The sequence below is a fragment of the Stenotrophomonas sp. CASM110 genome (assembly GCF_049384345.1).
In the GTDB taxonomy this organism is placed as follows: domain Bacteria; phylum Pseudomonadota; class Gammaproteobacteria; order Xanthomonadales; family Xanthomonadaceae; genus Stenotrophomonas; species Stenotrophomonas muris.
On sequence record NZ_JBMRGI010000018.1, the window covers coordinates 1 to 57,106 of the forward strand.

52 protein-coding genes and 4 tRNA genes (1 of these 56 cut by a window edge) are annotated in these 57,106 nt (G+C 64.8%); 7 read left to right on the forward strand and 49 right to left on the reverse strand.

Translation table 11 applies throughout. The features are described from left to right. Nucleotides 1-491 precede the first annotated feature (491 nt). Nucleotides 492-1,883 carry a class II 3-deoxy-7-phosphoheptulonate synthase gene (locus VG561_RS15430; protein WP_046429066.1) on the reverse strand — a complete coding sequence of 464 codons (1,392 nt, stop codon included), beginning with the start codon at nt 1,881-1,883 and terminating at the stop codon, nt 492-494. A gap of 216 nt (nt 1,884-2,099) precedes the next feature. Here VG561_RS15430 and VG561_RS15435 point away from each other — a divergent pair, with 216 nt between their 5' ends. Beyond that, entirely contained in the window at nt 2,100-4,223 is a 2,124-nt protein-coding gene (locus VG561_RS15435; RefSeq protein ID WP_262093620.1) for a TonB-dependent receptor domain-containing protein, read from the forward strand. A 104-nt stretch (nt 4,224-4,327) separates the two neighbouring features. Here the strand turns inward: VG561_RS15435 and VG561_RS15440 are convergent, their stop codons facing one another. The 47 genes from VG561_RS15440 to VG561_RS15670 form a co-directional block, all read right to left on the reverse strand. Next, entirely contained in the window at nt 4,328-4,834 is a 507-nt protein-coding gene (locus VG561_RS15440; RefSeq protein WP_005415421.1) for a disulfide bond formation protein B, read from the reverse strand. A 242-nt stretch (nt 4,835-5,076) separates the two neighbouring features. Next, nucleotides 5,077-5,460: a 50S ribosomal protein L17 gene (gene rplQ, locus VG561_RS15445; RefSeq protein WP_005408217.1), complete on the reverse strand. Its 384-nt coding sequence runs from the start codon at nt 5,458-5,460 to the stop codon at nt 5,077-5,079. Between the two features lie 190 nt (nt 5,461-5,650). Continuing rightward, nucleotides 5,651-6,649, reverse strand: a complete 999-nt coding sequence (locus VG561_RS15450) for a DNA-directed RNA polymerase subunit alpha (protein ID WP_005408216.1) — start codon at nt 6,647-6,649, stop codon at nt 5,651-5,653. A gap of 55 nt (nt 6,650-6,704) precedes the next feature. Beyond that, nucleotides 6,705-7,334: a 30S ribosomal protein S4 gene (rpsD, locus tag VG561_RS15455; RefSeq protein WP_004145446.1), complete on the reverse strand. Its 630-nt coding sequence runs from the start codon at nt 7,332-7,334 to the stop codon at nt 6,705-6,707. A gap of 15 nt (nt 7,335-7,349) precedes the next feature. Then, nucleotides 7,350-7,739 (reverse strand): 30S ribosomal protein S11, encoded by a 390-nt coding sequence (gene rpsK / locus VG561_RS15460; protein ID WP_004145443.1) that lies wholly within the window; start codon nt 7,737-7,739, stop codon nt 7,350-7,352. 11 nt (nt 7,740-7,750) lie between these two features. Then, nucleotides 7,751-8,107 carry a 30S ribosomal protein S13 gene (rpsM, locus tag VG561_RS15465; RefSeq protein WP_004154500.1) on the reverse strand — a complete coding sequence of 119 codons (357 nt, stop codon included), beginning with the start codon at nt 8,105-8,107 and terminating at the stop codon, nt 7,751-7,753. Nucleotides 8,108-8,454: 347 nt separating this feature from the next. Next, nucleotides 8,455-9,822: a preprotein translocase subunit SecY gene (gene secY / locus VG561_RS15470; protein ID WP_005415420.1), complete on the reverse strand. Its 1,368-nt coding sequence runs from the start codon at nt 9,820-9,822 to the stop codon at nt 8,455-8,457. 7 nt (nt 9,823-9,829) lie between these two features. Continuing rightward, a complete protein-coding gene (gene rplO, locus VG561_RS15475; RefSeq protein WP_004154498.1) occupies nt 9,830-10,273 on the reverse strand; it encodes a 50S ribosomal protein L15 in 444 nt (147 codons plus the stop codon). Between the two features lie 6 nt (nt 10,274-10,279). After that, nucleotides 10,280-10,471 carry a 50S ribosomal protein L30 gene (rpmD, locus tag VG561_RS15480; RefSeq protein WP_005408214.1) on the reverse strand — a complete coding sequence of 64 codons (192 nt, stop codon included), beginning with the start codon at nt 10,469-10,471 and terminating at the stop codon, nt 10,280-10,282. After that, the gene (gene rpsE / locus VG561_RS15485) at nt 10,464-11,006 is read right to left on the reverse strand and encodes a 30S ribosomal protein S5 (RefSeq protein ID WP_005408213.1); all 543 of its coding nucleotides are present in this window, start codon (nt 11,004-11,006) and stop codon (nt 10,464-10,466) included. The genes rpmD and rpsE overlap by 8 nt, the downstream gene beginning before the upstream one ends. A 161-nt stretch (nt 11,007-11,167) precedes the next feature. Next, entirely contained in the window at nt 11,168-11,527 is a 360-nt protein-coding gene (gene rplR, locus VG561_RS15490) for a 50S ribosomal protein L18 (RefSeq protein ID WP_169411773.1), read from the reverse strand. A gap of 80 nt (nt 11,528-11,607) precedes the next feature. Continuing rightward, nucleotides 11,608-12,132 (reverse strand): 50S ribosomal protein L6, encoded by a 525-nt coding sequence (gene rplF / locus VG561_RS15495; RefSeq protein ID WP_014646052.1) that lies wholly within the window; start codon nt 12,130-12,132, stop codon nt 11,608-11,610. Between the two features lie 18 nt (nt 12,133-12,150). Continuing rightward, nucleotides 12,151-12,549, reverse strand: coding sequence for a 30S ribosomal protein S8 (gene rpsH / locus VG561_RS15500; protein ID WP_005408210.1), 399 nt, complete (start codon nt 12,547-12,549; stop codon nt 12,151-12,153). 258 nt (nt 12,550-12,807) lie between these two features. Continuing rightward, nucleotides 12,808-13,113: a 30S ribosomal protein S14 gene (gene rpsN, locus VG561_RS15505; protein WP_005408209.1), complete on the reverse strand. Its 306-nt coding sequence runs from the start codon at nt 13,111-13,113 to the stop codon at nt 12,808-12,810. An 18-nt stretch (nt 13,114-13,131) separates the two neighbouring features. Then, a complete protein-coding gene (gene rplE / locus VG561_RS15510) occupies nt 13,132-13,674 on the reverse strand; it encodes a 50S ribosomal protein L5 (protein WP_005415416.1) in 543 nt (180 codons plus the stop codon). Nucleotides 13,675-13,685: 11 nt separating this feature from the next. Then, nucleotides 13,686-14,003 carry a 50S ribosomal protein L24 gene (rplX, locus tag VG561_RS15515; protein WP_004154490.1) on the reverse strand — a complete coding sequence of 106 codons (318 nt, stop codon included), beginning with the start codon at nt 14,001-14,003 and terminating at the stop codon, nt 13,686-13,688. A 16-nt stretch (nt 14,004-14,019) separates the two neighbouring features. Continuing rightward, nucleotides 14,020-14,388, reverse strand: coding sequence for a 50S ribosomal protein L14 (gene rplN / locus VG561_RS15520; protein ID WP_010483978.1), 369 nt, complete (start codon nt 14,386-14,388; stop codon nt 14,020-14,022). 12 nt (nt 14,389-14,400) lie between these two features. Then, entirely contained in the window at nt 14,401-14,670 is a 270-nt protein-coding gene (gene rpsQ, locus VG561_RS15525; protein WP_004154489.1) for a 30S ribosomal protein S17, read from the reverse strand. Between the two features lie 11 nt (nt 14,671-14,681). Next, nucleotides 14,682-14,867, reverse strand: a complete 186-nt coding sequence (gene rpmC, locus VG561_RS15530; RefSeq protein WP_004154487.1) for a 50S ribosomal protein L29 — start codon at nt 14,865-14,867, stop codon at nt 14,682-14,684. Further along, complete coding sequence (gene rplP / locus VG561_RS15535) at nt 14,867-15,280, reverse strand: 50S ribosomal protein L16 (protein WP_004154486.1); 414 nt, start codon at nt 15,278-15,280, stop codon at nt 14,867-14,869. The genes rpmC and rplP overlap by 1 nt, the downstream gene beginning before the upstream one ends. A 5-nt stretch (nt 15,281-15,285) precedes the next feature. Further along, nucleotides 15,286-16,020: a 30S ribosomal protein S3 gene (gene rpsC, locus VG561_RS15540; protein WP_004145350.1), complete on the reverse strand. Its 735-nt coding sequence runs from the start codon at nt 16,018-16,020 to the stop codon at nt 15,286-15,288. A gap of 18 nt (nt 16,021-16,038) precedes the next feature. Beyond that, nucleotides 16,039-16,374: a 50S ribosomal protein L22 gene (gene rplV / locus VG561_RS15545; RefSeq protein ID WP_004145348.1), complete on the reverse strand. Its 336-nt coding sequence runs from the start codon at nt 16,372-16,374 to the stop codon at nt 16,039-16,041. Nucleotides 16,375-16,386: 12 nt separating this feature from the next. Beyond that, nucleotides 16,387-16,656: a 30S ribosomal protein S19 gene (gene rpsS, locus VG561_RS15550; protein ID WP_005415413.1), complete on the reverse strand. Its 270-nt coding sequence runs from the start codon at nt 16,654-16,656 to the stop codon at nt 16,387-16,389. Between the two features lie 6 nt (nt 16,657-16,662). Continuing rightward, on the reverse strand, nt 16,663-17,490 hold the full coding sequence (gene rplB / locus VG561_RS15555) for a 50S ribosomal protein L2 (protein WP_004145339.1): 828 nt from the start codon (nt 17,488-17,490) through the stop codon (nt 16,663-16,665). 10 nt (nt 17,491-17,500) lie between these two features. After that, nucleotides 17,501-17,800 (reverse strand): 50S ribosomal protein L23, encoded by a 300-nt coding sequence (rplW, locus tag VG561_RS15560; RefSeq protein WP_004145338.1) that lies wholly within the window; start codon nt 17,798-17,800, stop codon nt 17,501-17,503. Continuing rightward, nucleotides 17,797-18,402: a 50S ribosomal protein L4 gene (rplD, locus tag VG561_RS15565; RefSeq protein ID WP_004145337.1), complete on the reverse strand. Its 606-nt coding sequence runs from the start codon at nt 18,400-18,402 to the stop codon at nt 17,797-17,799. The genes rplW and rplD overlap by 4 nt, the downstream gene beginning before the upstream one ends. A 12-nt stretch (nt 18,403-18,414) precedes the next feature. Further along, entirely contained in the window at nt 18,415-19,065 is a 651-nt protein-coding gene (gene rplC / locus VG561_RS15570; protein WP_004145336.1) for a 50S ribosomal protein L3, read from the reverse strand. An 11-nt stretch (nt 19,066-19,076) separates the two neighbouring features. Further along, nucleotides 19,077-19,388, reverse strand: a complete 312-nt coding sequence (gene rpsJ / locus VG561_RS15575; RefSeq protein WP_005408208.1) for a 30S ribosomal protein S10 — start codon at nt 19,386-19,388, stop codon at nt 19,077-19,079. A gap of 332 nt (nt 19,389-19,720) precedes the next feature. Next, entirely contained in the window at nt 19,721-20,911 is a 1,191-nt protein-coding gene (gene tuf / locus VG561_RS15580) for an elongation factor Tu (RefSeq protein WP_014036096.1), read from the reverse strand. Nucleotides 20,912-20,963: 52 nt separating this feature from the next. Further along, a complete protein-coding gene (gene fusA, locus VG561_RS15585) occupies nt 20,964-23,105 on the reverse strand; it encodes an elongation factor G (protein ID WP_014646050.1) in 2,142 nt (713 codons plus the stop codon). Between the two features lie 141 nt (nt 23,106-23,246). Then, complete coding sequence (gene rpsG, locus VG561_RS15590) at nt 23,247-23,720, reverse strand: 30S ribosomal protein S7 (protein WP_004145321.1); 474 nt, start codon at nt 23,718-23,720, stop codon at nt 23,247-23,249. A 12-nt stretch (nt 23,721-23,732) separates the two neighbouring features. Then, complete coding sequence (gene rpsL, locus VG561_RS15595) at nt 23,733-24,107, reverse strand: 30S ribosomal protein S12 (RefSeq protein WP_004145320.1); 375 nt, start codon at nt 24,105-24,107, stop codon at nt 23,733-23,735. Between the two features lie 284 nt (nt 24,108-24,391). Next, a complete protein-coding gene (rpoC, locus tag VG561_RS15600; protein WP_262094054.1) occupies nt 24,392-28,615 on the reverse strand; it encodes a DNA-directed RNA polymerase subunit beta' in 4,224 nt (1,407 codons plus the stop codon). Between the two features lie 89 nt (nt 28,616-28,704). After that, a complete protein-coding gene (gene rpoB / locus VG561_RS15605) occupies nt 28,705-32,859 on the reverse strand; it encodes a DNA-directed RNA polymerase subunit beta (protein WP_014646048.1) in 4,155 nt (1,384 codons plus the stop codon). A gap of 329 nt (nt 32,860-33,188) precedes the next feature. Further along, nucleotides 33,189-33,557, reverse strand: coding sequence for a 50S ribosomal protein L7/L12 (gene rplL, locus VG561_RS15610; RefSeq protein ID WP_014646047.1), 369 nt, complete (start codon nt 33,555-33,557; stop codon nt 33,189-33,191). A 63-nt stretch (nt 33,558-33,620) separates the two neighbouring features. Beyond that, nucleotides 33,621-34,157 carry a 50S ribosomal protein L10 gene (rplJ, locus tag VG561_RS15615; RefSeq protein WP_010480377.1) on the reverse strand — a complete coding sequence of 179 codons (537 nt, stop codon included), beginning with the start codon at nt 34,155-34,157 and terminating at the stop codon, nt 33,621-33,623. 386 nt (nt 34,158-34,543) lie between these two features. Further along, complete coding sequence (gene rplA / locus VG561_RS15620; protein WP_014646045.1) at nt 34,544-35,242, reverse strand: 50S ribosomal protein L1; 699 nt, start codon at nt 35,240-35,242, stop codon at nt 34,544-34,546. A 4-nt stretch (nt 35,243-35,246) separates the two neighbouring features. Continuing rightward, nucleotides 35,247-35,675: a 50S ribosomal protein L11 gene (rplK, locus tag VG561_RS15625; protein WP_004145248.1), complete on the reverse strand. Its 429-nt coding sequence runs from the start codon at nt 35,673-35,675 to the stop codon at nt 35,247-35,249. 258 nt (nt 35,676-35,933) lie between these two features. Further along, on the reverse strand, nt 35,934-36,494 hold the full coding sequence (nusG, locus tag VG561_RS15630; RefSeq protein ID WP_004154362.1) for a transcription termination/antitermination protein NusG: 561 nt from the start codon (nt 36,492-36,494) through the stop codon (nt 35,934-35,936). A gap of 10 nt (nt 36,495-36,504) precedes the next feature. After that, entirely contained in the window at nt 36,505-36,918 is a 414-nt protein-coding gene (gene secE / locus VG561_RS15635; RefSeq protein ID WP_014646044.1) for a preprotein translocase subunit SecE, read from the reverse strand. A 49-nt stretch (nt 36,919-36,967) separates the two neighbouring features. After that, nucleotides 36,968-37,043: transfer RNA gene (locus VG561_RS15640), tRNA-Trp, on the reverse strand. A 102-nt stretch (nt 37,044-37,145) separates the two neighbouring features. Then, nucleotides 37,146-38,336: an elongation factor Tu gene (gene tuf, locus VG561_RS15645; RefSeq protein ID WP_014036096.1), complete on the reverse strand. Its 1,191-nt coding sequence runs from the start codon at nt 38,334-38,336 to the stop codon at nt 37,146-37,148. A 41-nt stretch (nt 38,337-38,377) separates the two neighbouring features. Further along, nucleotides 38,378-38,453: transfer RNA gene (locus VG561_RS15650), tRNA-Thr, on the reverse strand. 49 nt (nt 38,454-38,502) lie between these two features. Beyond that, nucleotides 38,503-38,576: transfer RNA gene (locus VG561_RS15655), tRNA-Gly, on the reverse strand. A 24-nt stretch (nt 38,577-38,600) separates the two neighbouring features. Continuing rightward, a tRNA-Tyr gene (locus tag VG561_RS15660) sits at nt 38,601-38,686 on the reverse strand. Between the two features lie 137 nt (nt 38,687-38,823). Further along, nucleotides 38,824-39,840: an isoaspartyl peptidase/L-asparaginase gene (locus VG561_RS15665; protein ID WP_262094056.1), complete on the reverse strand. Its 1,017-nt coding sequence runs from the start codon at nt 39,838-39,840 to the stop codon at nt 38,824-38,826. 109 nt (nt 39,841-39,949) lie between these two features. Further along, nucleotides 39,950-40,969, reverse strand: coding sequence for a cyanophycinase (locus VG561_RS15670; protein ID WP_111206825.1), 1,020 nt, complete (start codon nt 40,967-40,969; stop codon nt 39,950-39,952). A gap of 169 nt (nt 40,970-41,138) precedes the next feature. Between VG561_RS15670 and VG561_RS15675 the strand changes: the two genes are divergently transcribed. The 6 genes from VG561_RS15675 (at nt 41,139) to VG561_RS15700 (ending at nt 55,573) form a co-directional block, all read left to right on the forward strand. Next, nucleotides 41,139-43,877, forward strand: a complete 2,739-nt coding sequence (locus VG561_RS15675; RefSeq protein ID WP_423179789.1) for a TonB-dependent receptor plug domain-containing protein — start codon at nt 41,139-41,141, stop codon at nt 43,875-43,877. A gap of 163 nt (nt 43,878-44,040) precedes the next feature. Then, nucleotides 44,041-46,812, forward strand: a complete 2,772-nt coding sequence (locus VG561_RS15680) for a response regulator (RefSeq protein ID WP_262094059.1) — start codon at nt 44,041-44,043, stop codon at nt 46,810-46,812. Then, nucleotides 46,809-48,029: an EAL domain-containing response regulator gene (locus VG561_RS15685; RefSeq protein ID WP_262094061.1), complete on the forward strand. Its 1,221-nt coding sequence runs from the start codon at nt 46,809-46,811 to the stop codon at nt 48,027-48,029. The genes VG561_RS15680 and VG561_RS15685 overlap by 4 nt, the downstream gene beginning before the upstream one ends. A gap of 128 nt (nt 48,030-48,157) precedes the next feature. Continuing rightward, nucleotides 48,158-51,385: an ATP-binding protein gene (locus VG561_RS15690; protein ID WP_423179790.1), complete on the forward strand. Its 3,228-nt coding sequence runs from the start codon at nt 48,158-48,160 to the stop codon at nt 51,383-51,385. Beyond that, entirely contained in the window at nt 51,382-52,023 is a 642-nt protein-coding gene (locus VG561_RS15695; protein ID WP_014036089.1) for a response regulator, read from the forward strand. Before VG561_RS15690 ends, VG561_RS15695 begins: the two co-directional genes overlap by 4 nt. 262 nt (nt 52,024-52,285) lie before the next feature. Continuing rightward, nucleotides 52,286-55,573 carry an autotransporter outer membrane beta-barrel domain-containing protein gene (locus VG561_RS15700; RefSeq protein WP_423179791.1) on the forward strand — a complete coding sequence of 1,096 codons (3,288 nt, stop codon included), beginning with the start codon at nt 52,286-52,288 and terminating at the stop codon, nt 55,571-55,573. A 503-nt stretch (nt 55,574-56,076) separates the two neighbouring features. On the opposite strand, the gene ychF is transcribed toward VG561_RS15700, so the two are convergent. Then, nucleotides 56,077-57,106, reverse strand: partial view of a redox-regulated ATPase YchF gene (ychF, locus tag VG561_RS15705; RefSeq protein WP_014646036.1) — the 3' portion only. Its footprint extends 62 nt past the window's final position; the window shows 1,030 of its 1,092 coding nt (coding positions 63-1,092); its start codon lies off the right edge, out of view; it ends in the stop codon at nt 56,077-56,079.

Here is a 57,106-nt window from a genome sequence, read left to right on the forward strand (position 1 = left end):
GGTTCAGGGAGAATCCGGCGTGGGGACCCAAGCTACTTCTCGGTCGCAAGACCTGGATCCACACGGTCGCCCACGCCGGGCTCTCGGCACCCAAGGTGCCAGATCGGCAAGAGATAAGATCCACGCCATGCGTGGATGACTCATTCGATATCTGACAGATGTGTCGACCAAGGTCGACACCCACCAACAGCTGCCGGAATCTGTCAAAGGTGGGGCGATGTGGGCAGGCAGGACCGTTGGCGCCATGGATGGCGCCATCGAGCCCCCATGGGTGAGGGCGCTTTGCTTGCGAAGCACTGCTTCGCAAGCGCCCGAACGCCCAGCCGCCAGCGGCTGGGCCGGACCCCGGAGGGGGGTTAACGGCGTGTCCTGCCTGCCCACATCGCCCCGCCATCCCACGGAATGCATGCTGTTGCCGTTGCTTGGGCCGTTGCCGTTGCCGTTGCCGTTGCGTCAGCAGGTGCAGGGCTGCAAGCCCTGCCGCAACGCCCTTACCGCACCTGCTCCTGCTTGCGCACGATCGCCATCGCGATCTCCAGCGACTGCTCGTAGTTCAAACGCGGGTCCACCGTCGAACGATACGCGCGTTCCAGGTCGCGCTCGGTCAGTTCGCGCGCGCCACCGGTGCATTCGGTCACGTCTTCGCCGGTCAGTTCCAGGTGCACACCGCCCAGTCGCGTGCCTGCGGCCGCATGCAAATCGAACGACATCTCCACTTCGCCACGCACGTTGTCGAAGCGGCGCGTCTTGAAGCCATTGGCGGTGCTTTCGGTGTTGCCATGCATCGCGTCACACACCCACAGCACGCGACGGCCATCGCGCTTGACCGCATCCAGCAGCGGCGGCAGCTTCTCGGCAATCTGCGCTGCCCCCATGCGGTGGATGAAGCTCAGTCGCCCTGGCTCGTCATGCGGGTTGAGCACATCGATCAGGCGCAGCAGCTGGTCCGGCGTCACCGACGGGCCGACCTTGATCGCAATCGGATTGCGCACGCCACGCAGGTATTCCACGTGCGCGCCGTCAAGCGCGGCGGTGCGCATGCCGATCCACGGGTAATGCGTGCTCAGGTTCAACCAGCCCTGCTGGCGCGGCACCTGCCGGGTCAGCGCCTGCTCGTAGGGCAGCAGCAGCGCTTCATGCGAGGTGTAGAAGTCGATGCGGTTGAGGTTGTGCACGCGGGCCCCGGCCAGGGTTTCCATGAAGTGCACCGCATCACCGATCGACGCCACCATCTTCTGGTACTCGGCGGCCAGCGGCGAATGCCGCACCCACTCCAGGTTCCAGTACTCCGGATGATGCAGGTCGGCGAAGCCGCCATCGATCAGCGCACGCACGAAGTTCATGGTCATCGCCGAATGCGCATGCGCCTGCAGCATCCGCTTCGGATCCGGCAGGCGCGCCGCCTCGGTGAACGCCGGCGCATTGATCACATCGCCGCGGTAGCTGGGCAGGGTCACGCCGTCGCGGGTCTCGGTATCGGCCGAACGCGGCTTGGCGTACTGGCCGGCAAAGCGCCCGACGCGGATCACCGGCTGGCGAAGGCCATGCACCAGCACCAGGCTCATCTGCAGCAGCACTTTCAACCGGTTGGAAATCGTGCCCGATTCGCAGTCGCTGAAGTTCTCGGCGCAGTCGCCGCCCTGCAGCAGGAAGCGCTTGCCTTCCTGGGCCTCGGCCAACTGCTGCTTCAGCGCCAGGATTTCCCACGAGGTGACCAGCGGCGGCAGGCGCTTCAGCTCATGCAGTGCAGCGTCCAGCGCCACCGGGTCCGGGTAGGTCGGCATCTGCAGCGCGGTCTTGCCGCGCCAGCTCTCCGGCGACCAGGCAGCGCCAGCGGCGGTCGCGGCAGGATCGAGGACGGGCGGAACGGCGGACAGGCTCATTGCAGACTTCCGGGGAGGGGGGCGGTCATGGTCGCAGAGCCAGCCGCTGGCGCAAAGGGCTGGGCACGCCCTGCACATGACTGAACGCCGGGGAAAGGGCATCGCGATCGGCCAGAAACCGCATGGCCACGGCCGCCCGGACAGGCGCATGATTCGCCACGTACTGTTACGAAGTAACACTCCATCCCCGTCGGCCCCTTCCACAGCCTATCTGCCATGAAGCCCTCCCTGCTCGCTACCGGCATTACCTTCGCCCTGACCCTGGCCAGTCAGCCCACCCTCGCTATGGCCGCCGATGCCGCCGATCCCGTGAAGGACCTCGACACGGTCACTGTCAGCGCCCAGCTCGACCAGGCCCGCAATGCGCTGTCGCCGGACATCGGCAGCAGCCAGTACCAGATCACCGCCGAGGACATCCAGAAGCAGCCGCTGGGTGCCTCCGCGCCGCTCAGCCAGGTGCTGCTGCAGGCTCCGGGCGTGGTCCAGGATTCCTACGGTGGCGTGCACGTGCGCGGCGACCACGCGAACCTGCAGTACCGCATCAACGGCGTACTGCTGCCCGAATCGATCTCCGGCTTCGGCCAGACCCTGGATGCCCGCACCATCAAGAGCATCCGCCTGATGGACGGGGCGCTGCCGGCGCAGTTCGGCGAGCGCACCGCTGCGGTGGTCGACATCACCACCCGCAGCGGCGCCGAGCTCGGCAATGGCGGCAGCGCCGGTCTGACCGCAGGCTCGTTCGGCAAGATCAATCCGAATGCCTCGTGGTGGGGCAATCAAGGACGCTGGAGCTGGTTCCTGACCGGCAACTACGACCAGAACGAGGTCGGCCTGGAGAACCCGACCCGCTCGCGCAAGCCGCTGCACGACGACACGCACCAGGGCAAAGCCTTCGCCGACCTGACCTACCTGGTCAACGAGAACACCCGCCTGAGCGTGTTCGCCGGCTTCGCCAACAATCGCTTCCAGATCCCGGTCAATCCCGGGCAGACCCCGCAGTTCGGTTACCTGGACACGACCACCTTCGACTCCAGCCAGCTGGATGAAACCCAGCGCGAGACCACCCGCTTCGGCATGCTGGTGCTGCAGGGCACGCTGGGCGGCACCGCCTACCAGCTGTCCGCCGGGCAGCGCTACAGCGACGTGGCGTTCAACCCGGATGTCATCGGCGATCTGGTATTCAGTGGCGTCGCCTCCCAGGTCCAGCGCAGCAACCGCGCCAACACGCTGCAGGCCGACCTCTCCACCCCGCTGGGCAACGACCACACGCTGCGCTACGGCCTGTACGGCAACTACGAGAATGCGCGCGCCAGCAACAACAGCTGGGTGTTCCCGGTCGATGGCGCCGGCCAGCAATCCAGCACCACGCCACTGCTGATTCCAGACCGCAGCGCCTTCCACGCCAGTACGCTGGCGGTGTACGTGCAGGATGAGTGGAAGATCGGCGACGACTGGACAGTGAACTACGGCCTGCGTGGTGATCGCTACAAGGCCTTCGGCCGCACCGAGGGCCAGCTCAGCCCCCGCCTGGGCGCGGTCTGGAATGCCAGCGACAGCACCACCGTGCATGCCGGCTATTCGCGTTACTTCACGCCACCGGCCAGTGAGTTGATCGCCAGCAGCGATATCGCCCTGTACGACGGCACCACCAACCAGCAGCCGGGCGGCGGCAACAACATTCCGCTGGCCGAACGCAGCGACTACTACGACATCGGCGTCTCGCAGCAGCTGGGTGAACACCTGACCCTGGGCCTGGACGCGTACGACCGCCGCGTCGCGCGCCTGCAGGACGAAGGCCAGTTCGGCGCCGCCTACATCTACTCGACGTTCAACTACCGCCGCGGCCATATCCGTGGGCTGGAGTTCAGTGCCGACTACAGCAGCGGTCCGTTCAGCGCCTACTTCAACGCGGCGTACAACAAGGCCATCGGCACCCAGGTCATCACCAGCCAGTACAACCTCGATCCGGACGCGCTGGCCTATGTGGCCGACCACTGGATCCACCTGGACCACGACCAGAAGCTGACGTCGTCGGGGGGCTTCAGCTACGCCTTCGCCGGGCACAACCGGGTCGGTGCCAACTACGTGTTCGGCAGCGGCCTGCGTTCGGATATCGAGGGCGTGCCCAACGGCGGCGAGCTGCCGTCCTACCTGCAGGTGAACCTCAGCGCCGGGCATGATTTCAATGCCGACAGCGGCCATCCGCTGCACGTGCAGCTGGCCGTGATCAACGCATTGGATCGCAGCTACCAGCTGCGCGATGGCGGCGGTGTCGGCGTGTTCGCCCCGCAATGGGGACCGCGCCGCGGCGCCTACCTGAGCCTGCAGCAGGACTTCTGAGGAGACAGGGGTCGGATCCCTTTCCGCAGGAAAGGGCTCTGACCCCGCACCGGAAATGGGATCAGAGCCCTTTGCGATGCAAAGGGATCCGACCCCATCCTGCTTCAGCGCTTGACCTTGCGCAGCGACACCACCAGTGCCCACAGCGCCAGCAGCACGAACCACACGCCCGACCACATCGGCATGGTCAGGCCCAGGAACGTCCAGTCGATGTTGCCGCAGTTGCCGGTACCGGTCAGCACCGTGCGGAACACTTCCAGCGGCCCCATGGTCTCGCGCAGGAAGCTCAGCGGCGGGCCACAGGTCGCGCCCATCTCCGGCGGCAGCATCTGCACGTAGACGTGGCGCGCAGCGATGCCCACGCCGACGGCCGCCGCGATGAAGGCGAGCACGCCGTAGGTGGCGCGGCCGGGACGGTTGGACGGCCCGTGCAGCGCACCGATCAGGAACAACAGGCCCAGCGCGGCAAAAGCCAGGCGCTGGAAGATGCACAGCGGGCACGGCTCCAGGCCCATCTTCAGCTGCAGGAAGATCGCGTAGCCGAGCAGGCCCGCGCAGATCAGGAAGCCCAGGAAGAACTGGGCGCGGAAGGGCCAGCGCAGTGGATTCATCGTCAACGCTCGAATGGATCAAGGCGCCAAGCGTAACCGAGAGCGCGCCCCATTCGAACCGCCACAGGTGACGCCTGTCGGAACGGTGCGGGTCGGATCCCTTTGCGAATGCAAAGGGATCTGACCTGCGGTGCTGCCTGCTCGGGGTCAGAGCCCTTTCCTGCGGAAAGGGATCCGACCCCTGGAAACGCAAAAGCCCGGCAGGAGCCGGGCTTTCGCTGTGTCGCGTTGGAGCGGTCCGATTACTCGGCCACTTCCTCGGCCACGACCGGACGGTCAACCAGCTCGACGTAGGCCATCGGTGCGTTGTCGCCGGCGCGGAAACCGCACTTCAGCAGGCGCAGGTAGCCGCCCGGACGGTTCGCGTAGCGCGGGCCCAGGATGGTGAACAGGTTGCCCACGGCTTCGTTGTCGCGCAGGCGGGCGAAGGCCAGACGGCGGTTGGCGACCGAGTCGACCTTGGCCAGAGTGATCAGCGGCTCGGCAACGCGGCGCAGTTCCTTGGCCTTCGGCAGGGTGGTCTTGATCAGCTCGTGCTTGAACAGCGAGGCGGCCATGTTCTTGAACATCGCTTCGCGGTGCGCGCTGGTGCGGCTGAACTTACGGCCAGACTTCTGGTGACGCATGGTGATATTCCTTGGTTAATGATGCGGCTGTGTGGATCGTTGTCGCCATCCTGGCGTTACTGCGCGGACTGCGGTTGGTCCTGGCCGCCCGTCCTGGACGACCTGCCCGCGAACCTGCGGTTCGTCGTGGCATGGTGTGTTGCGTTGAAGGCTCCACCGCAAGCGGTGGAGCCTCCAGGCATTACCGATATCAGCCCAGCATGCCGTGGCTGGCGACGCCGGCCGGCGGCCAGTTCTCCAGCTTCATGCCGAGGGACAGGCCGCGCTGAGCCAGCACTTCCTTGATCTCGGTGAGCGACTTCTTGCCCAGGTTCGGGGTCTTCAGCAGCTCCACTTCGGTCTTCTGGATCAGATCGCCGATGTAGTAGATGCTTTCAGCCTTCAGGCAGTTGGCCGAACGCACGGTCAGCTCCAGATCGTCGATCGGGCGCAGCAGCACCGGATCCACGCCGTTGTTGGCCGGCTTGGCCGCACCGCGGTCGCGGTGGGTGAAGTCACCGAACACCGACAGCTGGTCGCTGAGGATGTCGGCGGCGGTGCGCACGGCTTCCTCGGCATCGATGGTGCCGTTGGTCTCGATATCGATGACCAGCTTGTCCAGGTCGGTACGCTGTTCGACACGCGCCGCTTCCACGGCGTAGGCGACACGGCGGACCGGCGAGAACGAGGCATCCAGGACCAGGCGGCCGATGGCACGGGTTTCTTCGTCCGGACGACGACGCGCGGCAGCCGGCTGGTAGCCGAAACCACGTTCGATCTTCAGACGCATGTTGATCGCCGTATCCTTGGTCAGGTGGCAGATCACATGGTCGCCGTTCAGGATCTCCACATTGTGGTCGACCTTGATGTCGGCAGCGGTGACAACGCCCGGGCCCTGCTTGGACAGGGACAGGGTGGCGCTGTCGCCGGAGTGCATACGGATGGCCACGTCCTTCAGGTTCAGCAGGACTTCGAGCACGTCCTCCTGCAGACCTTCGACCGTGGTGTACTCATGCAACACGCCGTCGATTTCGACTTCCGTGATGGCGAAGCCCGGGATGGACGACAGCAGCACGCGACGCAGGGCATTACCCAGCGTATGCCCGTAACCCCGCTCCAAAGGTTCGATAACGACCTTTGCACGGGTGTCGGTAAGGCGTTCGATCTGCGGACCGCGAGGACGCAGAACCTGGTTGGCGGTAACCGTCATGTTGCGGGTTCTCCTAGTGAACCCCCGGCCGTCGCCGGGGGCTCTCCAATGTGAATTACTTCGAATACAGCTCGACGATCAGCGCTTCGTTGATGTCCGCAGGCAGATCCGAACGATCCGGAACAGCCTTGAAGATGCCGGTGAACTTGCCGGAATCCACTTCAACCCACGACGGGCTCAGGTCATGCTGGGCGGCGACGGTCAGGGCTTCCTGGACGCGCAGCTGCTTGGCAGCCTTTTCAGACAGGGCGATGGCGTCGCCAGCCTTGACCTGGTACGAAGCCAGGTTGACCGACTTGCCATTCACGGTGACGCCGCGGTGCGACACCAGCTGACGGGCAGCCGGACGGGTCACGGCGAAGCCCATGCGGTAGACGACGTTGTCCAGGCGGGTTTCCAGCAGCTGCAGCAGGTTCTCGCCGGTGTTGCCCTTCTTGGTCGAGGCCTTCTTGTAGTAGTTGCGGAACTGACGCTCCAGCAGGCCGTAGATACGCTTGACCTTCTGCTTTTCACGCAGCTGGGTGGCGTAGTCGGACAGCTTGCCCTTGCGGGCAGTGGCGCCGTGCTGGCCGGGCTTCTGCTCCAGCTTGCACTTCGAGTCCAGCGCACGCGCCGGGCTCTTCAGGGACAGGTCGGCGCCTTCGCGGCGGGCGAGCTTACAGGTAGGACCGATATAACGAGCCATTTCTTATCGCTCCCTTTAGACGCGACGCTTCTTCGGCGGACGGCACCCGTTGTGCGGGATAGGCGTCACGTCGATGATGTTGGTGATCTTGTAGCCGACGTTGTTCAACGAACGCACGGCCGACTCACGGCCCGGACCCGGGCCCTTGATGCGGACTTCCAGCGACTTCACGCCGTAGTCCAGCGCAGCACGACCGGCCTTTTCAGCAGCCACCTGGGCAGCGAACGGGGTCGACTTGCGCGAACCGCGGAAGCCAGCGCCACCGGAGGTCGCCCACGACAGAGCATTGCCCTGGCGGTCGGTGATGGTGACGATGGTGTTGTTGAACGAAGCATGGACGTGGGCAACGCCGTCGGTGACGACGCGCTTGATCTTCTTCTTGGTCTTAGCAGCGGGCTTAGCCATTTCTCAGTCCCTTACTTCTTGATCGCCTTGCGCGGACCCTTGCGGGTGCGGGCGTTGGTACGGGTGCGCTGGCCACGCAGCGGGAGGCCACGACGGTGACGCAGGCCGCGGTAGCAGCCCAGGTCCATCAGGCGCTTGATCGCGATACCGATTTCACGGCGCAGATCGCCTTCCACGATGTACTTGCCGACTTCGGCGCGCAGGCGCTCGATTTCCGGCTCCGACAGATCGCGGATCTTGGTGGTCGAAGCAACGCCTGCGACTTCGCAGACCTTCTTCGAACGGGTACGGCCGATGCCGTAAATGCTTTGCAACCCGACCCAGACATGCTTCTGGGCTGGCAGGTTGACGCCTGCAATACGCGCCATGACGCGGTTCTCCAGCTGAGTGATGGCCGACAGCGCGCCTCGGGCACGCCAATCCGGCAGGATGGATCAAAAAAGTGAACTAGCGATACTAACAAGGTTCCGGTTTACATGGAAGCCCGTGAAACCATTGGTTTCATGAACCCGGCCTGGGGAGTGTGCCCAGGCTCCGGCGCCGGATGGGGTTGGACCTGGGGTTTCCCCCGGGGCCGCCCGCGCTACTCCAGCGCGGGACCACCTCATCACACCCCCACCCGGAACCGCTGCGGGGGCCGCCCTTCGTTTGTGTGGCCGGAGTCCGCGAAGCGGAGGGACCATCACGTCAGGAAGACGAAAGTATAACAGGCCTATCAGCCGCGGGCAAAACCGCCGCGGTTGCCACCCTTCAGGTTGGCCTTCTTCAGCAGGCTCTCGTACTGGTGGGACATCAGGTGCGCCTGCACTTGGGCGATGAAGTCCATCACCACCACCACCACGATCAGCAGCGAAGTACCACCGAAGTAGAACGAGGCGTTCAGCTGCGTGCGCATCAGTTCCGGCAGCAGGCAGACGATCACCAGGTACGCCGAGCCGGCCGCGGTCAGGCGGGTCAGCACGCCGTCGATGTAGTCGGCGGTCGCCTTGCCCGGACGGATGCCCGGAATCAGCGCACCGGACTTCTTCAGGTTGTCGGCGGTTTCCTGCGAGTTGAACACCAGCGCGGTATAGAAGAACGCGAAACCGGTGATCAGCGCAGCGAACACGATCATGTGCAGCGGCTCGCCCGGGCCCAGGGCGTTGGCGACCTTCTGCAGGACCTGGCCGAAGCTGCTCTGGTTGGCGGCCTGGCCGGACCACATGGCCAGGGTGGCCGGGAAGGCCAGCAGGCTCGAGGCGAAGATCGCCGGGATGACGCCGGCCATGTTGAGCTTCAGCGGCAGGAACGAGGTCTGGTTCATGTACGCGTTGCGACCACCCTGGCGGCGCGCGTAATTGACCGTGATCCGGCGCTGGCCACGCTCGACGAACACCACGAAGAAGGTGAAGGCGAGCACGACGATGGCGATCAGCAGCAGCTGGATGAACTGGATGTTGCCGTCGCGGTAGGCATCGAAGGTGTGGATGACCGCACCCGGCAGGCCCGCCACGATACCGGCGAAGATGATCAGCGACACGCCGTTGCCGATGCCGCGCTCGGTGACCTGCTCACCGACCCACATCAGGAACATGGTGCCGGCGGTCAGTGCGACCACGGCAGTGAGCACGAAGCCCATGCCCGGCGCATACACGACCGGAGCGCCCGACGGCGAGACCTGGCCCTGCAGGGCCAGCGCGATCGAGCCGCCCTGCACCACTGCCAGCAGCACGGCGCCGATGCGCGAATACTGGGTGATCTTGCGGCGGCCGGACTCACCTTCCTTCTGCATCGCCTTCAGGGCGGGGAAGATGTGCACGGCCAGCTGCATCACGATCGATGCCGAGATGTACGGCATCACGTTCAGCGCGAAGATGCTGAAACGGTGCAGGGCGCCGCCCGAGAACATGTTGAACATGTCCACGATGCCGCCGCCCTGCTGTTGCATCATGGCAAGCATGGCATCGGGATTGACGCCCGGCACCGGCACGTAGCAGCCGATGCGATAGACGATCAAAGCCCCGACGACGAACAGCAAACGTTGGCGAAGTTCAGTGAACTTGCCCATTCCGCCCGCGAGGTTACCGATGCCAGCTTGCGCCATGATTTTCTTACTCCGTTACGCTGCCGCCGGCAGCTTCGATTGCAGCCTTGGCACCCGCCGTGGCAGCAATACCCTTCAGGGTGAACGCCTTGGTCACTTCGCCCTTGACGACGACCTTGGCCTTCTTTGCGGTGCTCGGGACCAGCTTGGCAGCACGCAGGGCGGCGAAATCGATCTCACCGGCCGGCAGCTTGTCCAGCGCGTACAGCAGCACTTCAGCGGTGTCCTTGGCGATCGGCGAACGGAAGCCGATCTTCGGCAGACGACGCTGCATGGGGGTCTGGCCGCCTTCGAAGCCAGCCTTGATCTTGCCGCCACCCTTACGGGCGAACGAACCCTTGTGGCCGCGGCCGGCAGTCTTGCCCAGGCCCGAGCCGATACCGCGGCCGACGCGGGTGCGCTCGGTGCGGGCGCCCGGTGCCGGGCTCAGTTCATTGAGACGCAGAGTCATGGTCGATTACTCCTCAACCTGGACGAGGTACTGAACCTTGTTGATCAGGCCGCGTACCTGCGGGCTGTCCTTCAGTTCACGCACATCGTTGAGCTTGTTCAGGCCCAGGGCACGCACCGACAGGCGGTGACGCGACTGGGTACCACGCAGGCCACGCACCAGGCGGACCTTCACAGTCTTGTTGGACTCATTAGCCATGGTTGAGTTCCTCCACCTTCTTGCCGCGCTTGGCCGCGATGCGAGCCGGCGACTGCGCAGCAGACAGGCCCTTCACGGTGGCACGCACCAGGTTGATCGGGTTGCGCGAACCGGTGGCCTTGGCCAGCACGTTCTTCACGCCAACGGCTTCCAGCACGGCGCGCATGGCACCGCCGGCGATCACGCCGGTACCTTCCGAAGCCGGCTGCATGAACACGCGGGCTGCGCCGTGACCATCCTTGATGGTGTGCCACAGGGTGCCGTTGTTCAGGTCAACGCTGACCAGGTTCTTGCGGGCCTGTTCCATCGACTTCTGGATGGCGACCGGCACTTCGCGGGCCTTGCCATAACCGAAACCGACCTTGCCTTCGCCGTCGCCGACAACGGTCAGGGCGGTGAAGGTGAACTGGCGGCCACCCTTGACGGTCTTGCTGACGCGGTTGACCGCGACCAGCTTTTCGATCATGCCGTCGTCGATCTTCTCTTCGCGGTTACGGTCGCGATCGCGACCCCGCTGCTGACGCTCTTCTGCCATGTTGATTCCTTGGTTGTTTGGGTATGTACGGCTCGAGGCCGCTTATGGTTGTGGAGTGACGCGTTGTTCCGGTGGGCCACTGCAGAAGAGCGGCGCCGTCCAGCCTCGCTCAGGCTGGCGAGCAGGCAGGCAGGAGGCCATCGGCCCCCTGCCCTTGTCCCTTAGAACTGCAGGCCGGCTTCGCGGGCCGCTTCTGCCAGGGCCTTGATGCGGCCGTGGTAGCGGTAGCCCGAACGATCGAAGGCAACCTTCTCGACGCCGGCGGCCTTGGCGCGCTCGGCGACGATGCGGCCAACCTTGGCAGCGGCATCGGCGTTCTTGCCGTTCTTCAGGCCTTCCTTGACGTCGGTCTGGGTGGTGTTGGCGGCAGCCAGCACCTTCGAACCGTCAGCGGTGAAGACCTGGGCGTACAGGTGCTGGCCGGTGCGCAGCACCGACAGGCGGGCGACGCCGAGCTCACGGATGTGGGCGCGGGTCGACTTGGCGCGACGCAGGCGGGCGATGTTCTTGTTCATTTTGATTATTCCTTGAAAGCTGAAGGATGGGCTTCTCCCTGAGGAGTCCGCACATGGATGTGCGGGCTCTTGCGAGGGAATCGCACTTACGCCTTCTTGGCTTCCTTACGGATGATGACTTCGTCGGAGTACTTCACGCCCTTGCCCTTGTACGGCTCCGGCTTGCGGAACGCACGGATCTTGGCGGCGACTTCACCGACGACCTGCTTGTCAGCGCCCTGGACCAGGATCTCGGTCTGGGTCGGGGTGGTGATGGTGATGCCTTCCGGCGCCACGAACACGACCGGGTGCGAGAAGCCCAGCGACAGGCTCAGGTCCTTGCCCTGCATGGCAGCGCGGTAACCCACGCCAACCAGCTCCAGCTTGCGCTCGAAGCCTTCGGACACGCCCTTGACCATGTTGGACAGGATCGCACGCACGGTGCCGGTCAGTGCGACCAGCTCGGCGTTCTCGGTGCTCAGGGTGGCAACGCCATTGTCGACGTTGATGGCAATGCCGGCCGGCTTGGCCAGCGACAGGGTGCCCTTCGGGCCCTTGGCGGTGACGCTGTCCGACTGGACGTTCAGTTCAACCTTACCCAGGGTGATCGGCTTCTTGGCTACGCGGGACATAGTTCTACTCCTTTCGCCTTAGGCCACGAAGCACAGGACTTCGCCGCCGACGCCCAGCTGGCGCGCCTGCGCATCAGTCATGATGCCCTTGGAGGTGGAAATGATGGAGATACCCAGGCCGTTCATGACCTTCGGCAGCTCGCTCTTGCCGCGGTACTGGCGCAGGCCCGAACGCGAGAAGCGCTTCAGGGTCGCGATGACCGGCTTGCCTTCGAAATACTTCAGCACGATTTCCAGCTCGGACTTGTTGTTTTCCAGCTGGGTCACGCGCAGGTCGGTGATGTAACCCTCGTCCTTCAGGACCTGGGCGATCGCAACCTTGATCTTGGACGACGGGGCTTTCACCGTCTGCTTGCCAACTGCGGCCGCATTCTTGATGCGGACCAGCAGGTCGGCGATGGGATCAGTCATGCTCATATGAGTACCTTTGAGTGCACCGATATCCGCTTTCGCGAAAATCTGTTGTCTCCTGGAAACGGGCCAGGTCCCTTGATGCAGCGGGCCGGGGCCCACTCCTACAACCCCGTCTGCACAGGGCAAGACGCGGGAGTATACGCCAAAAGAGCCCGACTTGCGTCGGGCTCTTCGGGTTTTTTCGCAGAAAGGAAGCTGAACGCCTCCCCTCCCCGGTTCAGCGGCCCCCGCAGGGGCTGCTGATCGCAGGGCCGGCTGGGATTACCAGCTGGCCTTGCGCAGGCCCGGGACGTCGCCACGCATGGTGGCTTCGCGCAGCTTGTTGCGGCCGAGGCCGAACTTGCTGTACACGCCACGCGGACGACCCGACAGCTCGCAACGGTTGCGCTGACGGCTCGGCGACGAATCGCGCGGCAGCTTGGCCAGCTTGGTTGCGGCGTCGATCTTCTCTTCGTAGGTCGCGTCCACGGAGGACACGATCTTCTTCAGAGCCGCACGCTTCTCAGCGTACTTCTTGGCCAGCTTTTCCCGCTTGATGTCGCGGTTGACCATGGAGGTCTTTGCCATTTCGGTTTCCTCGACAGATCAGTTACGGAACGGGAACTTGAACGCTGCCAGCAGCGCCTTCGCTTCCGCGTCGGTCTTCGCAGTGGTGGTGATGGCGATATCCATACCGCGGATCGCGTCGACGGCGTCGAAGTCGATTTCCGGGAAGATGATCTGTTCCTTCACACCCATGTTGAAGTTGCCGCGGCCGTCGAAGGAACGACCGGAAACACCACGGAAGTCGCGCACGCGCGGCAGCGAGATGTTGATCAGGCGGTCCAGGAACTCGTACATCTTGTGGCGACGCAGCGTGGTCTTGCAGCCGATCGGCCAACCATCACGGATCTTGAACGACGCAACCGAGATACGCGACTTGGTGACAACCGGCTTCTGGCCGGAAATCTTGGTCATGTCCGCGACGGCGTTTTCCAGGATCTTCTTGTTGGTGGCAGCCTCGCCGACACCCATGTTCAGGGTGACCTTGACGAGCTTCGGTACTTCCATCGGATTGGTGTAGCCGAACTGCTTCATCAGCGCCGGCACCACTTCTTCCTTGTAGATCTTTTCGAGACGGGAAGTCATCTTCACATTCCTCAGGCGTCGAGCGCCTCACCGCTGGAGCGGAACACACGCAGTTTGCGTCCATCCTCCAGCACCTTGAAGCCAACGCGTTCGCCCTTGCCCGAAGCCGGGTTCAGCACGTTCACGTTGGAGATATGGATCGAAGCTTCGCGCTCGACCACGCCGCCGGCAACACCTGCCTGCGGGTTCGGCTTGGTGTGGCGCTTGACGATGTTCACGTTGGCGACGACCACACGGTCGCCGTCGACGCGGACGACTTCGCCCTGCTTGCCCTTGTCCTTGCCAGCGTTGACGACAACCTGGTCGCCCTTCTTGATACGGTTAGCCATGATTATCTCCTGTCGCTCACAGCACTTCGGGAGCGAGCGAGACGATCTTCATGAACTTCTCCGAACGAAGTTCACGGGTCACCGGCCCGAAGATACGGGTACCGATCGGCTCCTGCTTGTTGTTCAGCAGGACGGCAGCGTTGCCGTCGAAGCGGATCAGCGAACCGTCGGCGCGACGCACACCCTTGCGGGTACGCACCACGACGGCGTCATACACTTCACCCTTCTTGACCTTGCCGCGCGGAATCGCATCCTTCACGGTGACCTTGATGATGTCGCCGATGCCGGCGTAACGGCGCTTGGAACCACCCAGCACCTTGAAGCACATCACCTGCTTGGCACCCGAATTGTCCGCGACGTCAAGGTAGCTCTGCATCTGGATCATGATTCAGACTCCTTATTCAGCCGCACGCGTGATGACTTCCACCACGCGCCAGTTCTTGGTCTTGGACATCGGAGCAATCTCGGTCACGCGGACGACATCGCCTTCCTTGCAGGCGTTGTCGGCATCGTGGGCGTGCAGCTTGGTCGAGCGCTTGATGTACTTGCCGTACAGCGCGTGCTTGACCTGACGCTCAACCAGGACGGTAACCGTCTTGTCCATCTTGTTGCTGACGACACGGCCTTCGACCGTGCGCAGCGTCTTCTTTTCAGTATTGTCGCTCATAGCGGCCATCCTTACTTCGTGCTGCCGAGCAGGGTCTTGACGCGAGCAATCTCGCGACGGACCCGGCGAATGTCGTGGGTCTTCGGCAGCTGGCCGGTGACCTGCTGCATACGGACAGAGAACTGTTCCTTACGCAGGTCGATCAGGTGGGCCTTGAGTTCGTCAGCCGACTTTTCACGGAGAGTTTTGATATCCATCAGCGCACCGTACGGGTCACGAAAGTGGTGGTGACCGAGAGCTTGGCGGCGGCCAGGCGGAACGCCTCGCGAGCCACTTCCTCGGAAACACCCTCGATTTCATAGATCATGCGGCCGGGCTGGATCTGGGCCACCCAGTATTCCACGTTACCCTTACCCGAACCCATTCGAACTTCGATGGGCTTCTTGGTGATGGGCTTGTCGGGGAACACGCGGATCCACATCTTGCCGCCGCGCTTGACGTAGCGGCTGATCGAGCGGCGGGCCGCTTCGATCTGACGCGCGGTCAGCTGACCGTGTGCGGTTGCCTTCAGGCCGTATTCGCCGAAGCTGACAGCGTTGGCGCTCCAGCTCAGGCCATCGTTACGGCCCTTGTGTACCTTGCGGTACTTGGTTCGCTTGGGTTGCAACATTGTCGTTACCTCGCTTCACGGGCCGGGCGCTGACGGTCACCACGGTCGCCGCGATCGTGACGATCGTTGCGCGACGGGGTGTCGTCCTGCTTTTCCTGGCCAACCTGGGAGAAATCGAAGACCTCGCCCTTGTAGATCCAGACCTTGATGCCGATGATGCCGTAGGTCGTCTTGGCTTCAGCGAAGCCATAGTCGATGTCGGCACGCAGGGTGTGCAGCGGCACGCGGCCTTCGCGGTACCACTCCGAACGGGCGATTTCAGCACCGTTGAGGCGGCCACCAACGTTGACCTTGATGCCCAGGGCACCCAGGCGCATCGCGTTGCCGACCGAGCGCTTCATTGCACGGCGGAACATGATGCGACGCTCCAGCTGCTGGGCGATCGACTCGGCAACGAGCTGCGCGTCCAGTTCCGGCTTGCGCACTTCGGTGACGTTGATGTGCGCCGGGACGCCCATCATCTCGCTCACTTCCTTGCGCAGCTTCTCGATGTCCTCACCGCGCTTGCCGATCACCACGCCCGGACGGGCGGTGTGGATCGTCACGCGAGCGGTCTTGGCCGGACGCTCGATCAGGATCTTGCTGATGCCGGCCTGGGCCAGCTTCTTGCGCAGCATTTCGCGCACTTTCAGGTCGGCTGCCAGGTAACCGGCGAACTCGGCCTTGTTGGCGTACCACTTGGAGTTCCAGTCCTTGGAAATGCCGAGGCGGATACCAATCGGATGAACTTTATGACCCATGGTCTTTTCCTTATCCGCTTACTTGGCGGCGCCCACAACCACAGTGATGTGGCTGGTGCGCTTGAGGATGCGGGTACCGCGGCCTTTCGCCCGCGCCATGAAACGCTTCAGGGTCGGACCTTCATCAACCATGATGGTCTGAACCTTCAGCTCGTCGACGTCGGCGCCCTGGTTGTTCTCGGCGTTGGCAATTGCCGACTCCACCACCTTCTTGATCAGGTGGGCAGCCTTCTTGTCCGAGAACTTCAGCAGGTTGACCGCACGTTCGGCCGGCAGACCGCGCACCTGGTCAGCGACCAGACGAGCCTTCTGCGGGGAGATGCGCGCAGTGCGCAGGATGGCTTTCGCTTCCATTGTCATCTCTCCTTACTTGCCCGACTTCTTGTCACCACCGTGACCCTTGAAGGTCCGGGTGATGGCAAATTCGCCGAGCTTGTGGCCGACCATGTTCTCGTTGACGAGAACCGGGATGTGGTTCTTGCCGTTATGCACGGCAATGGTGATGCCTACCATGTCAGGCAGGATCATCGAACGGCGCGACCAGGTCTTGATCGGCTTCTTGCTGCCCGCAGCGGCCTCCACCTTCTTGACGAGGTGGTGATCGACGAACGGGCCCTTCTTGAGTGAACGTGCCATGGTCGATTAGCCCCTACGATCGCGGACGATGAACTGCTGAGTGCGCTTGTTATGGCGCGTCTTGTAACCCTTGGTCGGAACACCCCACGGGGTGACCGGATGCGGGTTACCCTGGCCGGCCTTGGCCTCACCACCACCGTGCGGGTGGTCAACCGGGTTCATGGCAGCACCACGAACGGTCGGGCGGACGCCGCGCCAACGCTTGGCACCGGCCTTGCCCAGCTTTTCCAGGCTGTGCTCGTCGTTGCCGACTTCGCCGATGGTGGCGCAGCACTCGACCGGAACCTTGCGCATTTCACCCGAGCGCAGGCGCAGGGTGGCGTAGATGCCTTCGCGAGCCACCAGCTGCACGGCCGCACCAGCGGCGCGAGCGATCTGAGCGCCCTTGCCCGGCTTCAGCTCGATGCAGTGGATGGTGGTGCCGACCGGGATGTTGCGCAGCGGCAGGGTGTTGCCGGCCTTGATCGGGGCGTCCGAACCAGCGATCACCTGATCACCGGCCTTCAGGCCCTTCGGGGCGATGATGTAGCGACGCTCACCATCGACGTAGCACAGCAGGGCGATGTGGGCGGTGCGGTTCGGATCGTATTCGATGCGTTCCACGCGCGCCGGGATGCCCAGCTTGTTGCGCTTGAAGTCGATGATGCGGTAGTGCTGCTTGGCACCACCACCGACGTGACGCACGGTGATGCGGCCGTGGTGGTTGCGGCCACCCGAGCGGCTCTGCGACTCGACCAGTGCGGCGTGCGGAGCACCCTTGTGCAGGTCGGGCGTAACCACGCGCACGGCCGAACGGCGGCCGGGGGAAGTGGGCTTGAATTTCATCAATGGCATGGGATGTACCTCAGGCCTTGGCCGTTACATCGATCGACTGGCCGTCGGCCAGGCGAACGTACGCCTTGCGCCAATCGCCGCGGCGGCCAGCACGGTTACGGAAGGACTTGTTCTTGCCCTTGACGTTGACCACGTTGACGGCTTCGACCTTGACGTCGAACAGCTGCTCAACCGCGGCCTTTACATCGGCCTTGGTGGCTTCGTTCGAAACTTCGAAGACATACTGGTTGGAGAGTTCCTGCAGGCGCGCGGTCTTTTCGGAGACACGCGGGGCACGCAGCACGCTGAAGATTTTTTCGTTGCTGTTCATGCCAGCCACTCCTCGACCTTCTTGACCGCGTCAGCGGTGATGACGACCGTGTCGGCACCCACCAGCGAGACCGGATCCAGACCCTGGACGTCACGCACCTGCACGTACGGCAGATTGCGGGCGGACAGGTACAGGTGCTCGGACGCTTCTTCGGTGACGATCAGCGGGCGCTTGCCCACTTCCAGGCCGGCCAGCTTGGCGATCAGACCCTTCGTGTTGGTCACTTCGACATCGAAGGACTCCACGATGGTCAGACGGCCCTGACGGTTCAGCTCGGACAGGATCGCGCACATGGCGGCACGGTACTGCTTACGATTGACCTTCTGCTCGAAGCTGCGCGGCTTGGCCGCGAAGGTGACACCGCCGCCGACGAAGATCGGAGCCGTCAGTGCGCCATGACGCGCGCCGCCGCCCTTCTGCTTCTTCGACTTCTTGGTGGTACCAGCCACTTCGGAGCGAGTCTTCTGTGCCTTGGTGCCGGCGCGACCGGCGTTGCGGTAGGCAACGACGACCTGGTGGACCAGATCTTCGCTGAAATCGCGACCGAACACGGCGTCGGAGACCGAGACCTTGTTGTTGCTACCCGTGATAACGAGTTCCATCGTCATCTCTCCTTATGCCTTGCTCGCCGGACGGACGATCACATCGCCACCCGCCGCGCCCGGAACGGCGCCGCGAACGGCGATCAGACCGCGCTCGACGTCGACCTTGACCACTTCCAGGTTCTGGGTGCTCTGCTGCACCGCGCCCATGTGGCCCGACATCTTCTTGCCCGGGAAAACGCGACCCGGGGTCTGGCGCTGACCCAGCGAACCCGGCGCGCGATGCGACAGCGAGTTACCGTGGGTTGCATCGCCCATACGGAAGTTGTGGCGCTTGATGGTGCCCTGGAAGCCCTTACCCTTGGTGACACCCTGGACGTCGACGATCTGGCCGACTTCGAAGATGTCCGCCTTGACTTCGCCGCCAACGGCGAAATCGCCGAGCTGCGCGTCTTCAACGCGGAATTCCCACAGGCCACGACCCGCTTCCACCTTCGCCTTGGCGAAGTGGCCGGCTTCCGGCTTGTTGACCAGGGCAGCGCGACGCGCGCCGACGGTCACCTGCACGGCGCTGTAGCCGTCGGTTTCGACGGTCTTGATCTGCGCGATGCGGTTCGGGGTTGCTTCGATCAGGGTCACCGGGATGGAACGGCCATCTTCGGTGAACACGCGGCTCATGCCGGCCTTGCGGCCCACGAAGCCCAACGAATACTTCTTCGTCATGGTCGTAGTCCTCAGGTCAGCTTGATCTGAACGTCGACGCCGGCAGCCAGTTCGAGCTTCATCAGCGCGTCCACGGTCTTGTCATTCGGGTCAACGATATCGAGCACGCGCTTGTGCGTGCGGGTCTCGTACTGGTCACGCGCGTCCTTGTCGACGTGCGGGGAGACGAGAACGGTGTAACGCTCGATCTTGGTCGGCAGCGGGATCGGGCCACGCACTTGCGCGCCGGTCCGCTTTGCCGTTTCAACGATCTCGCTGGCCGAACGGTCGATCAGACGATGATCGAACGCTTTCAGCCGGATCCGGATCTTTTGGTCCGCCATGGCGGTAGGTTCCTTCGTTAAAAGAGCGACAGACAAAGCCTCTGGGTTGCTTTGCCCCATGAAATTCCTGAATACGGACGGCCCGCAGTCCTGCAGGCCGACAAGGTCACTCCATGGACCTCAAAAACGTAGGCAGACCAGTTTCCCGGCCTGCCCAGACGTAGAAGCATAATGGCACGCAAGGCAGCTGTCAACAGTCGCCTGTTGACGCCGCCTGAATGGCATTGACCCTTCCTGGTCCGGGGAACACAAGGCACATCCTGTGCCTGCTTTCCCATTTGATACGCCCCGATGCCCTACCCAGGCAACATCGGGGCGCAGATACTACCAGATTACTCGATGATCTTCGAGACCACGCCGGCGCCGACGGTACGGCCGCCTTCGCGGATGGCGAAGCGCAGGCCTTCGTCCATTGCCACCGGGTTGATCAGGGTGACGACCATCTTGACGTTGTCACCCGGCATCACCATTTCGACGCCTTCCGGCAGCGCAGCTGCGCCGGTGATGTCGGTGGTGCGGAAGTAGAACTGCGGACGGTAGCCGTTGAAGAACGGGGTGTGGCGGCCGCCTTCGTCCTTCGACAGGACGTACACTTCGCCTTCGAACTTGGTGTGCGGCTTGATCGTGCCCGGCTTGGCCAGCACCTGGCCACGCTCGACGTCGTCACGCTTGGTGCCGCGCAGCAGCAGGCCAGCGTTGTCGCCTGCCTGACCCTGGTCCAGCAGCTTGCGGAACATTTCAACGCCGGTCACGGTGGTCTTCTGCACCGGACGGATGCCGACGATTTCGATTTCGTCGCCAACCTTGATCACGCCGCGCTCGATACGACCGGTCACCACGGTGCCGCGGCCCGAGATCGAGAACACGTCTTCCACCGGCATCAGGAACGGCTTGTCGATCGCACGCTCCGGCTCCGGAATCCAGCTGTCCAGCGCGTCGACCAGCTTCAGGATGGCCGGCACACCGATGTCGCTCTGGTCGCCTTCCAGCGCCAGGCGGGCCGAACCGGCGATGATCGGGGTGTCGTCGCCCGGGAACTCGTACTTGCTCAGCAGTTCGCGCACTTCCATCTCGACCAGCTCGAGCAGCTCGGCGTCGTCGACCATGTCGGCCTTGTTCAGGAACACGACGATGTACGGCACGCCGACCTGGCGCGACAGCAGGATGTGCTCACGGGTCTGCGGCATCGGGCCGTCAGCGGCCGAGCACACCAGGATCGCGCCGTCCATCTGGGCGGCACCGGTGATCATGTTCTTGACGTAGTCAGCGTGGCCCGGGCAGTCAACGTGGGCGTAGTGACGGATCGGGGATTCGTATTCGACGTGCGCGGTCGAGATCGTGATACCACGAGCCTTTTCTTCCGGCGCGGCGTCGATCGAGGAGTAATCCTTGAACTCGCCACCGAAGCGCTCGGCACCGATCTTGGTCAGTGCGGCGGTCAGCGTGGTCTTGCCGTGATCGACGTGACCGATGGTGCCGACGTTGACGTGCGGCTTGGTGCGCTCGAACTTACCCTTTGCCATTGTTCTATACCTTGATTGTTCGTAAGTGGTTTCAAGAGAGGCTGAGCGAGGCTCAGCCCTTCTTCATGACGGCTTCGGCGATGTTGGTCGGAGCCGGCTCGTAGTGATCGAATTCCATGGTGAAGGTGGCGCGGCCCTGGGTCTGCGAACGCAGCGCAGTGGCGTAGCCGAACATTTCACCCAGCGGGATCATCGCGTTGATGATGCTGGCCGAACCGTCACCGGTGGTGTCGGAACCCTGCAGCACGCCGCGACGACGGCTGACGTCGCCCATCACGTCACCCTGGTAATCCTCCGGGGTCACGATCTCGACCTTCATGATCGGCTCCAGCAGCACCGGCTTGGCCTTGGCGAAGCCCTGCTTGAAGGCCATCGACGAAGCCAGCTTGAACGCCATTTCCGAGGAGTCGACGTCGTGGTACGAACCGAACACCAGCTTCACCTTCACGTCCACGACCGGGAAGCCAGCCAGCGGACCGCTGGTGATGGTTTCGCGCAGGCCCTTTTCAACCGACGGAATGAATTCCTTCGGGATCACGCCGCCGGTGATGTCGTTGATGAACAGGAAGTCGTCCTTGATGGCCGGAGCCAGCTTCGGATCGGCACGGTCTTCAGCGGTGATCGGCGACAGCTCGATCACGACGTGACCGTACTGACCCTTACCACCGGACTGCTTGGCGTGCTTGTAGTCCGACTTGACGTCAGCCAGGGTGATGGTTTCGCGGTAGGCCACCTGCGGCGCGCCGACGTTGGCTTCAACGTTGAACTCGCGCTTCAGGCGATCGACGATGATGTCCAGGTGCAGCTCGCCCATGCCCGAGATGATGGTCTGGCCGGATTCTTCGTCGGTCTTGACGCGGAACGACGGATCTTCCTGCGCCAGACGGCCCAGGGCCAGACCCATCTTTTCCTGGTCCGACTTGGTCTTCGGCTCGACGGCCATCGAGATCACCGGCTCCGGGAACGTCATGCGCTCCAGGATGATCGGCGCGTCCACGGCGCACAGGGTGTCACCGGTGGTGGTGTCCTTCAGGCCCACGGCAGCAGCGATGTCACCAGCCAGAACTTCCTTGATTTCCTCGCGGTTGTTCGAGTGCATCTGCAGGATGCGACCGATGCGCTCCTTCTTGCCCTTCACCGAGTTCAGCACGGTGTCGCCACCGTTCAGGGTGCCCGAGTAGACGCGGAAGAAGGTCAGCGCGCCGACGAACGGGTCGGTGATGATCTTGAAGGCCAGCGACGAGAACGGAGCCTTGTCGTCCGACTTGCGGGTCATCTCGACGGTGTCGTCGTCAACGTCCACGCCCTTCACGTCCGGCACGTCGACCGGCGACGGCAGCAGCTGGATCACGCCGTCCAGCATGGCCTGCACGCCCTTGTTCTTGAAGGCCGAGCCGCAGTACATCGGCACGATCTCGGTGGCCAGGGTACGGGTACGCAGCGCGTTGATGATTTCAGCCTCGGCCAGCTCTTCGCCGCCCAGGTACTTTTCCATCAGCTCTTCGCTGGCTTCGGCAGCGGTCTCGACCATGAACTGGCGAGCCTCTTCGGCAGCCGCCTGCAGATCGGCCGGGATGTCGCTGTATTCGAACTTCATGCCCTGCGAAGCCTCATCCCAATGGATGGCCTTCATCTTCAGCAGGTCGACAACGCCCTTGAAGTTGTCTTCAGCGCCGATCGGCAGCTGCATCGGCACGGCGACCGCGCCCAGCTTGGCCTTCAGCTGGCCGACGACCTTCTGGAAGTTGGCACCGGTGCGGTCCATCTTGTTGACGAACGCGATGCGCGGCACGTGGTACTTGTTGGCCTGGCGCCACACGGTTTCCGACTGCGGCTGCACGCCACCGACGGCACACAGGACGAAGACGGCACCGTCGAGCACGCGCAGCGAGCGCTCCACTTCGATGGTGAAGTCGACGTGCCCGGGGGTGTCGATGATGTTGAAGCGGTGCTCCGGCAGGGACTTGTCCATGCCCTTCCAGAACGCGGTGGTGGCAGCGGACTGGATCGTGATGCCACGCTCCTGCTCCTGCTCCATCCAGTCCATGGTGGCGGCGCCGTCGTGCACTTCACCGATCTTGTGGCTCTTGCCGGTGTAGAACAGGATGCGCTCGGACGTGGTGGTCTTGCCGGCATCGATGTGAGCCATGATGCCGAAGTTACGGTAACGCTCGATGGGAGTGGAACGGGCCACGGGAGCCTCTCAGATTTCTTGGATTTCGGATGGCCGAACGCCGCCTTTCGGCGGCCTTCGGATTGGCGCAGCCCTTCTGGGACCGCGAGGCAGCACGCACCGAAGTGGTGCTGCCCTGCCTGTTTTACAAGGCCGTCAAACTCACCAGCGGTAGTGGGCGAATGCCTTGTTGGCTTCGGCCATGCGGTGGGTTTCTTCGCGCTTCTTGATGGCGCCGCCACGGTTTTCCGAGGCGTCGATCAGTTCAGCAGCCAGCTTCTTCGGCATGGTGTTCTCACCACGCTTGCGCGCGGAGTCGATCAGCCAGCGCATGGCCAGGGCCATCTTGCGCGACGAACGCACTTCGACCGGCACCTGGTAGGTGGCACCACCGACGCGACGCGACTTGACTTCGACCGCCGGAGCGACGTTGTCCAGAGCCTTCTGCACCAGTTCAATGGCGTTGGCGCTGCTGTTCTTCTCGGTGATCACGTCCATGGCGCCGTACACGATCTTTTCGGCGACGGACTTCTTGCCGCTCTGCATGACCATGTTGATGAAGCGGGCGATGGTTTCGCTTCCGTGCTTCGGATCGGGCAGGACGGAACGCTGCGGAGTATTACCCTTACGCGACATAGTGCTCTCTCCTTATGCCTTCGGACGCTTGGCGCCGTACTTGGAACGGGCCTGGCGACGCTTGGCAACGCCGGCGGCGTCGAGCGAGCCACGAACGGTGTGGTAACGCACACCCGGCAGGTCCTTGACGCGACCGCCGCGGATCAGGACCACGGAGTGCTCCTGCAGGTTGTGGCCTTCACCACCGATGTAGGAAATCACTTCTTCCTGGTTGGTCAGGCGGACCTTGGCAACCTTGCGCAGAGCCGAGTTCGGCTTCTTCGGAGTGGTGGTGTAGACACGGGTGCAGACGCCACGGCGCTGCGGGCACTTGTCGAGCGCCGGCGAGGCACTCTTGTAGGTGGTCGCTTGCCGCGGCTTGCGGACCAGCTGGTTGATCGTCGCCATCAGTAGGTTCTTCTGATTGGTGGCCGGAAAATCCGACCAGAGATGCGGAAATGTTAAAGCAGGCCGAAATTCTGGCCTGCTGAGACAGACGATTGTAGCAACCTGCCAGGAAAGCAGTCAAACGCCTCCTGTCAAGCCCGTCCCTGATCCCGGGACGTTACTGGGGGGCCTCCATGTACCCCGTTCAGGTTGACAGGGTTGATCGCGGACGATCTCCCCTGCCCTTTCCCAATCCCATCGATGGACCGATGGGGTGGTCCGGCCTTGCGGCCGGACCGGCTACCTCATTCGTCGCCCGACGCCTGTTCAGCTTCGGCTTCAACCACCGGCGCCTCGACCGCGGCCGGGGTACCGGCCAGGGTCTGCATTTCCGACTCGGTGAGACCGGAAGCGCCGCGACGGCGGTTGCTGTGGTACGCCAGGCCGGTACCGGCCGGAATCAGGCGACCCACGATGACGTTTTCCTTCAGGCCACGCAGGTTGTCCGAGGTGCCGCGGACGGCCGCTTCGGTCAGCACGCGGGTGGTTTCCTGGAACGAAGCAGCCGAGATGAACGATTCGGTCGCCAGCGACGCCTTGGTGATACCCAGCAGGACCGGATCGAAGTGCGCCGGCAGCTCGTTGCGGGCCGACAGGCGCGCATTTTCCTCGATAACGCGCTGACGCTCCACCTGTTCGCCGTTCAGGAACTTGCTGCTGCCCTGATCGGTGATCTCGACCTTGCGCAGCATCTGGCGGGTGATCACCTCGATGTGCTTGTCGTTGATCTTCACGCCCTGCAGGCGGTACACGTCCTGGATTTCCTTCACCAGGTAGGCCGCCAGCGGCTCGACGCCCAGCAGGCGCAGGATGTCCTGCGGGCTCGGCTCGCCGTCCACGATGGTTTCACCCTTGGTGACATGCTCGCCTTCGAACACGATGACCTGGCGGTACTTCGGGATCAGCTCTTCGTGCTCCGAACCATCGGTGTCCTTGATGATCAGGCGCTGCTTGCCCTTGGTGTCCTTGCCGAAGCTGATGATGCCCGAACGCTCGGCCAGCACCGCCGGATCCTTCGGCTTGCGCGCTTCGAACAGGTCGGCCACGCGCGGCAGACCACCGGTGATGTCGCGGGTCTTCGACGCTTCCTGCGGGATCTTGGCGACGACGTCGCCCACGCCCACCGGGGCGCCGTCCTGCAGGTTGACGATCGAACGCGGCGGCAGCAGGTACTGCGCCGGCAGGTCGGTGCCCGGAATCGACAGGTCGTTGCCCTTGGCGTCGACGATGCGCACGATCGGGCGCAGGTCCTTGGCCTGGGTACCACGACGCTTCGGATCGGTGATTTCGCGCGAAGCCAGGCCGGTCAGCTCGTCGGTCTTCTCGATGACGGTGATGCCATCAACGAAGTCGATGAAGCGGATGAAGCCGGCCACTTCCGACACGATCGGGTGGTTATGCGGATCCCAGTTGGCCACGGTCTGGCCAGCCTTGATCGCATCACCGTCCTTGGACGTGATGGTCGCACCGTACGGCAGCTTGTAACGCTCACGCTCACGGCCGTGGGCATCGAGCACCGAGATTTCGCCCGAGCGCGACACTGCGACCAGCGAGCCGTTGGCATGCTCGACCGACTTGAGGTTGCTGAACTTGACCGAGCCGGTGGTCTTGACGGTGATGTTGTCGACCGCTGCAGCTCGCGACGCCGCACCACCGATGTGGAACGTACGCATGGTCAGCTGGGTACCCGGCTCACCGATGGACTGCGCGGCGATGACGCCGACTGCTTCACCGATGTTGACCAGGTGGCCACGGGCCAGGTCGCGGCCGTAGCAGCGCGAGCAGACACCGAACGCCGATTCGCAGGAGATGGTCGAGCGGACCTTGATGGTCTGCACGCCGGCATCTTCCAGCTTGGCGACCCAGGCTTCGTCGAGCAGGGTGTTGCGGGTGACGATCGGATCCTCGTCGTTGCCCGGCAGGAATACGTCCTCGGCGACCACGCGGCCCAGCACGCGGTCCTTCAGCGGCTCGACCACGTCGCCGCCTTCCACGATCGGGGTCATGATCAGGCCTTCGGTGGTACCGCAATCCACCTCGGTGATCACCACGTCCTGCGCGACGTCGACCAGACGACGGGTCAGGTAACCCGAGTTCGCGGTCTTCAGTGCGGTATCGGCCAGACCCTTACGGGCACCGTGGGTGGAGTTGAAGTACTCCTGCACGTTCAGGCCTTCGCGGAAGTTCGCCTTGATGGGCGTCTCGATGATCGAGCCGTCCGGGCGGGCCATCAGGCCGCGCATGCCGGCCAGCTGACGGATCTGCGCCTGCGAACCACGCGCACCGGAGTCGGCCATGATGTACAGCGAGTTCATCGACTTCTGGTCGATGGTCTCGCCCTTGGCATTGACCACCTTCTCGGTACCGATGGTGTCCATCATCGCCTTGGCGATGCGCTCGTTGGTGCGCGACCAGATGTCGACCACCTTGTTGTAGCGCTCGCCGGCGGTGACCAGGCCCGACTGGTACTGCTCCTGGATTTCCAGCACTTCGGCTTCGGCCTCGGTGAGGATGCCCTTCTTCTCGTCCGGGATCAGCATGTCGTCGATGCCGATCGAGACGCCGGCGCGGGTCGCGTAGGCGAAGCCGGTGTACATCAGCTTGTCGGCGAACACGACCGTGTCCTTCAGGCCCAGCTGGCGGTAGCTGGAGTTGATCAGGCGGCTGATGTTCTTCTTGGTCAGCTCGGTGTTGGCCAGCGCGAACGGCAGGCCTTCCGGCAGGATTTCAGCCAGCAGGGCGCGACCGATCGTGGTGTCCACGATCGAGGTCTTGTTCTGCTTGTTGCCGTCTTCGTCGGTCACCACCTCGGTGATGCGGACCTTGACCTTGGCGTGCAGTTCCACCACACGGTTGTCGTAGGCACGCTTCACTTCGGCGATGTTGGCGAAGGCCATGCCCTCGCCCTTCTTGTTTTCCAGCGAGCGGGTCATGTAGTACAGACCCAGCACGACGTCCTGCGACGGCACGATGATCGGCTCGCCGTTGGCCGGCGACAGGATGTTGTTGGTCGACATCATCAGCGCACGCGCTTCCAGCTGGGCTTCCAGCGAGAGCGGCACGTGGACGGCCATCTGGTCACCGTCGAAGTCGGCGTTGAACGCGGTGCAGACCAGCGGGTGCAGCTGGATGGCCTTGCCTTCGATCAGCACCGGCTCGAACGCCTGGATGCCCAGACGGTGCAGGGTCGGCGCACGGTTCAGCATCACCGGATGCTCGCGGATGACCTCTTCCAGGATGTCCCAGACTTCGGCTTCTTCGCGCTCGACCAGCTTCTTGGCGGCCTTGATGGTGGTGGCCAGGCCACGACGCTGCAGCTTGGCGAAGACGAACGGCTTGAACAGCTCCAGCGCCATCTTCTTCGGCAGGCCGCACTGGTGCAGGCGCAGGTACGGACCGACCACGATGACCGAACGGCCCGAGTAGTCGACGCGCTTGCCGAGCAGGTTCTGGCGGAAGCGACCCTGCTTGCCCTTGATCATGTCGGCCAGCGACTTCAGCGGGCGCTTGTTGGTGCCGGTGATGGCACGACCGCGACGGCCGTTGTCCAGCAGCGCATCGACCGATTCCTGCAGCATGCGCTTTTCATTGCGCACGATGATGTCCGGCGCGCTCAGTTCGAGCAGGCGGCGCAGGCGGTTGTTGCGGTTGATGACGCGGCGGTACAGGTCGTTCAGGTCGGAGGTCGCGAAGCGGCCGCCATCCAGCGGGACCAGCGGGCGCAGGTCCGGCGGCAGCACCGGCAGCACGGTCATGACCATCCATTCCGGACGGTTGCCCGATTCCAGGAAGGCCTCGATCAGCTTGATGCGCTTGGTGAGGCGCTTGAGCTTGGTTTCCGAACCGGTAGCGGCGATTTCCTCGCGCAGGCGGGTCATTTCCGACTGCAGGTCGATCGTGCGCAGCAGCTCGTACACCGCCTCGGCGCCCATCGCGGCGTCGAAGTCGTCACCGTGCTCCTGGCGGGCCTGCAGGTACTGTTCTTCGGTCAGCAGCTGGCGGCGCTCCAGGGCGGTCAGGCCCGGCTCGGTCACCACGTACGCTTCGAAGTACAGCACGCGCTCGATATCGCGCAGGGTCATGTCCAGCATCAGGCCGATGCGCGACGGCAGCGACTTCAGGAACCAGATGTGCGCGACCGGCGACGCCAGGTCGATGTGGCCCATGCGCTCACGGCGCACCTTGGCCAGGGTCACTTCGGTGCCGCACTTTTCGCAGACCACGCCGCGGTGCTTCATGCGCTTGTACTTGCCGCACAGGCACTCGTAGTCCTTCACCGGGCCGAAGATGGCGGCGCAGAACAGGCCGTCGCGTTCCGGCTTGAAGGTACGGTAGTTGATGGTTTCCGGCTTCTTCACTTCGCCGAAGGACCACGAACGGATCAGGTCCGGCGAGGCCAGCGCGATCTTGATCGCGTCGAAGTCCAGCGTCTGGCGCTGCTGGTTGAAGAGGTTGAGCAGGTCTTTCATGGTGTTCTCCAGAAGGAGGAATGCTGTGTCGATGGGCTTTCAGTTGACTGCCAGCGGCGCGGCGGCGGAGGCGGCCGCGCCGGCATGGATCAGTTGTCTTCCAGTTCCATGTTGATGGCCAGCGAGCGGATTTCCTTCACGAGCACGTTGAAGGATTCCGGCATGCCCGCGACCATCTCGTGCTCACCGTCGACAATGTTCTTGTACATCTGGTTGCGGCCCTGCACGTCATCGGACTTCACCGTCAGCATTTCCTGCAGGGTGTAGGCCGCGCCGTAGGCTTCCAGCGCCCAGACTTCCATTTCACCGAAGCGCTGGCCGCCGAACTGCGCCTTGCCGCCCAGCGGCTGCTGGGTGACGAGCGAGTACGGACCGGTCGAACGGGCGTGCATCTTGTCGTCGACCAGGTGGTTCAGCTTCAGGTAGTGCATGTAGCCAACGGTGGTGTGGCGATCGAAGGCTTCACCGGTGCGGCCGTCGTACAGCTGGGTCTGGCCGCTGCTCGGCAGGTCGGCCAGTTCCAGCATGCGCTTGATTTCCGCTTCGGTGGCGCCGTCGAACACCGGGGTAGCCATCGGCACGCCGTCGGTCAGGTTGCGCGCCAGGCGCAGCAGTTCCTCGTCGCTGAACTGCGACAGGTCGACACGGTTGGCCACGTTGGTGTCGTCGTGGTTGTAGATGTCGTCCAGGAACTTGCGCAGGTCGGCGACCGCCGCCTGGGCTTCCATCATCGCCTGGATCTTGCGACCCAGACCCTTGGCGGCCCAGCCCAGGTGCACTTCCAGGATCTGGCCGATGTTCATGCGCGACGGCACGCCCAGCGGGTTCAGCACGATGTCCACGGTTTCGCCCGAGGCCATGTACGGCATGTCCTCGACCGGCACCACGTTGGAGACCACACCCTTGTTGCCGTGGCGGCCAGCCATCTTGTCGCCCGGCTGGATGCGGCGCTTCACGGCCAGGAACACCTTGACCATCTTCAGAACGCCCGGAGCGAGGTCGTCACCGGCGGTGATCTTGCCGCGCTTGTCGGCGAAGCGACGCTCGAACTCCTTCTCGTGCGCCTGGATCTGCTTCTGCGCGCGCTCGATGGCTTCCGAAGCGTCCTCGTCCTTCATGCGCAGGGCGAACCAGTCAGCCTTCTTCAGGCCGTCCAGGAAGGCGTCGGTGATCACGTCACCCTTCTTCAGGCCAGCGCCACCGTTGACCACCTTGCCCACGATCTGCGAACGCAGACGCATGTAGATGGCGGCTTCCAGGATGCGGAACTGGTCGTCGAAGTCCTTCTTGACGCGCTTGATTTCAGACTCTTCGATCTGGCGGGCGCGCTTGTCCTTCTCGATGCCGTCGCGGGTGAAGACCTGCACGTCGATGACGGTGCCGTCCATGCCCGGCGGAACGCGCAGCGAGCTGTCCTTCACGTCCGAAGCCTTCTCGCCGAAGATCGCGCGCAGCAGCTTCTCTTCCGGGGTCAGCTGGCTTTCGCCCTTCGGGGTGACCTTGCCGACCAGGATGTCGCCGGCACGGACTTCCGCGCCGATGTACACCACGCCGCTCTCGTCCAGGCGGTTCAGCGCCTGCTCGGAGACGTTCGGGATGTCGGCGGAGATTTCCTCCGGCCCCAGCTTGGTGTCACGCGCGACGCAGGTCAGCTCTTCGATGTGGATCGTGGTGTAACGATCCTCTTCCACCACGCGCTCGGAGAGCAGGATGGAGTCTTCGAAGTTGTAGCCGTTCCACGGCATGAACGCGATCAGCATGTTCTGGCCCAAGGCCAGTTCGCCGATGTCGGTGGACGGACCGTCGGCCAGCACGTCGCCGCGGGCGATGACGTCACCGACCTGGACCAGCGGGCGCTGGTTGATGCAGGTGTTCTGGTTCGAACGGGTGTACTTGACCAGGTTGTAGATGTCCACGCCTGCGTCGGTGGCGCCAACGATCTCTTCCTCGTTGACCTTGACCACGATGCGGGCCGCGTCGATCTGCACGATCTCGCCACCACGACGGGCATTCACGGTCACACCGGAGTCACGCGCCACGGCGCGCTCGATGCCGGTACCGACCAGCGGCTTCTGCGCACGCAGGGTCGGCACGGCCTGACGCTGCATGTTGGCGCCCATCAGTGCGCGGTTGGCGTCATCGTGCTCCAGGAACGGAACCAGCGCAGCCGCGATCGACACGGTCTGCATCGGCGAGACGTCCATGAAGTGGACTTCCGCCGGCGGCTTCAGCAGCGATTCGCCCTGGAAGCGGCACGGGACGAACTGCTCGGTCAGGGTGCCCTTGGCGTCGGTCAGCGCGTTGGCCTGCGCAATGACGTACTCGTTTTCTTCGATCGCCGACAGGAACTCGACTTCGTCATAGACCTTGCCGTCCACGACCTTGCGGTACGGGGTCTCGAGGAAACCGTACTGGTTGGTGCGGGCGTACACGGCCAGCGAGTTGATCAGGCCGATGTTCGGGCCTTCCGGGGTTTCGATGGTGCAGACGCGGCCGTAATGGGTCGGGTGCACGTCGCGCACTTCGAAGCCGGCGCGCTCACGGGTCAAACCGCCCGGGCCCAGGGCCGAGACGCGACGCTTGTGAGTCACTTCCGACAGCGGGTTGTTCTGGTCCATGAACTGCGACAGCTGCGAGGAGCCGAAGAACTCCTTGATGGCAGCGGCGACCGGCTTGGCGTTGATCAGTTCCTGCGGGGTCAGGCCTTCCGACTCGGCCATCGACAGGCGCTCCTTGACCGCGCGCTCGACGCGGACCAGGCCGACGCGGAACACGTTCTCGGCCATTTCACCGACCGAACGCACGCGACGGTTGCCCAGGTGATCGATGTCGTCGACCACGCCGCGACCGTTGCGGATCTCGGTCAGGACCTTGATCACGTCCAGGATGTCGGAGCTGTCGCCGTGGGCAGCGACCAGGCGCTTGGACTCTTCGTCGTTGCGCTCACCGAAGTACTTGCTGTCGTACAGCACGGCTTCGCCGGTGGTTTCCTTGCGGCCCACGCGACGGTTGAACTTCATGCGGCCGACCGCGGACAGGTCGTAGCGCTCGAAGGTGAAGAACAGGTTGTGGAACAGGTTCTGCGCGGCATCCTTGGTCGGCGGCTCGCCCGGACGCATCATGCGGTAGATCTCGACCAGGGCTTCCAGCTGGGTCTTGGTCGGGTCGATGCGCAGGGTGTTGGACAGGTACGGACCACGATCCAGGTCGTTCACCCACAGGGTGCCGACCGCATCGACGCCGGCCTTGCGGAAGGCCTGCAGCTGCTCGTCGGTGATCTCGTCGTTGGCCTGGGCCAGCAGTTCGCCGGTGGAGGCATCGACCACGTCGTGCGACAGGATGCGGCCGACGATGTAGTCGTCCGGCACGGCCAGGGCGGCGATGCCCGAGGCTTCCAGCTGCTTGATGTGGCGCGCGGTGATGCGCTTGCCGGCTTCCACGATGACCTTGTCGCCGTCGGCGAGGTCGAAGCCCAGGGTTTCGCCACGCAGGCGCTCCGGCACCAGCTCCAGCTGGACGCCTTCATCCGGGTTGATGTGGAAGGTGTTGATCTCGAAGAACTCGGCCAGCATCTCCTCGTTGCTGTAACCAAGCGCGCGCAGCAGGATCGACACCGGCAGCTTGCGGCGGCGGTCGATACGGGTGAACAGCGCGTCCTTCGGGTCGAACTCGAAGTCCAGCCAGGAGCCGCGGTAAGGAATGATGCGGGCGCTGTACAGCAGCTTGCCCGAGCTGTGGGTCTTGCCACGGTCGTGGTCGAAGAACACGCCCGGCGAGCGGTGCAGCTGCGAGACGATGACGCGCTCGGTGCCGTTGACGATGAAGGTGCCGTTCTCGGTCATCAGCGGGATTTCGCCCAGATAGACCTCCTGCTCCTTCACGTACTTGATGGCCTTGGTCGACGACTCACGGTCGTAGATCACCAGGCGCACGGTCACGCGCAGCGGGGCGCCGTAGCTCATGCCGCGCTGGCGGCACTCACGCTCGTCGAAGACCGGTTCGCCCAGCTTGTAGCCGACGTATTCCAGGGCAGCATTGCCGCTGTAGCTGGCGATCGGGAAGACCGACTTCAGCGCAGCGTGCAGGCCGTGGTCCGTGCGCTTGGCCGGATCGACGTTTTCCTGCAGGAATTCACGATAGGAATCCACCTGGATGGCGAGCAGGAACGGCACTTCGAGAATCGAGCGCTGCTTGCCGAAATCCTTGCGGATACGCTTTTTTTCGGTGAACGAATAGGACGTCATGAGGTCTTCCACCTTGTTGTGCGGATCGTGCGCCCACGATCCGAAGGGAACTTGAAATTGTCAGTTGGAAGTCGCTGGTATTGCCGGCACCAGCACGCCTTCTCCCGCTACTTCCAACTGCCAACTCGTCTGCTACCACTCCCCCGCTGCCGCGCCGTGCGCTGGCCTGCCGGGGTTTGACTGCAGCCCGTGTTGGGCTTTTTCCTGCTTTTGAAACAGTCGACTAACAGTCGACCCTACCGGTACCGCAACAACGACCAAAGGCCGGGGGCTTACGCCCCCAGCCTTGGCTGCATCGCCGTGAATCGGTGACGATGCAAGGTAACTGCTTACTTGACTTCGACAGTCGCGCCAGCAGCTTCCAGGTCCTTCTTCATCTTCTCGGCGTCTTCCTTCGAAGCGCCTTCCTTCAGGACGCCACCGGCTTCGGCCAGGTCCTTCGCTTCCTTCAGGCCCAGGCCGGTGATGGCGCGGACGGCCTTGATGACCTCGACCTTCTTCTCGCCGGCGGTCTTCAGGGTGACGGTGAACTCGGTCTGCTCTTCAACAGCAGCGGCCGGGCCAGCGGCAGCAGCCACGGCAACCGGAGCAGCGGCGGAGACGCCGAACTTCTCTTCGATGGCCTTGACCAGCTCCATCACTTCCATCAGGGACTTCTCGGCGATGGCGTCGACGATCTGTTCGTTGGTAAGGGACATGATTAATACCTTTGGATGATTTTCTGGGTTGAGGTTCCGTCAGGAACCACGGTAAGTCGAAACTCAGGCGGTCTCGGCGGCCGGCTCGGCAGCGTCGGCGGCGACATCGCCACCCCCCTGCTTCTCGCCAACGGCCTTGATGGCGCGGGCAAACATCGTGACCGGCTCGGTCAGGACGCGGGCCAGCATGGCCAGGGCCTGGTCGCGGGTCGGCAGCGAGGCCAGCACTTCGACGTGGCTTGCCGGGAACACTTCGCCACCGATGGCGACGACCTTAGCCTTCAGCTTGTCGTTGCCCTTGGCGGCTTCCTTGATCAGGCGACCGGCAGCGCCGGGCTCCTCGAGCGAGAACGCGTACAGCAGCGGACCAACCATCTGGTCCTGTGCGACTGCGAACTCGGTGCCTTCAACGGCGCGCGAAGCCAGGGTGTTCTTGACAACCTTCAAGAAAACACCGGTTTCACGAGCCTGCTTGCGCATCGCGGTCATCTGGGCGACCGTGGTGCCAGCGTATTCGGCTGCGATCAAGGAGTGGGCCTTGGCGGCGACGTCTGCCAGCTCGGCGACTACTTCTTGCTTCTGGGACAGATTGAGAGCCATTGCACTCCTCCTATTGAACTCCGCTTACGGCTCCTGCCGTGTGCGGTCCTGTGCGGCATCCGTCCTGGACGCCGGGAACATCGGGATGATGTTCCGGGGGTGGGCCGTTCTAGACCTGGAGTGGGCCAACCTGGGAAACCCAGACGTGCGTGAACCAGAAAAACTCCAGAAGGGCACCATCTACGCAGGGTGATTCCGGGGAATCGATTAAGCGCTCATGACTGCTCCGGCGGCGACTCCTTGCCAGATCGAGCTTCCGTGCCCGTCGCCGGTATTGCCACGACCGCGCCTGCGGTCTTTGACGGCTACCGCAGGCGATGCACTGCCAGCGATGCCTTCAAATGTCACGGTCACGGCACCGAAGGTACCGTGACCGCTTGAAACAATTACTTCAGGGTCAGCGACGACTGGTCGACGGTGACGCCCGGGCCCATCGTCGAGCTGACCGAAACCTTCTGCAGGTAGGTGCCCTTCGAGGTGGCCGGCTTGGCCTTGATCAGGTCCAGCAGCAGCGCGGTCAGGTTCGACTTCAGCGCGTCTTCGGCGAAGTCGGCCTTGCCGATGGTGCAGTGGATGATGCCGGCCTTGTCGGTGCGGTAACGGACCTGACCCGACTTGGCGTTCTTCACGGCTTCACCCGGGTTCGGGGAAACGGTGCCGACCTTCGGGTTCGGCATCAGGCCGCGCGGGCCCAGCACGGTGCCCAGCTTACCGACGACACGCATGGCGTCCGGGGTCGCGATGACGACGTCATAGTTCAGATCACCGGCCTGCATCTTCTCGGCCAGATCGTCCATACCGACGGCTTCGGCGCCAGCGGCCAGGGCTTCATCAGCCTTGGCACCGGCCGGAGCGAACACGGCGACGCGGACCGACTTGCCGGTACCGGCCGGCAGCACGGTGGAGCCACGGACCTGCTGGTCGGACTTCTTCGCGTCGACGCCCAGGCGCACGGCAACGTCGATCGACTCGACGAACTTGGCCTTGGTGGCGGTCTTCAGGATGTTGATCGCGTCCTCGAAGGCGTACGCCTTGCCCGGAACGACGGCGGCCTTGATGGCCTTCTCACGCTTGGTCTGTGCCATCTTATTAACCCTCCACCACGAGGCCCATGGAACGGGCAGAGCCAGCGATGGTACGCACGGCGGCGTCCAGGTCGGCGGCAGTCAGATCCGGTTCCTTCGCCTTGGCGATCTCTTCCAGCTGCTTACGGGTGACCTTGCCGACCTTCTCGGTGTTCGGGCGCTTGGAGCCCGACGAGATGCCAGCGGCCTTCTTCAGCAGGGTGGTAGCCGGGGTGCTCTTGGTGATGAAGGTGAACGTACGGTCCGAGTAGGCCGTAATGATCACCGGAACCGGCAGACCCGGCTCGAGCTTCTGCGTGGCAGCGTTGAACGCCTTGCAGAATTCCATGATGTTCAGACCACGCTGACCCAGCGCAGGACCGACCGGCGGCGAGGGGTTGGCCTGACCGGCCTTCACCTGCAGCTTGATGTAACCGACAACTTTCTTTGCCATGTGAGTGCTCTCCGGGTGCTAGCGCCTTTCGACAACAGGCTCCCCATCGGACCGGGAATCACGCGTCCCGGCATCGCGTTTTGAAATCATGCTGAAGGCCACCTTGCGGCGGCCTCGTCCTGCTGGCTTTCCCAGCAGGGAGCCGCGCACTATAACAGGTTTTTTCTTCACATGCCTGAAGCAGCAGGTAAACGAACGAAACCGGGCCAGGCCCGGTTTCTGGTCCGACGCCGAGCATGGCTCGACGCTACAGGCAGGTCAGACGGCCTTTTCGACCTGGCCGAACTCGAGCTCGACCGGGGTCGCACGACCGAAGATCAGCACCGAGACGCGCAGACGGCTCTTCTCGTAGTTGACCTCTTCGACGACGCCATTGAAATCGTTGAACGGGCCATCGGTGACACGGACCATCTGGCCCGGCTCGAACAGCACCTTGGGACGCGGCTTCTCGACACCTTCCTGAACGCGGTTCAGGATGGCCTCGGCCTCGGAATCGGCGATCGGCAGCGGGCGATCAGCGGTACCGCCGATGAAGCCCATCACGCGCGGGGTTTCCTTGACCAGATGCCAGCTTTCGTTGTCGATGCGCGGAATGCCGGCTTCTTCGTGGGTCTCGATCTGGACCAGCACATAGCCCGGGAAGAACTTGCGCTCGGAGCGGCGCTTCTGGCCAGCGCGCATCTCGACCACTTCTTCGGTTGGAACCAGGACGTCGCCGAAGCGCTCTTCCATGCCATCACGGACGATGCGATCGCGCAGGGCCTGCGCCACCGACTTCTCGAAGCCCGAATAGGCGTGAACGACGTACCAACGCTTCATGCAATTCTCCTTAGCGGCTCAGGAACCACTGAGTCAGTTTCTGGATCAGGAAGTCGAAGCCACCCAGCAGCAGGCTGAGGATGAGCACCACGACGATCACGACCCAGGTCATGCGGATGGCTTCCTGGCGCGTCGGCCAGACCACCTTGCGCAGTTCGAAGCGCGACTCGGAGAGGAATTCGCGGGTGTCGCGCCCCTTGCCGGTCAGCATGAACACGCCGATACCGCCAACCAGACCGACCACGACCGCCAACGCACGCACCTGACCCGCCCACGCACCCAGCTGGGCGGCGCGACCGGAGTCGGCGGAGAACCAGAACCAGACGAACAGACCGGCCAGCACCAGCAACGATGCGGCGACATACTTGACGATATCTCCACCATTGGCGGAGTTGTCCTTGGAGTGTTCGATCTTGCTATTCATCCGGCTGTGTCTGCTTTAGCGGCGCAGGCCGCTGGGTAAGGTGGGCAGATGGCACGCCAGGAGGGACTCGAACCCCCAACCTGCGGTTTTGGAGACCGCTGCTCTGCCAATTGAGCTACTGGCGTACGTTGAAAACTTGCCTTCCCTTAGACGGCGAAGGCGGACCGAGGTTCCCGGCCCGCCATTCGCGTAACCGGCGGCGCTATGCAACCACCGGTACTGCAGGCTTACTCGATGATCTTCGAGACCACGCCGGCGCCGACGGTACGGCCGCCTTCGCGGATGGCGAAGCGCAGGCCTTCGTCCATTGCCACCGGGTTGATCAGGGTGACGACCATCTTGACGTTGTCACCCGGCATCACCATTTCGACGCCTTCCGGCAGCGCAGCTGCGCCGGTGATGTCGGTGGTGCGGAAGTAGAACTGCGGACGGTAGCCGTTGAAGAACGGGGTGTGGCGGCCGCCTTCGTCCTTCGACAGGACGTACACTTCGCCTTCGAACTTGGTGTGCGGCTTGATCGTGCCCGGCTTGGCCAGCACCTGGCCACGCTCGACGTCGTCACGCTTGGTGCCGCGCAGCAGCAGGCCAGCGTTGTCGCCTGCCTGACCCTGGTCCAGCAGCTTGCGGAACATTTCAACGCCGGTCACGGTGGTCTTCTGCACCGGACGGATGCCGACGATTTCGATTTCGTCGCCAACCTTGATCACGCCGCGCTCGATACGACCGGTCACCACGGTGCCGCGGCCCGAGATCGAGAACACGTCTTCCACCGGCATCAGGAACGGCTTGTCGATCGCACGCTCCGGCTCCGGAATCCAGCTGTCCAGCGCGTCGACCAGCTTCAGGATGGCCGGCACGCCGATGTCGCTCTGGTCGCCTTCCAGCGCCAGACGGGCCGAACCGGCGATGATCGGGGTGTCGTCGCCCGGGAACTCGTACTTGCTCAGCAGTTCGCGCACTTCCATCTCGACCAGCTCGAGCAGCTCGGCGTCGTCGACCATGTCGGCCTTGTTCAGGAACACGACGATGTACGGCACGCCGACCTGGCGCGACAGCAGGATGTGCTCACGGGTCTGCGGCATCGGGCCGTCAGCGGCCGAGCACACCAGGATCGCGCCGTCCATCTGGGCGGCACCGGTGATCATGTTCTTGACGTAGTCAGCGTGGCCCGGGCAGTCAACGTGGGCGTAGTGACGGATCGGGGATTCGTATTCGACGTGCGCGGTCGAGATCGTGATACCACGAGCCTTTTCTTCCGGCGCGGCGTCGATCGAGGAGTAGTCCTTGAACTCGCCACCGAAGCGCTCGGCACCGATCTTGGTCAGTGCGGCGGTCAGCGTGGTCTTGCCGTGGTCGACGTGACCGATGGTGCCGACATTGACGTGCGGCTTGGTGCGCTCGAACTTACCCTTGGCCATGGCTGCTTATCTCGAATTCGTCTGAGAGGTGATGCTTAAGATGGTGCTCACGAAAGGAATCGAACCTTCGACCTCTTCCTTACCAAGGAAGTGCTCTACCGACTGAGCTACGTGAGCCGAGTTTTGCATTATGACATGAACTCGATAAGATTCAAAGTTCATTCAATGGAGCGGGAGACGGGAATCGAACCCGCACCATCAGCTTGGAAGGCTGAGGTTCTACCATTGAACTACTCCCGCGCCGGGAATGTCACAACGTGAAACTGGTGGAGGGAGGTGGATTCGAACCACCGAAGGCGTAAGCCAGCAGATTTACAGTCTGCCCCCGTTGGCCGCTTGGGTATCCCTCCTTACCACCCCATTCCGTTGCCGCCGAAGCGTTGCGGTGTGTGGTGGTGAGCCGCTTATTCTGCTGATGGGACGGGGGGCTGTCAACGCTTTTTTCCATCTTTTTCACACGTTGTCGCAAACCCATTGATACGCAAGGTTATTGACCGGGGACCGGCAGGGTCTCGCTGGCGAAAATTGCGACATGGGGGACTCCGTCGGCGCCGATCCAGCCCCGATACATGCCCTGGGTGTTGAACGGCGTGGCCATTCTGCCGTCCGCGGCAAGCACGATCGCACCACCGTCGCCGCCCATCTGCGGAATCGTCTCGTTGATCACGCCCTTGCCGGCCTGCTCCGGGCTCTGCCCCTGGTAGCGCATGCGCGCACAGATCTCGTGCGCGGCCGCGGTGCGGATGTAGTACTCGCCCCAGCCGGTGCCCGACACCGCACAGCGCGCATCGGCCCAGGTGCCGGCGCCGATGATCGGCGAGTCACCCACCCGGCCATAGCGCTTGTTGGTCATGCCGCCCGTGGAGGTGCCGGCGGCCAGCTGCCCCTGCGCATCCAGCGCGACCGCACCGACGGTACCGAAGTGCTTTGCGGTCTCCAGGTCGGCATGGGCCTGGCCATTGACCTCTTCCTTAAGCGCGCGCTGCAGCTGCTGCCAACGCTTCTCCGTGCGGAAGTAGGAGGGATCAACCAGAGCAATGCCCTGCTCCACCGCGAAGGCTTCGGCACCCTGCCCTACCATCATCACGTGCCTGGACTTCTGCATCACGGTCTGCGCCAGCAGGATCGGGTTACGCACCCGCTGCACGCCGGCCACCGCACCTGCTGCCTGGGATGCACCGTCCATCACCGCCGCATCCAGCTCGTTGTGGCCGTCATGGGTGAACACTGCGCCCTTGCCAGCGTTGAAGGTCGGATCGTCCTCCAGCACGGTGATTGCCGCAGTGACCGCTGCAAGCGCCGGACGACCGGCCGCCAGTTCGGCATGGCCTTTCAGCAGTGCGGCGCGCAACGCATCGCGCGCAGCCTTCTCTTCGGCCGGCGACAGGTCCTTGCGTTCGACGCCGGCGCCGCCATGGATGACCAGCAATGGCGACGCAGCCGGGGCGGCCTGGGCGATCAATGGAAAGGACAGCAGCGCGGACAGCGCCAGGCGCAGTTTCATCAGGTACGTCTCCAGCAGGACAAGGGAATGGATTGCAGGGTAGCGCCGGCCGCTGGCCGCAAGGGGCGCATCAGCTCAGGGAAAGTGAGTTGCCGGCCAGCGGCCGGCGCTACCGAAGCGTGAACTCGATCTGGCCGTCGCTGATGTCGGCCACGGCCTGGTAGTCGGCCTCGGCCTGGAAATCGTCCAGGCGCATACGGCTGCCACTGGCGACCACGGTCACCGGAACGGCATGGAAGCGCAATGGTTCGCCCTCGACCAGGCGATCGGCATCACGACCGGGGCTGACCACCCAGACCTTGCCCTCGCCATCAGCGCTGTAGACCTGGGCCTGGCCATCGGGCTCCACGCACAGGGCGGTGTCCTCATCAACGCCGATGCCGACGATGTCAGGGTCGCCGCTGTCCTGCGCGGCGCGTGCCACGAACACGATGAGGCGGCCAAGGCGGTCACGCTTGTCGAAATGGGTGTCGGTGACCACGCGCTGCAGGTAGGGCATCTGCAGGAAGCCACTGTCCATGGTGACTGCGCTGCCCATCGGATCGGCCAGCGCACCGGCCGAGCTGATGCTGCCGCCATCCATGGCGCCATAGGCATAGCCGCCGAGGATGGCCAGGCCAGCGCTGGTACCGGCAATCGGCTTGCCGGCGCGTACATGGGCGTTGAGCGCGCGGTTGAGTGCGGTGCCCTTCCAGAAGCGGATGTAGCGCGACTGGTCGCCGCCGGCAATGAAGATGGCATCGGCCGCAGCGACCACGCGCAGCACGGCTGGATCATCGGCACCGCGGCGGCTGTCGAAGACCAGCGTCTGTACCGCGGTGGTGCCGCCGATCTCGCGGTACAGGCGGTCCTGCAGTTCATCGCCACCGGAGGCACGCAGGATCAGTACACGGCCATTGCCGGCCTGCTTCAACCACCACTGGAAGGCATCCGGCACCCACTCGCCACCGCCCATCAGCATCATCGCGGATGCACGCGGCCCGGGACGTGGGGCCTCAAGGTCGCCGACCTCGTAATAGGAAAAGCCCGGGCCCTGCAGATCCTGCGCGGGCGCGGCCGACGGCCAGGCCAGCATGAGCAGCGCCAGCCAGGCAACAGGGGTACGCAGGGTCCGGTGAACGCGTCGCATCTTGATCTCCCTGAACAAAATCGACTTGCAAGCGTTTTCACTCTTTGCCAGATAGGGACCCAGTAGTCAAGGACATAAAAAAGGCGTTAAATGCGCGCGCCCATTCCGGAAATCTGAATGGGGGACAGGCCCCTCCTCTGCGGGCCGGCTTCATTTCCGAGAATTCCTCATGCGTAGAAAGGCGATGGCGTGGTCGATCCAGCTAGCGTTGATGGGTGTGGCTGCTTCCGCGGCCGCCCAGGCTCCGGCGTCCTCTCCGGTACAACAACTGGACGCGGTGCAGGTCACCGGTTCGCGCATTCCGCGCGCCCAGGTGGAAGGCCCCGCCCCGATCACGGTGATCAACGCCGAACAGATCCGCTCCAGTGGCTTCACCAGCGTGCCGGACGTGCTGCGTGCGATGACCCAGAACGGCGGTGAGACGCAGAGCCAGCAGTCTTCCAGCGGCGCCGACTTCTCGCCGGGTGCCCAGCAGGTGGACCTGCGCGGCCTGGGCCCGAACCACACGCTGGTGTTGGTCAATGGCCGCCGTATCGCCGACTTCCCGATGCCGTTCAAGGGCCGCAGCAACTTCACCGATGTCTCCAACATTCCGCTGGGGATGATCGAGCGCATTGAAGTACTGACCGGCAGCGCCTCGGCCATCTATGGATCGGACGCGATCGCCGGCGTGGTCAACTTCATCCTGAAGAAGAAGGCCGACGGCACCACGATCGACATGCGCATGGGCACCACCACTGAAGGCGGTGGCGAGTCGTTCGACATGAGCATCGCCAGCGGTTTCAGCCGTGGCAACTTCAACGCGGTATACAGCGTCGAACTGCAGTCGCAGACGCCGCTGTGGGCCTATGAGCGCGACATCCAGGACTCGACCCAGGACGGCCCCACCGAGGGTTCGCGCATCGCGCGCCGTGCGTACCTGCGCACCGACTACAACGATGACTATCTGGACCCCGGCGCCGCCACCTGCGAAGCGCTGTTCGGCCAGAACCAGGGCAGCACCTACCGCGCCTACCGCCCGAAGTACGGCTACTACTGTGGCAGCGACAGCTCGATCGGCTACGGCACCATCCTCAGCAAGCGCCGCGGTGCCAACGGCTACGCGTCGTTGAGCCATGACTTCGACAATGGCCAGCAGTGGTTCGCCGACGTGCAGCTGGGCTACCACACGATGTCGCTGATGCGCGACGTCACCAAGTGGGGCCGCATGGACGCCAACGGCGATGAGTCGGGCTACTTCAACAACGAAGCCACCGGCGAGATCGAGTTCTGGCAGCGCCAGTTCTCGCCCGAGGAAATGGGCGGCCTGCGCAATGCCATGGTGCGCAGCACGCAGAAGACCTTCAGCGTGACCACCGGCTTCAAGGGCAACCTGGCCGGCAACTGGGACTACGAAGCGGCATTGAGCCATTCGCAGTACCAGTCGCGGATCAGCTGGGCGCAGATCATCGCCGCCAAGGCCAATGACCTGTTCCTCGGCCCGCAGCTGGGCGTGGATGACGACGGTTTCCCGATCTACAACGCCGACCCGTCACGCCTGTACCGGCCGCTGACCCGCGCCGAGTACGATTCGATCGCCGCGCGTACCACCTACACGCCGAAGTCGCGCACGGAGACGGCGGCATTCACTCTGACCAATTCCGCGCTGTTCGGCCTGCCCGGCGGTGACGCCGGTTTCGCCGCGACCGTGGAAGTGGGCCAGCAGGCGTACTCGCTCAATCCTGATCCGCTGGCGACCCAGTACTACTATTACAGCTGGAAGGATTCGGACGGCCAAGGTTCGCGCAACCGCTGGGCTACGGCGGCCGAGCTGCGCATGCCGCTGCACGAAACGGTCAACCTGAGCGTGGCCGGCCGCTACGACCAGTACCGCTATTCCGGCCACACCATCGGCAAGGCGACCTGGAGCGGTGGCCTGGAATGGCGCCCGATCGACACGCTGCTGGTGCGCGGTTCGTATGGCACCGCGTTCCGTGCGCCGGACCTGCACTATGTATTCGCCGGCCCGGGCAACGATGAGACCACCGCCGAAGACCTGTACAGCTGCCGCGCCGACGGCGCCACCGACTGCGCCGACTACGAGCGCAACCTGATCCGCAGCCGCACCGGCAACCGCCAGCTCGACCCGGAAACCAGCACCTCGTGGAGTGCCGGCTTCGTCTGGTCGCCGGCCGTCGGCCTGGACCTGTCGGTGGACTGGTTCGACATCGACATGCGCGACCAGGTGCAGGACATGGACGTGCGCACGATCCTGGCCAACGAAGCGAACTGCCGCTTGGGCAGCGCCGACATCACCTCGCCGACCTGCGTGGATGCACTCGCCCGCATCACCCGCAGCAACGACGGGCGCCTGTATGGCGTGCGCGTGGCGCCGATCAACGTCGCCCGCGAATCCACCTCCGGCATCGACGTCGGCCTGCGCTACCGCCTGCAGACGGGCATCGGCGACTTCATCTTCAACGGCACCCACACCTGGGTGAAGAAGCATGACTTCCAGCGCTACCCGGGCGACCGCACCGAAGACCAGTTCGCAGTGAACAGCGGCTTCGACATCCCACGCACCAAGACCAGCCTGAGCGTGACCTGGGAAAAGGATGCGTGGTCGGCAACGGTGTACGGTTCGCGCCTGGGCAAGCTGCCGACCTCGGACAGCTACGACCAGGTGTTCGACTGGGACAGCGGCGACAGCCCGTACGTGAAGGCGACCTATCGCTACAACGCCTCGCTGCAGTACCGCTTCGACGACTACTCGCGCCTGTCGCTGTCGGTGGTCAATGTGTTCAACAAGATGCCGCCGAAGGACCGTACCTACACTGCATACCCGTACTACGACGTGTCCTGGTTCGACAGCGTGGGGCGCACGATCAACCTGCAGTACACCCACAAGTTCGGTGGCAGCGCGCTGTAAGCGCCCGGCCAGCGCAGATACAGGAGACCCCCGCTTCGGCGGGGGTTCTTTTTTTCCGCCGCCTGAACGGTACCCGCGCGCAGGCTCCGGCCCGACCGGCCAGCCGGGGATTTTAGGAAACAGCTGATTCCGCGCCGCGCGCGCCGCTCCCTAGCATCGTTGCATGTTCCGCTTCCCCCGCCCTTCGCTGCAGCAGGCCGTGCCATCGACCACCGCGTCGGTGCTGCTGCGCTGCCTGACCGTGTGCGTCTTCGTCTGCCTGGCCGCCGCGGCCGGCTTCTACCTGCTCACGGCATTCACCGAGGACATCTCGACCCATCGCCGCGAGATGAATGCAGCGGCCTACAGGGCCCAGATCTATTTCGACCAGCGCGAAGCCCTGCTGCGCTATCTGGGCGATTCGGTGGTGAGGGGCAACCCGGATGCACCTGCGGCGGACAGCGAAGGCATGCGCCAGGTGCCGCTGGATGGTGCTGGCGGCCAACCGGGCCAGCGGCTGCTGTTGTCAGCGCGCGCCGAACACACGCTGCAGGCACTGCAGACGCATCTGCTGCTGGTCGATGCGCACGGCACGCACTGGCTGGCCGGCGGCGAGGTCGACGTGGACCTGGCGCACCTGCCATCGCTGCGTGCGCTGCAGGCACGCAGCGGCAGCCTGGAGGCGGCCGACCCGGTGCACTGGCTGCGCCCGGGTGACAGTGGCGTTGCATTGGCGCAGCCGGTACAGGCCGGCCCGCATCCGACGCAGTGGCTGGTGCTGCTGCTCGATGGCGCGGCGGCGGCGAGCATGATCGACGGCCAGGGCATCGGCGGCTATGCGCTGCTCGACCGTGCAGGGCAGCCGGCATTGTCCAGCCAGACCCCGCGTCTGGATGGTGCGGGCTGGAAGACCCTGCGGGAACGCCAGGACGACAGCTTCGGCACGCTGTGGAGTGGCGGGCTTCCGCGCGGTGTAGCGCTGGTGAAAAGTGTCGGCAACGACGGCTGGCGGTTGGTCTACCACCTGCCGTCGCAACTGCTGCTGGGTGACCTGGCGGTGCCGCTGCTGGTCTGCGCGCTGTTGCTGCTGCTGGCCGGCGTCGCGCTGCGCCTGCTGCGGCATCGCGTGGACCTCCAGTTGATCCAGCCGGCCCTGCAGCAACAGCGCAGGCTGCTGGAGAACCTGGATTTCAGTTCGACGGTGATCGACATGGCGCCGGTCGGCATCTGCGTCCTGCGCCGCAGCGACCGCGCGCTGCTGCTCTCCAACCAGCTGCTACGCGACTGGCTTGGCGAAGAAGGCGAACACAGCGACTGGCAGGCGCCATGGCGCGGACATGCCGGCGAGCGCGGGCGTGGACTGGAATTCACCACCCGCGACGGTCGTCAGCTGCAGGTGCTGCACGCGGCCTGCCGCTACCAGGGCGACGACGTGCTGCTGTGCGTGTTCCATGACATTTCCCGGCACCGCCAGGCACAGGCCGCGCTGTCGTCGGCACGCCAGGCCGCCGATGCGGCCAACCAGGCCAAGAGCGCGTTCCTGGCCACCATGAGCCATGAAATCCGTACTCCGCTCTACGGCGTGCTGGGCACGCTGGAGCTGCTCGGGCACACCTCGCTGGACGCCCGGCAGTCGCAGTACCTGCGCACCATCGAGAGTTCCTCATCGGTCCTGCTGCAGTTGATCAGCGATGTGCTGGATGTTTCCAAGATCGAATCCGGGCAGCTCAGCCTGGAGCCGGCGCCGTTCTCGCCGCGCGAGCTGACCGAGAGCGTGCTGCGCAGTTTCGCTGCCTCGGCCACCTGCAAGGGCCTGCAGATCCTGGTCTGCACCGACCCGCGCCTGCCCACGCGCGTGCTGGGTGATGCCGACCGCATCCGCCAGGTGCTGGGCAACCTGCTCAGCAACGCGATCAAGTTCACCGAGCATGGCCGGGTGGTACTGCGCGTGCGCCAGGTACAGCGCGAAGGTGAATCGAGCGTGCTCGCCTGGCAGGTCACCGATACCGGCGTGGGCATCGCCGCGGAGGAACAGGCGCGGTTGTTCGAACCGTTCCGCCAGGTCCGCGGCGCGGCCAGTGCACAGGGCACCGGGCTGGGCCTGTCCATCAGCGACCGCCTGGTGCGCCTGATGAGCGGCGAGCTGCAGGTGGTGAGCGAGCCCGGCCTGGGCAGCAGCTTCAGCGTGCGCCTGCCCTTGCCGGTGCTGGCCGCCGCCGAGGATGGCCCGACCCTGCTGCCGGAGCCGCCGATCCTGGTGCGCGGCCGTGATCGCGAACTGGTCGACAGTGCCTGCGGCTGGCTGCGTCGCTGGGGCGCCAACGCACAGCCCCTGCAGGGCGACCCTGCACTGCTGGACCATGACGGCGCGATCCTGATGGACGGCGAGGCCGGGATACCGCTGGCCTGGGCAGGCCCTCGCGTGGTGGCATCGATCGACGGCGGCGACCAGCCCACCGTTGCCGCCGATGGCAGCCTGGTGGTGACCCTGCATGGGATGACCGCGATCGGCAATGCACTGGCCAACGTGCAGCAGCAACGTGCGGCGCTGCCGGAAACATCGCGCGCGGCAAGGCCGATGCCGCTGGGCCTGCACGTGCTGGCCGTCGAAGACAACCCGATCAACCGGGTGATCCTGGCCGAGCAGCTGCGCACCCTCGGCTGCGACGTGGAGCTGGCACAGGACGGCGTGGAAGCCCTGCAGCGATGCCGAGAGCAGTCTTTCGACCTGGTGGTGACCGACATCAACATGCCGCGCATGGACGGCCACGCGTTGGCCCGGCAGCTGCGCGAGGACGGCAACCCGGTGCCGGTGATCGGCGCCACCGCCAATGCCACTGCCGAGGAGCGCGAGCGCTGCCTGGCCAGTGGCATGCAGGGCTACCTGAGCAAACCCATCGACATCGCACGCCTGCGCAAGGCGCTCACCTCACTGCGCCAAGGAGACCCCGCATGACCCAGCGTGTCCTGATCCTGGAAGACCAGCCCTTCCAGCGTGGTTTCCTGGCCAATCTGTTCGGCAGCCACGCAGGCGTGCAGGTCGACGCCTGCGAAGACGTGGATGCGGCCATCGCGCTGTGTGCGTGCCAGCCCTACGACCTGGTGGTCAGCGACCTGCTGATGCCCGGGCAGGACGGCATCCAGTTCATCCAGGCGCTGGCGGCACAGCCGCGCCCGCCACGCCTTGCGGTGGTCAGCGCGGCCCCGCGGCGGATGATGACCTCGGCACGGATGATGGCCGAATCGCTGGGGCTGGATGTGGTCGGCCTGCTGCCCAAGCCGGTGGCGGCCGCCGACGTGGACGCTCTGTTCGAGGCCTTGGCGCAGGCGCGTCCGGCCGCCGGCGAGGCCCCCACGCGCGCGGCGGCTGCGCCCGAACCGGATGCATCGCAGCTGCGCCAGGCCATGGCCGATGGCAGCCTGACGGCCTGGTTCCAACCGAAGAAGTCACTGCAGTCAGGACGCGTGGTGGCGGCCGAAGCACTGGTGCGCTGGCGACATCCGCAGCTGGGCACGCTGGCCGCTGGCAGCTTCCTGCCGGCAATCTGCCGCTACGGACTGGAGGGCGATCTGCTGCGGATGATGCTCAAGGCCAGCATCAGCGCGCAGGCACGCTGGCGCAAGCAAGGGTTCCGGGTACCGGTATCGATCAACCTGCCCCCTCACCTGCTGGAGCAGTCGGACCTGCCCGACGAACTGCTGGCACTGACCCTGGCCAACGGCGGTACGCCCGGTGAATTGTGCTTCGAACTGATGGAAAACAGCATCACGCGGCACGTCAGCGACTTCTATGCCGGCGCCTGCCGCCTGCGCATGAAGGGCTTCGGCCTGGCCCAGGACGATTTCGGGCAGGGCCTGAGCTCGGTCCACAACCTGGTCAATACCCCTTTCACCGAGGTCAAGATCGACCGCGCGCTGGTCAGCGGATGCGCGCGCGACCCGGCCTTGCACCTGACCCTGTCGACGGTGATCGCGCTGGCCAACCAGCTGGGCCTGACCATCGTGGCAGAGGGCGTGGAAAGCGATGCCGACCTGGCTGCCCTGCGCCAGCTGGGGTGCAGCCAGGTGCAGGGCTTCCTGATCTCGCAGGCGCTGCCGTCCGACGAGTTCACCCGCCTGCTGGACGAAGAAGCGCCGCAGTTGGACGAGTCGCCGCGAGCCGCCCTGCGCTGACACGGATTCCACGTCCGCTTCACGAAATCATCAAGTGGCATTGACGATCCTGTCTGTGCAGCGGTGGCGGATGTCCCTCCGTTGCTGCCCCATGGTGCCGCTGACCGCTCCCTGCCCTGAGACCTGCCATGCCGGCCGAGGCCGCTCCTGTACGCCGACTCGCTCGCCGCTCACTGCGCGTCCACGCCCTGCTGATCGGCGTTGTGGTGCTGGCCACGCTGCAGGCCGGACTGCTGCTGTCGGCCGGCTCGCAACTGTTCAACGAAGAGCGCAGCAAGATCGAGTACCACTTCCGCCGCCTGGACGGCACGCTGCGCGAGCAGGAGCGCTTCCTGCGCCAGTGGCGGCTGCATGATGTCGGCACGCATGGGCAGCCGGTGGCCGATGCCAGCGTGGAGCTGCAACGCGGGCCCTTGTTCGCCAACTTTGCGGTAATCGGAAGCGAGGGGGCCAGTCTTTCGCCACCGACTGAACTGGGCGACCGTTTCCTGCGCTTCTACGGCACGTTCTGGTCGGCCTCGCGCTATCCACCGCCGCAATGCCTGCTGGTCGATGGCCAGGGCACGCGCGGGCTGCTGGCACCGGTACAGATCGCCGGTACCGACGCGAGCCAGAACAGCCCGCATCACCTGCGCCCGGCGATCGCCGACATCCACCGGGTGCTGGGTACGCGACCGGCGGTGCAACGTGGTGGCATCGTCTGGGTGGGCGTGCCATGGCGCGACCGGCAGACCTGGCTGCTGGCCATCGCCCACGCCCCGCAGGATGCGCGCCTGTGGGGCGAGGACGACAAGGACTCGCAGGCCGCACTGGCCTGCCTGCTCGATCCTGGCCGTGTCGATGACTATCGCCAGGTGCTGGGTGTCCCGGTGTTCCAGCGGCTGTCGCTGTTCGATGCCAACGGCCAGCGCCTGCTGGGCGATGCAGCCGATGCCAGCGAGGCCGGCACCTCCTGGCAGGCCGGCCTCGCTGGCCTGCAGTTCCGCATGCGCAGCGAGCGCGGCTGGCTGGCGGTCTACCACGTCGGCTGGCGGCAGGTGTTTCAGCACCCGCAGGGGCCATTGCTGGGCGCGACCGTGGTCGCCCTGCTGCTGGCACTGGGCGGCACGCTGGTGCTGCGCGCGTACCGGCGTTCGGTCATCGAGCCGCTGCGCAGCAACCACGCGCGCCTGCTGGAAAGCGAAGCCTTCAGTCGCACGATCCTGGACAACGCGCCGATCGGGCTGTGCCTGCTGCGTCGTACCGATGGCAATGTGCTGCTGGACAACGCCCTCGCCCGCCGCTGGCTGGGCGAGGACTATCATGCCGGCGGCTGGCATGGCCCGTGGCGGCGCAGCGTACTGGCTGCCGGCGGCACCACGCTGGGCGATGGCCTGGCCTACGCCACGCCCGAAGGCCGCCACCTGCTGGTAACGGCGACACCGGCGCGCTATCGCGGTGAGCCGGCGGTGCTGTGCCTGTTCATTGACCTGAGCAGCCAGCATGAAGCCGAACAGGTGCTGCAGCAGGCGCGCCGCGCCGCCGACCAGGGCAACCGCGCGAAGAGCCAGTTCCTGGCCACGATGAGCCATGAGATCCGCACGCCGCTGTACGGTGTGCTCGGCACGCTTGAACTGCTGGGGCTGACGCCACTGGATGCACGGCAACAGGACTACCTTGCAACGATCCAGCGTTCGTCCTCGACCCTGATGCAGCTGATCAGCGACATCCTGGATGTCAGCAAGGCCGAGGCCGGGCAACTGAGCCTGGAGCCAAGCCCATTCGATCCAGTGCGGCTGACCGAGGACGCGCTCGACTCGTATGCTGCCGCGGCCGCCAACAAGGGGCTGCAGTTCTACGCCTGCATCGATGCCGACGTACCGCCCGGGGTGTGCGGTGATGCCGCGCGGATCCGACAGGTGCTCAACAACCTGATCAGCAACGCACTGAAGTTCACCGACAGCGGGCGCGTGGTGGTCCGTGTTTCGGCACGCTGGCAGGAGCAACGCTGCTGGCTGCAATGGCAGGTGGCCGATACCGGTATCGGCATTGCCAGCGAACACCAGGCGCATCTGTTCGAGCCATTTTTCCAGGCCAACCCGGGCACCGATGCGATGCGCGGCACCGGCCTGGGGCTGGCCATCTGCGCGCATCTTGTGGCGTTGATGGAAGGCCAGCTGCGCGTGGTCAGCGAGAGCGGCCTGGGCAGCAGCTTCAGCGTCGAACTGCCGCTGCCCTCGGCTCCACCGGATCCACAGCAGGCCCCGCCGCCGCAACTACCCGCCGGCCTGCAGGTACAGGTGCGGGGCAGCGTGCGCGAACTGGTGCAATCGCTGTGCGAGCGCCTGCAGCAGCGCGGTGCACAGGCCAGCGTGTACCGGGAGGACAGCGCAGCAGGCCTGCCATCGTCCGCCGTGCTGCTCGAGCTGGTCCTGGACGACCCTCTGCCCGCATGGGCGGGTGGACCGCGCGTGATCGCATGCCGCGAAGGCGGGGTGCGGCCACGGCAGGTCGATGGCGCCTGGCAGGTCGGCCTGTATCGATTCGACGCGATCGTGCTGGCCCTGGCCGCGGCCAGCGGCCAACCGCTGGCGGCCAGCGCCGAAGGGCGCCTGCCGGCGACGCGCCATTTCGGCCTGCAGGTGCTGGTCGCCGAGGACAACCCGATCAACCAGGCGATCCTGCGCGACCAGCTGGAACAGCTCGGCTGCCGCGCCGTGGTCGCCAGCGATGGCAATGAAGCGCTGGGCTACTGGCAACAAGGGGCGTTCGCGCTGGTGCTGACCGACCTGAACATGCCCGGGCTGGATGGCTACGGCCTGGCCCGTGCCTTGCGGGCACGGGGTGTCAGCGTGCCCATCCACGGCGCCACGGCCAATGCCGACCCGGCCGAACGCCAACGCTGCCAGGAATCGGGCATGCAGGGCGTGCTGGTCAAGCCGATCACGCTGGAAGCCCTGCAGCGCCTGCTGACCCGGATCACCGACGGTGATGCACCGGCCGTCGCGATGCAGGAGCACCCTGCGTCCACTGCGTCGCACGACAAGGATCCCCCGCTGCAGGTTCCCGCGAAGATGCAGTCGCTGTTCGTACAGACCATGCAGGCCGACCTGGACAGCCTGCGCCAGGCGATCGCCGCTGCCGATCCCGCCAGGGTGGCGCAGGTTCTGCACCGCATCCGCGGCGCGCTGGTGATCGTCGGTGCACCTGCGCTGGTCGACAGCGGCCTGCAGATCGAACAGTGCCTTGCCGGCGGCGATGACCTGGCCACCCAGGCGGCCGCTCTTGCCGGGTTCCAGCGACGCCTCGAGCAGCTGCTGCATCCGTTGCGCGACGCTGCATCCCCCTCCCTTCCCGACGACCCGACCCTGCCATGACCACACGGATCCTCATCGCCGACGACCACCCGATCGTGCTTGCCGGCATCCGCGACGTACTGGCCGGGGAACTGGACCTGGACATCGTGGGCGAAGCGGCCGATCCGGCGACGCTGATCGAGCTGATGACCCGGACCCGGCCACAGGCGGTAATCACCGACTACAGCATGCCGGGAGGCGATCGCTTCGGGGACGGCATCAAGCTGATCTCGTTCCTGCGCCGCAGCTTCCCGGAGACGCGCCTGCTGGTGCTGACGATGGTGTCCAATCCGTCGTTGGTCGCGGCGATGTATGCCGCCGGCGCCGGTGGCGTGGTGCTCAAGAGCCATGGATTGGGCAGCCTGGTACAGGCCCTGCGCGTGGTGCTGGCCGATCGCGTCTACCGCCCCCCGGGACTGCTGCCGGTAGCTGCGAGCGAACCGGCCGATGCGGATGCGGTCCGTGCGAGGCTGTCGCCGCGCGAGCTGGAGGTGATCCGCCTGTTCACCAGTGGCATGAGCGTGGGCGACATCGCACGCCAGCTGCAGCGCAGCGCCAAGACGGTCAGCACGCAGAAGATCAGCGCGATGCGCAAGCTCGGTGTGGACAGCGACCAGGCGCTGATCGAGTACTGCCTGCAGGCCTCGCTGTTCGGCTGAGGCCACTCCCGGCTGAATCCCGCCGGCCCTGCGACGGGGCCTGCAACCGCTTTAGGAAACGCCTGATTCCATCGGACAGTGCCGATTTCTAGGCTGGAGACATCCCGCCAAGGTGCGCCTGCCGGCTGTTGCCGCATCGCCGTGGGGGACGGAAGTCCGATGGCGCCTGCAATTGCCGTGGCGTGGGACTTCCGCAGCGACGCGGCCCTGCCGCGTCAGTCCGCGCAGCCTCGCTGCGCCCTGCCACAGGAAGTCCATCAGCATGAACGCCTCCCCCACACGGCACGGCCGTGCGTACGGGCGCGCGCACGGAAAGCGCGTACCCCTCATTCCCAGCCTGTTGGCCACTGCGCTGTGGGCAGCCCTGCCGGCGCATGCCGCAGACCTCACCGGCCCGCTGCTGGTCAACGACGGTGACACCCTGCAGCTGGGTGCCGACGACGTCCTCACCCACAGTGCGGGCAGCTTCGCACTTGCGGTCACCGGTACCGGCAGCAATGCGCTGATCGACGGCAGCCGCATCCACGTGACCGGCAATGGCAGCGGCGTGTCCGCTGCCAATGGTGGCCAGGTGCAGCTGCGCGACGCAACGCTGTCGATCGCACCGGCGACCGGGACGGGCTTCTATGCGCTGTATGCCAATGGTGCCGGCAGCGTGATCGATGCGCGCGATGTCCACATCGATGCCACGCGCAACGGCAGCGGATTCGGCAGCGTGCAGGCCTACAACGGTGGCGTGATCCACTATGCCGGGGGCAGTCTTTCAATGACCGGGACCGGTGGCACGCTGGCCGGTGCATCCGGCAAGGGCAGCGAGCTGCACCTGGCCGATCTGCGGATGAGCGCCGACGGCGGTGCCCGCCTGCGCGCCGACAGTGCCGGCCTGCTGACGATCCGCAACAGCCGCATCACCCTCGCCCCCGGTGGCATCCTTGCCGGCGTGGCGGCCAACGGCGTGGGCAGCCGCGCCGAGCTGTACGACACCTACCTGCAGGGCGGTTGGTTCGATATCGACAGCGGCGGCAGCCTGCTGCTGGAGAACGTGGAAGCCCATTCGGTGGGCGGCAGCATGCGCCTGCTCGGCAGCCACATCAGCAAGACCTATTCCAGTGCAGTGATCAACGGCGGCAGCTTCTACACCGTCGGTGGCTATGGCGTGAACATCAACAGCTGGGGACAGTTGACCGCAAGCGATGCCGCGTTCGATGTTCGTGATGGCTACTCCGGATTCTGGCTGGCCAGCGATGAGTCGCGCCTGCAGCTGACCGACAGCAGCATCGACACCTGGACCGACACCTACGGTTATGGCGTTGAGATCGCCGGCGGCGTTGCCACCGTGCAGGGCGGCCGGATCACCACGCACGGTGATGCGACCTACGGCGTGCGCGTGACCGGCTCCACCGGCAGCACCGCCAGCCGCATCGAAGCCAACGGCAGCGTGATCGACGTGCGCGGCAACGGCGGCGGTGGCGTGTTCATCGGCGGCTCCACCGCCACCGCGCTGCTCGATGCCGTTGCGATCCGCAGCGATGGCGAGAACGTGTTCGGCATCGTGCACATGAACACCGCGCGGCTGACCCAGGCCGATCGCCTGGACATCCGCATGACCGGCAGCAACAGCGGCGGCTACCGCTCCTACCTGACCGCGTTCGGCCCGTACTGGAACCGTGCCACCTTCAATGACAGCCACATAGAGACCGCCAGCGGCGCAGCGTTCTGGCTGCAGGGCAGCAACCATGCCTTGAACGTCAATGGCAGCGATGTGACTGCGGGCGACGGCAGCGGCCGCCTGCTGCGGGTCAGCGACACCGTGTTCACCGATGGCAGCAGCGTGGCGACCAGTCGCATCGACTTCAGCGCCGACGCCAGCATGCTGCGCGGTGACGTGGTGGTCGACAGCGCAACGGCTGAGGTGCACATGGTGCTGGGCAACGGCACCACGTTCAGCGGCGCCCTGCGCAACGACTCCGGCTACCAGGTCGCACAACTGGCGCTGGATGGCAGCAGCCAGTGGAACGTACGCGCCAGTTCCAGCGTCGGCACGCTCGAACACGCCGGCACCATCGCTTTCGATGCGCCGGCGGCCGGCGATTTCAAGACCGTTACCGTCAGCGGCGACTACGTGGGCAACGGTGGCCAGTGGATCTTCAACCGCGCGCTGGGCGACGACACTTCGCTGGGCGACCAGCTGGTGATCAACGGCAACAGCAGCGGCACCGCCAGCGTGAGTGTGCGCAATGCCGGCGGCGCCGGTGCGCTGACCCAGGAGGGCATCCGCCTGATCACCGTGGCCGGCCAGTCGGATGCACAATTCAGCCTGCAGGGGCGCGCGGTTGCCGGTGCCTACGACTACTTCCTGTTCAAGGGCGGTGTGTCGACCCCGGACGATGGCAACTGGTACCTGCGCTCGGAGTACGTGCCGCCGGTCGATCCGCCGCAGCCGCCGGATCCCCCGATCGACCCGCCGCAGCCGCCGGATCCGCCGGATCCGCCGGTCGACCCACCGTCACCGCCGGAGCCGCCGATCGATCCGCCGTTGCCGCCGGAGCCGCCGATCGATCCACCATTGCCGCCGGAGCCGCCGATCGATCCGCCGCGCCCGCAGGTGGAACGCCCGGAACCGGCGGCCTACCTGGCCAACCGCAGCGCCGCACTGGGCATGTTCCGGCACAGCCTGCACGACCGCGCCGGTGATCCCGCCGCACAGGCCGGCACCCGAGGTGATGCCGTGGCCTGGATACACCTTCGCAGCGCGCAGCCCGACAGCCACGACCGCAACCGCCAGGTCCAGGTCGATGGGCAGATCAGCAGCGTGCTGGTCGGCGTCGGCCGCCGCTTCGAAGTGGGTGGCACGGGCGAGCTGCAGGCCGGTGCGATGCTCGGCCACGGCCGCGCGCGCAATGACAGCCGCTCGCAGGTGACCGGCTACACCGCGCGTGGCGTGGTCACCGGCACCAGCGTGGGTGCCTATGCTACCTGGCTGCAGGATGCGCACATGCAAGGCGGCGCCTATGTGGATGGTTGGCTGCAATACGGCCGCTTCCGCAACAGCGTGCAGGGCGAAGGCCTGCAGAAGGAGCGCTATGACGCCCGCAACTGGAGTGCGTCGGCCGAGGCCGGCTATGTGCTGCCCCTGCGGCGCACCGCGCAGCGCGGCATTTACCTGGAACCGCAGGTGCAGGTGGTGCACAGCCGCTATGACAGCGACCGCGTGGTCGAGGCCAACGGCACGGTAGTCGACGACCGCGGTGGTGGCGAGACCAGCACCCGCCTCGGCCTGCGCCTGTACCGCCGTGGGTTGAGCCCGGCGCAGGGCCAGGTGCACCCGTACGTGGCGGTGAACTGGTGGTCCGGCGGCAATGGTGCGGGCCTGACAATGGACGGCGAGCGCCTGCAGCGGCAGTTGCCGCGTGACATCTACGAAGCCAAGGCCGGCGTGCAGGTGGATCTGTCCGGCGGCTGGCGCGGCTGGGGTGAACTGAGCCGGCAGAGCGGTGGCATGGGCTTCCACGACGTCGGTGCCCAGCTGGGCGTGTCGTACACCTGGTGACGCGGGACGTGCCCGGCAAGGGAATGCCGGGCACTTTTTCCACATGCGGCGTGGAAAGCGATGGGGGTTTGGTGTGGACAAGTGGGTTCGAGCGTTGCGGGGCAGGCGCTTCCGGGCGTGGTGAGTTTTTGTCCACGTCTGCAGTTCTTTTCCACAACGCGCGTGGAAAGCGATGGGAACTAGGTGTGGACAAGTAGTTGTGAGCATTGCACCGCAGGCGTTTCGAAGCGTGGTGAAAATTTGTCCACACCGCACCGCCAAGCCTCGTAGAGCCGAGCCCATGCTCGGCTGATGGCAACCTGAGCCGAGCGCAGGCTCGGCTCTACAGAGGCGCGCGGGGTTTTCCACACCACGCGTGGAAAGCGATGGGAGTTTGCTGTGGACAAGTACCGGCGAACGTCACACCGCAAGCGTTTCGCAGCCTGGTGTTTTTTTGTCCATCACCGGAAACGCGAACGCCCCGCACAGGGCGGGGCGTCCGGGGTCGATCCGATGCCGCAGGATCAGACGTTGAAGCGGAAGTGCAGGATGTCGCCTTCCTGCACGCGGTACTCCTTGCCTTCCAGGCGCAGGCGACCGGCTTCCTTGGCGCCGGCTTCGCCCTTGTACTTGATGAAGTCGTCATACGCGATGGTTTCGGCGCGGATGAAGCCCTTCTCGAAGTCGGTGTGGATGACGGCGGCAGCCTGCGGAGCGGTAGCGCCCTTGCGCACGGTCCACGCACGGACTTCCTTCACGCCGGCGGTGAAGTAGGTCTGCAGGCCGAGCAGGCTGTAGGCCGCGTTGATCACGCGGTTCAGGCCCGGCTCGCTCAGGCCCAGGTCCGCCAGGAAGGTATCGCGGTCTTCGTCGTCGAGCTGGGACAGCTCTTCTTCGATCGCGGCCGACACCGGCACCACCTGCGCGCCTTCGGCGGCAGCATGCGCACGCACGGCTTCCAGGTGCGGGTTGTTGTCGAAACCGTCTTCCAGCACGTTGGCGATGTACATCACCGGCTTCAGGGTCAGCAGGAACAGGTCGCGCACCAGCGCCTTCTCTTCCTCGTCCAGCCCGGCCGAGCGCCCAGCCTTGCCCTCCGACAGTGCAGCCTGCAACTTGGCCAGCACCGGCTTGCGCGCCGCCGCATCCTTGTCGCCACCCTTGGCCGCACGCTCGGCACGGTTCAGCGCCTTCTCGACACTGTCCAGGTCGGCCAGCGCCAGTTCGGTGTCGATGGTTTCGATGTCCGAGATCGGGTCGACCTTGCCGGCCACGTGCACGATGTCACCGTGCTCGAAGCAGCGCACCACGTGGGTGATCGCATCGACTTCGCGGATGTGCGCCAGGAACTTGTTGCCCAGGCCCTCACCGCTGGCGGCACCGGCGACCAGGCCGGCGATGTCGACGAACTCGACCGCGGTCGGGATGACCTTCTGCGGGTTGATGATGCCCGCCAGCTCGTTCAGGCGCGGATCCGGCACCGGCACGATGCCGACGTTCGGTTCGATGGTGCAGAACGGGAAGTTCGCCGCGGCGATGCCCGCCTTGGTCAGC

Excerpts from the sequence above, each read along its gene's own strand:
- VG561_RS15430 (WP_046429066.1), bottom strand. The coding sequence starts at position 1,883 with ATGAGCCTGTCCGCCGTTCCGCCCGTCCTCGATCCTGCCGCGACCGCC.
- VG561_RS15435 (WP_262093620.1), top strand. The coding sequence starts at position 2,100 with ATGAAGCCCTCCCTGCTCGCTACCGGCATTACCTTCGCCCTGACCCTG.
- VG561_RS15440 (WP_005415421.1), bottom strand. The coding sequence starts at position 4,834 with ATGAATCCACTGCGCTGGCCCTTCCGCGCCCAGTTCTTCCTGGGCTTC.
- rplQ (WP_005408217.1), bottom strand. The coding sequence starts at position 5,460 with ATGCGTCACCAGAAGTCTGGCCGTAAGTTCAGCCGCACCAGCGCGCAC.
- VG561_RS15450 (WP_005408216.1), bottom strand. The coding sequence starts at position 6,649 with ATGACGGTTACCGCCAACCAGGTTCTGCGTCCTCGCGGTCCGCAGATC.
- rpsD (WP_004145446.1), bottom strand. The coding sequence starts at position 7,334 with ATGGCTCGTTATATCGGTCCTACCTGTAAGCTCGCCCGCCGCGAAGGC.
- rpsK (WP_004145443.1), bottom strand. The coding sequence starts at position 7,739 with ATGGCTAAGCCCGCTGCTAAGACCAAGAAGAAGATCAAGCGCGTCGTC.
- rpsM (WP_004154500.1), bottom strand. The coding sequence starts at position 8,107 with ATGGCGCGTATTGCAGGCGTCAACCTGCCAGCCCAGAAGCATGTCTGG.
- secY (WP_005415420.1), bottom strand. The coding sequence starts at position 9,822 with ATGGCGCAAGCTGGCATCGGTAACCTCGCGGGCGGAATGGGCAAGTTC.
- rplO (WP_004154498.1), bottom strand. The coding sequence starts at position 10,273 with ATGACTCTGCGTCTCAATGAACTGAGCCCGGCACCGGGCGCCCGCACC.
- rpmD (WP_005408214.1), bottom strand. The coding sequence starts at position 10,471 with ATGGCTAATGAGTCCAACAAGACTGTGAAGGTCCGCCTGGTGCGTGGC.
- rpsE (WP_005408213.1), bottom strand. The coding sequence starts at position 11,006 with ATGGCAGAAGAGCGTCAGCAGCGGGGTCGCGATCGCGACCGTAACCGC.
- rplF (WP_014646052.1), bottom strand. The coding sequence starts at position 12,132 with ATGTCCCGCGTAGCCAAGAAGCCGATCACCCTGGGTAAGGTTGAACTG.
- rpsH (WP_005408210.1), bottom strand. The coding sequence starts at position 12,549 with ATGAGCATGACTGATCCCATCGCCGACCTGCTGGTCCGCATCAAGAAT.
- rpsN (WP_005408209.1), bottom strand. The coding sequence starts at position 13,113 with ATGGCAAAGACCTCCATGGTCAACCGCGACATCAAGCGGGAAAAGCTG.
- rplE (WP_005415416.1), bottom strand. The coding sequence starts at position 13,674 with ATGACTTCCCGTCTCGAAAAGATCTACAAGGAAGAAGTGGTGCCGGCG.
- rplX (WP_004154490.1), bottom strand. The coding sequence starts at position 14,003 with ATGGCTAACCGTATCAAGAAGGGCGACCAGGTTGTCGTCAACGCTGGC.
- rplN (WP_010483978.1), bottom strand. The coding sequence starts at position 14,388 with ATGATCCAGATGCAGAGCTACCTTGACGTCGCGGACAATTCGGGTGCC.
- rpsQ (WP_004154489.1), bottom strand. The coding sequence starts at position 14,670 with ATGAGCGACAATACTGAAAAGAAGACGCTGCGCACGGTCGAAGGCCGT.
- rpmC (WP_004154487.1), bottom strand. The coding sequence starts at position 14,867 with ATGGATATCAAAACTCTCCGTGAAAAGTCGGCTGACGAACTCAAGGCC.
- rplP (WP_004154486.1), bottom strand. The coding sequence starts at position 15,280 with ATGTTGCAACCCAAGCGAACCAAGTACCGCAAGGTACACAAGGGCCGT.
- rpsC (WP_004145350.1), bottom strand. The coding sequence starts at position 16,020 with ATGGGTCATAAAGTTCATCCGATTGGTATCCGCCTCGGCATTTCCAAG.
- rplV (WP_004145348.1), bottom strand. The coding sequence starts at position 16,374 with ATGGAAGCGAAAGCCATCCTGCGCACTGCGCGCATCTCCCCGCAGAAG.
- rpsS (WP_005415413.1), bottom strand. The coding sequence starts at position 16,656 with ATGGCACGTTCACTCAAGAAGGGCCCGTTCGTCGATCACCACCTCGTC.
- rplB (WP_004145339.1), bottom strand. The coding sequence starts at position 17,490 with ATGCCATTGATGAAATTCAAGCCCACTTCCCCCGGCCGCCGTTCGGCC.
- rplW (WP_004145338.1), bottom strand. The coding sequence starts at position 17,800 with ATGAACAGCAACGAAAAAATCTTCAGCGTGCTGCGTGCCCCGCGTGTC.
- rplD (WP_004145337.1), bottom strand. The coding sequence starts at position 18,402 with ATGGAACTCGTTATCACGGGTAGCAACAACAAGGTCTCGGTCTCCGAC.
- rplC (WP_004145336.1), bottom strand. The coding sequence starts at position 19,065 with ATGACGAAGAAGTATTCGTTGGGCTTCGTGGGCCGCAAGGCCGGCATG.
- rpsJ (WP_005408208.1), bottom strand. The coding sequence starts at position 19,388 with ATGGCGGACCAAAAGATCCGGATCCGGCTGAAAGCGTTCGATCATCGT.
- tuf (WP_014036096.1), bottom strand. The coding sequence starts at position 20,911 with ATGGCAAAGGGTAAGTTCGAGCGCACCAAGCCGCACGTCAACGTCGGC.
- rpsG (WP_004145321.1), bottom strand. The coding sequence starts at position 23,720 with ATGTCGCGTAAGGGTAATACTCCGCAGCGTTCCGTCCTGCCCGATCCG.
- rpsL (WP_004145320.1), bottom strand. The coding sequence starts at position 24,107 with ATGGCGACGATCAACCAGCTGGTCCGCAAGCCGCGGCAAGCGACCACC.
- rpoC (WP_262094054.1), bottom strand. The coding sequence starts at position 28,615 with ATGAAAGACCTGCTCAACCTCTTCAACCAGCAGCGCCAGACGCTGGAC.
- rpoB (WP_014646048.1), bottom strand. The coding sequence starts at position 32,859 with ATGACGTCCTATTCGTTCACCGAAAAAAAGCGTATCCGCAAGGATTTC.
- rplL (WP_014646047.1), bottom strand. The coding sequence starts at position 33,557 with ATGTCCCTTACCAACGAACAGATCGTCGACGCCATCGCCGAGAAGTCC.
- rplJ (WP_010480377.1), bottom strand. The coding sequence starts at position 34,157 with ATGGCTCTCAATCTGTCCCAGAAGCAAGAAGTAGTCGCCGAGCTGGCA.
- rplA (WP_014646045.1), bottom strand. The coding sequence starts at position 35,242 with ATGGCACAGACCAAGCGTGAGAAGGCCATCAAGGCCGCCGTCGTTCCG.
- rplK (WP_004145248.1), bottom strand. The coding sequence starts at position 35,675 with ATGGCAAAGAAAGTTGTCGGTTACATCAAGCTGCAGGTGAAGGCCGGT.
- nusG (WP_004154362.1), bottom strand. The coding sequence starts at position 36,494 with ATGAAGCGTTGGTACGTCGTTCACGCCTATTCGGGCTTCGAGAAGTCG.
- secE (WP_014646044.1), bottom strand. The coding sequence starts at position 36,918 with ATGAATAGCAAGATCGAACACTCCAAGGACAACTCCGCCAATGGTGGA.
- tuf (WP_014036096.1), bottom strand. The coding sequence starts at position 38,336 with ATGGCCAAGGGTAAGTTCGAGCGCACCAAGCCGCACGTCAATGTCGGC.
- VG561_RS15665 (WP_262094056.1), bottom strand. The coding sequence starts at position 39,840 with ATGAAACTGCGCCTGGCGCTGTCCGCGCTGCTGTCCTTTCCATTGATC.
- VG561_RS15670 (WP_111206825.1), bottom strand. The coding sequence starts at position 40,969 with ATGCGACGCGTTCACCGGACCCTGCGTACCCCTGTTGCCTGGCTGGCG.
- VG561_RS15675 (WP_423179789.1), top strand. The coding sequence starts at position 41,139 with ATGCGTAGAAAGGCGATGGCGTGGTCGATCCAGCTAGCGTTGATGGGT.
- VG561_RS15680 (WP_262094059.1), top strand. The coding sequence starts at position 44,041 with ATGTTCCGCTTCCCCCGCCCTTCGCTGCAGCAGGCCGTGCCATCGACC.
- VG561_RS15685 (WP_262094061.1), top strand. The coding sequence starts at position 46,809 with ATGACCCAGCGTGTCCTGATCCTGGAAGACCAGCCCTTCCAGCGTGGT.
- VG561_RS15690 (WP_423179790.1), top strand. The coding sequence starts at position 48,158 with ATGCCGGCCGAGGCCGCTCCTGTACGCCGACTCGCTCGCCGCTCACTG.
- VG561_RS15695 (WP_014036089.1), top strand. The coding sequence starts at position 51,382 with ATGACCACACGGATCCTCATCGCCGACGACCACCCGATCGTGCTTGCC.
- VG561_RS15700 (WP_423179791.1), top strand. The coding sequence starts at position 52,286 with ATGAACGCCTCCCCCACACGGCACGGCCGTGCGTACGGGCGCGCGCAC.